At 60.1% G+C, this 57,671-nt stretch carries 46 protein-coding genes and 1 tRNA gene (1 of these 47 only partly in view); 13 read left to right on the forward strand and 34 right to left on the reverse strand.

Translation table 11 applies throughout. The features are described from left to right. The 19 genes from rfbA to DW645_RS00100 form a co-directional block, all read right to left on the reverse strand. Positions 1–753, reverse strand: a 753-nt coding sequence (gene rfbA / locus DW645_RS00010; protein ID WP_233540669.1) for a glucose-1-phosphate thymidylyltransferase RfbA, incomplete at its 3' end; no start/stop codon positions are given. 341 nt (positions 754–1,094) lie between these two features. Next, the gene (locus DW645_RS10200; RefSeq protein ID WP_334203753.1) at positions 1,095–1,823 is read right to left on the reverse strand and encodes an acyltransferase family protein; all 729 of its coding nucleotides are present in this window, start codon (positions 1,821–1,823) and stop codon (positions 1,095–1,097) included. 24 nt (positions 1,824–1,847) lie between these two features. After that, complete coding sequence (locus DW645_RS00020) at positions 1,848–2,048, reverse strand: hypothetical protein (RefSeq protein ID WP_055287323.1); 201 nt, start codon at positions 2,046–2,048, stop codon at positions 1,848–1,850. After that, positions 2,049–3,266 (reverse strand): Coenzyme F420 hydrogenase/dehydrogenase, beta subunit C-terminal domain, encoded by a 1,218-nt coding sequence (locus DW645_RS00025; RefSeq protein ID WP_118225747.1) that lies wholly within the window; start codon positions 3,264–3,266, stop codon positions 2,049–2,051. Between the two features lie 8 nt (positions 3,267–3,274). After that, positions 3,275–4,780 carry a lipopolysaccharide biosynthesis protein gene (locus tag DW645_RS00030; protein ID WP_052044164.1) on the reverse strand — a complete coding sequence of 502 codons (1,506 nt, stop codon included), beginning with the start codon at positions 4,778–4,780 and terminating at the stop codon, positions 3,275–3,277. After that, entirely contained in the window at positions 4,773–5,846 is a 1,074-nt protein-coding gene (locus DW645_RS00035) for a polysaccharide pyruvyl transferase family protein (RefSeq protein ID WP_117774364.1), read from the reverse strand. The genes DW645_RS00030 and DW645_RS00035 overlap by 8 nt, the downstream gene beginning before the upstream one ends. 2 nt (positions 5,847–5,848) lie before the next feature. Next, complete coding sequence (locus DW645_RS00040) at positions 5,849–7,123, reverse strand: hypothetical protein (RefSeq protein WP_117786263.1); 1,275 nt, start codon at positions 7,121–7,123, stop codon at positions 5,849–5,851. Between the two features lie 94 nt (positions 7,124–7,217). Next, complete coding sequence (locus DW645_RS00045) at positions 7,218–8,495, reverse strand: hypothetical protein (RefSeq protein WP_118225749.1); 1,278 nt, start codon at positions 8,493–8,495, stop codon at positions 7,218–7,220. Between the two features lies 1 nt (position 8,496). Next, a complete protein-coding gene (locus DW645_RS00050; protein ID WP_082421944.1) occupies positions 8,497–9,435 on the reverse strand; it encodes a glycosyltransferase in 939 nt (312 codons plus the stop codon). A 46-nt stretch (positions 9,436–9,481) separates the two neighbouring features. Further along, positions 9,482–10,570, reverse strand: a complete 1,089-nt coding sequence (locus tag DW645_RS00055; protein WP_118225750.1) for a Coenzyme F420 hydrogenase/dehydrogenase, beta subunit C-terminal domain — start codon at positions 10,568–10,570, stop codon at positions 9,482–9,484. Positions 10,571–10,613: 43 nt separating this feature from the next. Continuing rightward, entirely contained in the window at positions 10,614–11,717 is a 1,104-nt protein-coding gene (locus DW645_RS00060; protein WP_158568631.1) for a polysaccharide pyruvyl transferase family protein, read from the reverse strand. Between the two features lie 72 nt (positions 11,718–11,789). Next, complete coding sequence (locus tag DW645_RS00065) at positions 11,790–12,926, reverse strand: radical SAM protein (protein WP_035138273.1); 1,137 nt, start codon at positions 12,924–12,926, stop codon at positions 11,790–11,792. 3 nt (positions 12,927–12,929) lie between these two features. Next, complete coding sequence (locus tag DW645_RS00070) at positions 12,930–14,213, reverse strand: glycosyltransferase family 4 protein (protein WP_118225752.1); 1,284 nt, start codon at positions 14,211–14,213, stop codon at positions 12,930–12,932. Beyond that, on the reverse strand, positions 14,213–15,316 hold the full coding sequence (locus DW645_RS00075) for a glycosyltransferase family 4 protein (RefSeq protein WP_035138271.1): 1,104 nt from the start codon (positions 15,314–15,316) through the stop codon (positions 14,213–14,215). Before DW645_RS00075 ends, DW645_RS00070 begins: the two co-directional genes overlap by 1 nt. Position 15,317: 1 nt before the next feature. Further along, positions 15,318–16,112, reverse strand: a complete 795-nt coding sequence (locus DW645_RS00080) for a sugar transferase (RefSeq protein ID WP_199576402.1) — start codon at positions 16,110–16,112, stop codon at positions 15,318–15,320. Positions 16,113–16,172: 60 nt separating this feature from the next. Continuing rightward, entirely contained in the window at positions 16,173–16,724 is a 552-nt protein-coding gene (loaP, locus tag DW645_RS00085; protein ID WP_233540603.1) for an antiterminator LoaP, read from the reverse strand. A gap of 608 nt (positions 16,725–17,332) precedes the next feature. Then, a tRNA-Ala gene (locus DW645_RS00090) sits at positions 17,333–17,408 on the reverse strand. Positions 17,409–17,505: 97 nt separating this feature from the next. Further along, positions 17,506–18,147, reverse strand: a complete 642-nt coding sequence (locus DW645_RS00095) for a thiamine diphosphokinase (protein ID WP_118225753.1) — start codon at positions 18,145–18,147, stop codon at positions 17,506–17,508. Positions 18,148–18,156: 9 nt separating this feature from the next. Continuing rightward, positions 18,157–18,846, reverse strand: a complete 690-nt coding sequence (locus tag DW645_RS00100; protein WP_118225754.1) for an HAD family phosphatase — start codon at positions 18,844–18,846, stop codon at positions 18,157–18,159. 331 nt (positions 18,847–19,177) lie between these two features. Between DW645_RS00100 and glgB the strand changes: the two genes are divergently transcribed. From glgB to DW645_RS00135, 7 genes are all read left to right on the forward strand, one after another. After that, on the forward strand, positions 19,178–21,421 hold the full coding sequence (gene glgB / locus DW645_RS00105) for a 1,4-alpha-glucan branching protein GlgB (RefSeq protein ID WP_118225755.1): 2,244 nt from the start codon (positions 19,178–19,180) through the stop codon (positions 21,419–21,421). 94 nt (positions 21,422–21,515) lie between these two features. Beyond that, positions 21,516–23,942: a glycogen/starch/alpha-glucan phosphorylase gene (locus tag DW645_RS00110; protein ID WP_118225756.1), complete on the forward strand. Its 2,427-nt coding sequence runs from the start codon at positions 21,516–21,518 to the stop codon at positions 23,940–23,942. A gap of 104 nt (positions 23,943–24,046) precedes the next feature. Next, entirely contained in the window at positions 24,047–25,195 is a 1,149-nt protein-coding gene (locus tag DW645_RS00115) for a glucose-1-phosphate adenylyltransferase (protein WP_035138263.1), read from the forward strand. Positions 25,196–25,199: 4 nt separating this feature from the next. After that, a complete protein-coding gene (gene glgD, locus DW645_RS00120) occupies positions 25,200–26,327 on the forward strand; it encodes a glucose-1-phosphate adenylyltransferase subunit GlgD (RefSeq protein WP_118225757.1) in 1,128 nt (375 codons plus the stop codon). A gap of 90 nt (positions 26,328–26,417) precedes the next feature. Next, positions 26,418–28,766: a glycogen synthase GlgA gene (gene glgA, locus DW645_RS00125; protein ID WP_199576403.1), complete on the forward strand. Its 2,349-nt coding sequence runs from the start codon at positions 26,418–26,420 to the stop codon at positions 28,764–28,766. Positions 28,767–29,195: 429 nt separating this feature from the next. After that, on the forward strand, positions 29,196–32,492 hold the full coding sequence (locus DW645_RS00130; protein ID WP_118225758.1) for a 4-alpha-glucanotransferase: 3,297 nt from the start codon (positions 29,196–29,198) through the stop codon (positions 32,490–32,492). Between the two features lie 88 nt (positions 32,493–32,580). Next, a complete protein-coding gene (locus tag DW645_RS00135) occupies positions 32,581–32,817 on the forward strand; it encodes an FmdB family zinc ribbon protein (protein ID WP_118225759.1) in 237 nt (78 codons plus the stop codon). A gap of 449 nt (positions 32,818–33,266) precedes the next feature. On the opposite strand, the gene DW645_RS00140 is transcribed toward DW645_RS00135, so the two are convergent. The 5 genes from DW645_RS00140 to gltX all read right to left on the reverse strand — a co-directional run bounded on the left by DW645_RS00140 (position 33,267) and on the right by gltX (position 40,473). Beyond that, positions 33,267–34,667 (reverse strand): RsmB/NOP family class I SAM-dependent RNA methyltransferase, encoded by a 1,401-nt coding sequence (locus DW645_RS00140; protein ID WP_118225760.1) that lies wholly within the window; start codon positions 34,665–34,667, stop codon positions 33,267–33,269. After that, entirely contained in the window at positions 34,664–35,584 is a 921-nt protein-coding gene (gene fmt, locus DW645_RS00145; protein WP_118225761.1) for a methionyl-tRNA formyltransferase, read from the reverse strand. Before fmt ends, DW645_RS00140 begins: the two co-directional genes overlap by 4 nt. 328 nt (positions 35,585–35,912) lie before the next feature. Then, positions 35,913–36,449 carry a peptide deformylase gene (gene def / locus DW645_RS00150; RefSeq protein WP_117767144.1) on the reverse strand — a complete coding sequence of 179 codons (537 nt, stop codon included), beginning with the start codon at positions 36,447–36,449 and terminating at the stop codon, positions 35,913–35,915. Between the two features lie 18 nt (positions 36,450–36,467). Continuing rightward, positions 36,468–38,927, reverse strand: coding sequence for a primosomal protein N' (gene priA / locus DW645_RS00155; RefSeq protein WP_118225762.1), 2,460 nt, complete (start codon positions 38,925–38,927; stop codon positions 36,468–36,470). Between the two features lie 70 nt (positions 38,928–38,997). Further along, complete coding sequence (gene gltX / locus DW645_RS00160; protein ID WP_118225763.1) at positions 38,998–40,473, reverse strand: glutamate--tRNA ligase; 1,476 nt, start codon at positions 40,471–40,473, stop codon at positions 38,998–39,000. Positions 40,474–40,693: 220 nt separating this feature from the next. On the opposite strand from gltX, the gene metK reads away from it, so the two are divergent. The 6 genes from metK (at position 40,694) to DW645_RS00190 (ending at position 49,297) form a co-directional block, all read left to right on the forward strand. After that, entirely contained in the window at positions 40,694–41,974 is a 1,281-nt protein-coding gene (metK, locus tag DW645_RS00165) for a methionine adenosyltransferase (RefSeq protein WP_118225764.1), read from the forward strand. A 312-nt stretch (positions 41,975–42,286) separates the two neighbouring features. Then, positions 42,287–43,894 carry an L-serine ammonia-lyase, iron-sulfur-dependent, subunit alpha gene (gene sdaAA, locus DW645_RS00170; RefSeq protein WP_118225765.1) on the forward strand — a complete coding sequence of 536 codons (1,608 nt, stop codon included), beginning with the start codon at positions 42,287–42,289 and terminating at the stop codon, positions 43,892–43,894. 149 nt (positions 43,895–44,043) lie between these two features. Next, the gene (locus DW645_RS00175; RefSeq protein ID WP_158568633.1) at positions 44,044–45,759 is read left to right on the forward strand and encodes a L,D-transpeptidase; all 1,716 of its coding nucleotides are present in this window, start codon (positions 44,044–44,046) and stop codon (positions 45,757–45,759) included. A 132-nt stretch (positions 45,760–45,891) separates the two neighbouring features. Continuing rightward, positions 45,892–47,313, forward strand: coding sequence for an efflux RND transporter periplasmic adaptor subunit (locus tag DW645_RS00180; RefSeq protein ID WP_158568635.1), 1,422 nt, complete (start codon positions 45,892–45,894; stop codon positions 47,311–47,313). Next, entirely contained in the window at positions 47,313–48,086 is a 774-nt protein-coding gene (locus DW645_RS00185; RefSeq protein ID WP_118225768.1) for an ABC transporter ATP-binding protein, read from the forward strand. Before DW645_RS00180 ends, DW645_RS00185 begins: the two co-directional genes overlap by 1 nt. Further along, complete coding sequence (locus tag DW645_RS00190; RefSeq protein WP_118225769.1) at positions 48,083–49,297, forward strand: ABC transporter permease; 1,215 nt, start codon at positions 48,083–48,085, stop codon at positions 49,295–49,297. The genes DW645_RS00185 and DW645_RS00190 overlap by 4 nt, the downstream gene beginning before the upstream one ends. 211 nt (positions 49,298–49,508) lie before the next feature. On the opposite strand, the gene cobK is transcribed toward DW645_RS00190, so the two are convergent. The 10 genes in view from cobK to DW645_RS00235 are tightly spaced (each overlapping or abutting the next) and all read right to left on the reverse strand, a layout consistent with a single transcriptional unit that may run on beyond the window. Beyond that, the gene (gene cobK / locus DW645_RS00195) at positions 49,509–50,282 is read right to left on the reverse strand and encodes a precorrin-6A reductase (RefSeq protein WP_118225770.1); all 774 of its coding nucleotides are present in this window, start codon (positions 50,280–50,282) and stop codon (positions 49,509–49,511) included. After that, a complete protein-coding gene (locus DW645_RS09980; RefSeq protein ID WP_199576404.1) occupies positions 50,279–50,920 on the reverse strand; it encodes a precorrin-8X methylmutase in 642 nt (213 codons plus the stop codon). Before DW645_RS09980 ends, cobK begins: the two co-directional genes overlap by 4 nt. Continuing rightward, positions 50,921–51,436 (reverse strand): cob(I)yrinic acid a,c-diamide adenosyltransferase, encoded by a 516-nt coding sequence (locus DW645_RS09985; RefSeq protein WP_117639409.1) that lies wholly within the window; start codon positions 51,434–51,436, stop codon positions 50,921–50,923. It abuts the gene before it with no gap. After that, positions 51,433–52,932, reverse strand: a complete 1,500-nt coding sequence (locus DW645_RS00205) for a cobyric acid synthase (protein WP_233540670.1) — start codon at positions 52,930–52,932, stop codon at positions 51,433–51,435. The genes DW645_RS09985 and DW645_RS00205 overlap by 4 nt, the downstream gene beginning before the upstream one ends. Further along, positions 52,925–54,148, reverse strand: a complete 1,224-nt coding sequence (locus DW645_RS00210) for a histidinol-phosphate transaminase (protein WP_158568637.1) — start codon at positions 54,146–54,148, stop codon at positions 52,925–52,927. Before DW645_RS00210 ends, DW645_RS00205 begins: the two co-directional genes overlap by 8 nt. Next, positions 54,145–55,119, reverse strand: a complete 975-nt coding sequence (gene cbiB, locus DW645_RS00215; RefSeq protein ID WP_118225773.1) for an adenosylcobinamide-phosphate synthase CbiB — start codon at positions 55,117–55,119, stop codon at positions 54,145–54,147. The genes DW645_RS00210 and cbiB overlap by 4 nt, the downstream gene beginning before the upstream one ends. Beyond that, on the reverse strand, positions 55,119–56,120 hold the full coding sequence (locus DW645_RS00220; protein WP_118225774.1) for a histidine phosphatase family protein: 1,002 nt from the start codon (positions 56,118–56,120) through the stop codon (positions 55,119–55,121). Before DW645_RS00220 ends, cbiB begins: the two co-directional genes overlap by 1 nt. Further along, positions 56,117–56,884 carry an adenosylcobinamide-GDP ribazoletransferase gene (cobS, locus tag DW645_RS00225; RefSeq protein WP_158568639.1) on the reverse strand — a complete coding sequence of 256 codons (768 nt, stop codon included), beginning with the start codon at positions 56,882–56,884 and terminating at the stop codon, positions 56,117–56,119. Before cobS ends, DW645_RS00220 begins: the two co-directional genes overlap by 4 nt. Next, positions 56,881–57,429 (reverse strand): bifunctional adenosylcobinamide kinase/adenosylcobinamide-phosphate guanylyltransferase, encoded by a 549-nt coding sequence (locus DW645_RS00230; protein ID WP_118225776.1) that lies wholly within the window; start codon positions 57,427–57,429, stop codon positions 56,881–56,883. The genes cobS and DW645_RS00230 overlap by 4 nt, the downstream gene beginning before the upstream one ends. Continuing rightward, positions 57,426–57,671, reverse strand: the end of a protein-coding gene (locus DW645_RS00235) for a nicotinate-nucleotide--dimethylbenzimidazole phosphoribosyltransferase (protein WP_117800204.1). Its footprint extends 897 nt past the window's final position; only the last 246 of its 1,143 coding nucleotides appear in the window; its start codon lies beyond the right edge, outside the window; its stop codon occupies positions 57,426–57,428. Before DW645_RS00235 ends, DW645_RS00230 begins: the two co-directional genes overlap by 4 nt.

Here is a 57,671-nt window from a genome sequence, read left to right on the forward strand (position 1 = left end):
CGAGACCGGTAGGTCCTGGGAGTGCTCGACGGCGCGGACGAACTCCGCCGCCTCGTGGAGCGACTCCATGGTGCCGGTGTCCAGCCACGCGTAGCCGCGGCCGAGGGTGACCACGGACAGCGCCCCCTCCTCCAGGTACATCTGGTTGAGCGTGGTGATCTCCAGCTCGCCGCGTGCGGAGGGCTTCACCTCGGCGGCGCGGGAGGACACGTCGCCCGGGTAGAAGTACAGGCCGGTGACGGCGTAGGAGCTCTTGGGGCACTCGGGCTTCTCCTCGATGGAGACGGCCCTCCCCTCGCCGTCGAACTCCACGACGCCGAAGCGCTCGGGGTCGTCCACGTGGTAGCCGAAGACCGTGGCGCGGCCCGACTCGGCGTTCTGGACGGCGCGCGTCAGGTGGCGCGACAGGCCGTTGCCGTAGAAGATGTTGTCGCCCAGCACGAGCGCGCAGGGCTCGCCGCCGATGAACTCCTCGCCGATGGTGAAGGCCTGCGCCAGGCCGTCCGGCGAGGGCTGCTCGGCGTAGGAGAGGTTCACGCCGAAGCGCGAGCCGTCGCCCAGCAGGCGCTGGAAGTTGGGCAGGTCGGTCGGCGTGGAGATGACCAGGATGTCCTTGATGCCCGCCAGCATGAGCGTGGACAGCGGGTAGTAGATCATGGGCTTGTCGTAGACCGGCAGCAGCTGCTTGGAGGTCACGAGAGTGAGCGGGTACAGTCGCGTGCCGGACCCGCCCGCGAGGATGATGCCTTTCATTTAATCTGTCCTCTACAATCGAAATGCGCTTTAGATCGAGTGATAAATAAGACTTGGGTATCCTATTTTGCTAAACCCCCTCATTCTTAACGAAATAGGCAAGGTAATGACTGCGGAATATGGCTACCTGAATTGCCCCTTCCATTTTTCAATGCTCGACCAAGGGAGATTGATTCCGGTTATTTCAGGTTGGTTAATCCAATCAGCCATTTTGAGTAAAAAGTCATCTTCTCGTTCGAAAACAGGAAGTCCGGTATCTTCACCGATGATCGCGTGCCAAATGTTGGTAATGGACTCACTTTGCTTTAACGCTATGAAAAGCGCCAGTATCGAAAATCAATTTATAATCCCACAATGATGTGAATTCGTTCGGGCAAATAACGACCGCAAAGTGATACAAGCGAATAAGATCCGGCAAGAGTTAGCGCCCAAACAGCAAATGTCGAAACACCAAGTGGAATGACGAATAATCCAAGCAGTTTCCAAACGGCCTTGAGAACAAGTATATGGCAGAGGTAGATTCCAAAAGAGGCGTTCCCAAGGTCAACAAGCAAAGTAGAAGATAATCGCGACTTGAATGATCCCGGAACCGCCATAAGAAGCGCGATCACAGCTAAAGAGGTCGCGGCAGAACCGAGCTTAAGCTGAGTTGTGGCCATATTGAAATCGCCAGTCAAATACCACCAGAAGCCTGCGACCTCCTGAATTATTAAAAATATAAAGAGCACTGCAACAAGCTGAGTGGTTCGTCCTTCAATGAGCGCAGCCCAACGCCTCCAGTCGAGACCGAAAACATAAAAGATGAGCCACATGGGGCAGAAAACCTGTATTAGAGGCAATGCGATACCGGCAACGGCAGCGAGCTCCCTTAGAAGCAAGCAAGCCGGTGTCACACAATAGACAAAGAACCTATACCGTGAAAGGAGCCTGAACAGTACCGGAGTAAGCAGCACAAGCTGTGAATGGACCAATAGATAGTACATCTGAGCCGATACGGAGCCCACGGCGAACGCCAGAAACCCAGACGCCCATGAAGGGCGGGAAACGCCGCAAGATAGATAACGCTCCAGAACGCATAAGGTCCGGCAACCTTGCTAATGCGGCGTCGAAGACCCCCCCGCATTAAATTTGCGCTCGTCGGTAAGAACACCGGATAAAAACAAGAACAACGCAACAGAAAAGTTGAGGAATGGGCGAATGGCGACCGACGCGGCACATTGAGGAAGACAGTGGATAAGCACCACTGCGGAAATCGCAAGCCCACGAAGAGCTTGAAGGTAGCGATCCTTGGCCATCTAGGCTCTCCTTCCAACGAGTCTCTTTAGTCGTCGTTTAATACCACCAAGCTTGCCGCGGACACGCTGCCAGAGAGTGGGACGGAAATCCCACTTGTCCATGAGATCTGGGATGGAAAGCCCGGCAGACACGTCGTTCAAGAACTCGTCGCGCTTTGGATAAGGCGTGACAGAATGGACGAGGCTAGGGTTGCCCGCGATTACCCCATCAAGCGTCGCCGGACCGTTTGCAGTAAGCCCAGAAATAGCCTCGAATGCCCGCACGCCCTTCTCGGTATTGCATAGGACGGCAGATACGCCCTTGGAGTTGTCGACCTCGGGATGGGTATTCTGGAACCCCCAGAAATCACCGAGCGTGATATCGGCGCCGCTGGAGCGCTTTGCTGGACATGCCAGACAGGACGAACGAAGGCTCGCATTGGCCAGAAACGCTTTCATGTACCAGTCTTTGCCGAATATCTGGGACTCGGTGTCCCCGGTGTTGTCTTTCTCCGCTATGTGCTTGTACATAGCGGAGAAAGACAACCATCCGGTTGTCTTACTCCGCATATTGACGTCGCAGACGTCCGACCCGAAGGCCTCACCACGGTAGTCGACCCAGCGCGACCAGAGCTCTGGAGACGGAACACCGTGGCAGATGACGTCGACGCCGAGGAAGAGGTCAGAGTCGGCGAGTTTCCCCAGGTATGAGCGCATGCCAGCCACCTGGCATGCAGTACCGGCAAAGAGCGCCGGCCTGCCTTCACGCAGGGCAGCGCGGACGCCCTCGAAGACGCCGCGGCCAACCGCGCTCTGAACGTATTTCGAGCGCATAACGGCGCCGAGCGCCGGCCTGTCCTCCACGAGCACGTGACGAAGCTCGCGGCAACCGTCCGTCCACGCGGCGCCCGCCACAACACCGCCGCGCGAGAGAGCGTCACCGGCGAGTAGACCGAACACGCCGCCCGACGACGATCTATCGAGCAAGCCGACGTCATGAGCCTTCGCCCAGAGGGCGAACTCGCACCCGTCCTCCCCAGGGGCGTTGAGCGCCGGGCATACGGCGTCGCACGCCCCGCAGCCTACGCACCCGGAGGCGTCGACGGTGGGGTGTAGGAAGCCACAATCATCGGGTTCCATGGAGATGCATGACTTGGGGCAGCGGGCAGCGCACGCGCCGCAGCCGCAGCAACGGTCGCCAAGCGAGACGACCCTCGGGGATTTCTCGGAATCATTCATGATGGACCCTATCTAAGGAACGGGAGACGAGAGACGACCGCGATACGTTCGTCCTTCGTTAGGACGGCGAGCCAAAGGGCTATGGCGAAAAGCGCGCTGTAAACGGCGCCCCACTCGAGGAACGCGGGCCATCCGTTGACGGGCAGGACCGCCGTGCCAGCGAGGCAGGCGACGGTGACGGCAGCCCAGGCGAGCAGCACCGGCAGGTTCCGCTTCCAGAAAAAGAGCATGTCGAGACCGACCCGCTTCTGGTAGTACCAGTTCATCCACAGTCCGTTGCCGAGCACGATGCTGACGACATAGGCGATCGCGGGGGCCCACGGCCCCAGCGCCGGGGCGGCCGCGGCGGTGAAGGCAACGTTCCCGACCGCCATCGCAAGGTAGACGAGACTCCTGGCGTGGTGCATGTTCTTGGCCCTCTGGATCTCGATGCCGACGTTCTGACAGAGGGGCACCATGACGGGTAGCGTCATGGCGAGCACGAGCCAGTAGGCCTCGGCGAAGCCCGGGCCCGCCCACCTCGTCACGAAAAACTTCCCGAGAATAGCGAAACCTCCGTACACCCAGCAAAACAGTACCATCTGGTAGCGGCCCACGCGCGTCATAAGGCGAGTGAGCTCGGCGTTGTCGTCCGAGGTGGCGACGATGCGGTTGACCTTCGGAATGAAGACGTTCGACATCGTGGTGGAGAGCGAGTAGAAGACCTGGCGGATGTTCACGGCCACCGCGAACAGAGATACCGCAGTCGCGCCCGAGATGGCCCCCAGCATGATGTTGGGCACGCTCTGATTGACCATCTCGCAGACCTGGTTACCGAAGATCCAGGCACTGAAGGCGGCGATGCCGCGCATGACGCCCCAGTCGGCACCCCTGAGCTCGAAGCGCATGCCCAGCACGACGATGGCGTAGCGCGCGTTGAGGGCGAGCAGGACGAGGTTCACCGCGAGCTGTGCTAGGGCAACGCCCACGGGCCCCATACCGGCGGCCAGCAGGGCCCAGGCGCACAGCGGCGTCGCAAGCGTGGTGACGAGCTGCCTGGTCTGCTGGTAGACGAAGCGCTCGTGCGCCGTGATGTAGGAATTGAACACGACGGTGAACAACGTCGAGGCGACGTTGAGCGTCATGATGGCGAGCAGCTCCCGGGCGAGCGAGACCTGCGCCTCGGTGAACCCGGCCGAGAACACCGCGCCGGCGTTTGCGGAGAAGCCCATGCCGAGGGCGACCGCCGCGGCTGTGACGGCGACGTAAAGCGTGAGGTACATGCCGTTCAGGTGCCGGATGTCGCGCTCGCCGCCGTGCGCCACCGTCTGCGTGTAGAAGCGCACGTAGGCCTCGGAGAAGCCGAAGGACAGGAGCGTCAGCGAGAAGACAAAGGAGTTCGAGCTCTGGAAGACGCCGTAGTCCGCCTGCCCCACGTAGGACAGTAGCATCGGCGTGTAGACGAGGTTGACGAGGTTCTTTGCGAGGATGTTGGCGTAGCCGAGGAGGGCGCCCGCCTTACGCTGGCTAGCCACGGGCGGCCTCCGAGGGAATGCTCAATCCACATCTATCGAGGAATTCAACAACGATCTTCCTCTGAGCTGCCAACCTGTCATACGCCTTTGAATAGTCACTCTCGAGCAGTTCCGAATTACATACGGAAAGAATTGACCGCTCAACGAAAGAAACACCCAGCTCGCTGGCTAGCGTGTCGAATCGGCTGCTCATGTCTGGACCAGTGGACTCACGAGGGCAATAAATCAGCGGCTTCCCGAACAAGATCGAGAAAATTGATCCGTGATATGAATCTGTCGCTACAAGCTTTGCGTGACGGACGGCATAGAGGAACTCTGAAGGCCCGAGGGCGTAGTAGCGCGCATCCCCTAGTAAATCGACCCTCTTGCAGCTAAGTGAATCACAGATTTCGGCAACCCTCTCTTCGTAAGCTGCACTCCCGAGGAAGTACGTCAATACATAATCATTTGGAAGCCCGCAGTGCGGCTCTTTTTCATACCTTTCCCACCAGGAGCCGTCAAACATCAGTGTTGGGTCAATCAACACCTCGGCCTTTAAGCCGTACAGACTGTTTATAAGCTCGGCGCTCTTCTGCTCACGAACGGACAGCCTATCAAACCCGTCGAAATAGCCGTGGAACAGCTCACGCTTCTCCTCGGGAATCGTCGGAGCTGCCAAGCTTGGCGAAAAAGCAATGCGCTTTTCTCTTGGCGAAAACGTGAGAAACATAGTGGAGTTAGCGTCAGGGGAATACGGAGACCAAACTTGGTCGCTCCCAGCAACGAAAAAGTCATAGGATTTAATGTCACGTGGAGGGTTGGAATCAGATATAACCTCCCGGCTAAAGGAAATGTTACGGGAATTGAAATCCTCAAACGAACGATGCCTCTGGATGTGGGCAACGGCAAGCCCCTTTGGAATGAGCGAAGCCAAAGACTTGAGCTTGTATTTGGCAGATCTCGAGTCCTTCTGTCTGAACGTAAGGACATCTGCACCCGAGAGTTTGAGAGTTTCTTGGACAGCAAGGTTCTGGAGCCTCTGCCCATAGTTGTCCCCATGCGTAAATGTGGAAATGCCTATTTTCATGTTCAAACCTGTTCTTCGTCTCTATCAATAATCAAATAGTCTGCAGCCGAGGAATTCCACGACCAAGCCAGCGCTCCACAGAGCAGCAGTAGGCACAAGCAGCAGTTCACCCTTGTAAAGCACTGCGTATACAGAAAGGTAATAAGAATTGTTAGCAAAAGGAGCAAACGAACAATCCGGCCATTAGATCCTTTTTCCTGCTCCATAAACTCACTAACCACGGAGTGGAAAAACGCTACATACGCTGCCGTCTCCCAAACCCCCATGAGAATCAAGAAAGACCCCATATCCGCTTGACCAAAGTGGTTAAACGACATGAACCCGGACGCGTAGAAGCTTGAGGCTCCAAGACCCTCTCCGAGACTCCATGTAGCCGGTCTCAAGAGAGCGAAGCCGATGATAGCAATCCTCTCGTTACTGCCGTCGGCAGCAGTACCGACGGAAGCTGAACTGCCAACCATATCGAACAGACCAAACACTTGCGTATCCACGAGGATCTGGAACGCAGGCACCAAGGCGTATGCAATTGTCAGGATAAAATACAAGGCGACAAGCCAAAAGAAGGGACCCGAAACATCCGCTTCTCCTCTCATGACTGAAATAAGCCAGAACATCACTAAAACGAGAGGAAGGATTATGAAGAGCGCCTTATTATCGTTGAGTGTCGCAAGATAGAAGGACAGGACGATAAGGCAGACGTTGTAAGCGATGGCAAGGGATGGCCAGAGAGGACCCCGAAGCCTCCTAATCCAGACGAAGTTGTAGAGCACGACGAATGAAGTGTAAAGGGCCACCGCATGGACGGACGCATAAGAGAACAGGCCGGAGATATTGTCCTCGAAGTAACTGATGTCGTTCGTTGTCGCAGCGATCATCCCATGGGTAGAGTACTGGATAAACATGATCGCCATATTGAGAAGCAATATGGCGTTGAAGACCGGAAAACCTGCATCAAAGAGTCCAAGAAGAAAATCCCTCTTGTTAGTGACCAAAAGAAAGAAGTAAAGCGTATAGACAAACGGGTAGAGGAGCAGCAAAATATTCGCCCTAAACGTTTCCATATTGCCACCCAAGAGGGCACCAGACAGCCACCCTGCAACGGTAATCAGCCCAAGTAGTAGCGCTCTACCGCTATATTTCCATCCGGAGAAGAGCGCCCTCACGCAAATCATGCCGGTAATTACCCAGTTGAGGTATCGCCCCAGACCATAGTACTCAAGGAAGAAAACCTGCGCCAAGATACCTATAACGATCGTCGCATCCGCCAGGTCACCCATGCAAACGGTTAGAACGCCTTGCTTATTAGGGAGATACCAACGACCTCTTCGACCAGCCCGCTCCTCCGCTTTATTTATAACGAGCCTCGCATGCCTATGATCTTGCATTGAGTACCTCCAGCAGCACACGTTCAATCAGCCTCGTGTGCATGTGAACTCCCGTGTTGAGACCTACCGAGGAGCATGGAAGCAGGTCTACGATCTCATCTGAATCGACAAGATCGAGCGGACCAGGCTTTCCGCTCCTGAAACGATTGACCTCCCTGATAAGCCGGCTCTTATCCCTAAACAGCCCGATTAGCTCCTCCTCGTTATTCAGCACCAAACCGGACCCATGCTCAACGACAAAGTCGGCGACATTGCCTGCACATGCACTCGAAATCGTATAAGCGTTTGCGGAGTAAGATTCCATACAGGTGTAGCTATAGGTCTCTGGCCAAGATGGCCACATGACAACGATGGCAATCTCGCACTCCCTGAGAGAGTCGGTCATGGCATTTGGGTGCTTCTCATCAAATTCGACAAACCGCTTGTTCATCCCTGGATACATATCGTTCGAGCTGTTGAAGACGAAGAACTCGTACTCTTGTTCATCGACCGCAGATACGAGGCGAAGCCAGGTCTCCCAGCCCTTTGTCTTCCTCGGCATCCCCAGAAAGGCAACCCTGATGCGCTCCCCTGCGTTCAGAGGACGTCTGTTGCCCAGATACTCTCCAAGCAGCTTTTGGTGCGGTATTACATCAACAAGGCCCTCGTATTGGGGCCTGAATGAGAGAAACCGATTCTTCGTATAGGTCGAAGGTGCAACAAAACGGAGATTTTTGATGGAGTCAAACAGCCCTTGGATCTTCGACTCCACACGAAGGCTGTTACTGAAGTGGGGGCATTTCTCGCAGGGAGCGTCGCCGAGCCTTGAGCTGTCACAAAAGCCGCTCCTATTTTGGAGGTTATAGCTTGTACAACACAGGTAATAGTCGTGGAGAAAGGCCCTGACCGGTGTTTTGCCTGTAACTTTTAGCAGTTCGGAGACTTTCTCAAGGCTCACGTACAGAAGGTGGTGGATATGAAGCTCAAGAAGGCTGAAGCCGCTTTTTTGCCAGCTGCAAAGGGCCTCGCACACCTGGGCAATACTGAAAACACCAGCCTCCACCCCGTCGACCGTAACCCCGAATTCGCAAAATAGCATCTGGTCGTCCCTGAACAGGGTCTTCTTAACCGAGTGGAGATAGACGTAACTTATGCCGTGCGACGCCATGGCCTGCTGACTCGCCATAATAGCCTTTGGGGTGCCGGTCTTGTCCTTGAGATAGTCGCAAAAGGCAAGCGCTAGGACGTACCCACTATTGTGCGGTTTGGGGATGCTTTTACTCATATCATCGCTTCCCAAACAAGAGGAGAGATCTATTGAAAAGGCCCTCTTGTAGACTGCCGAAATTCAGCCTCGAAGAGAAAGAAACCCTGCACCTAGCCATGAAAGAAGCGTCCATTTTCGATACCAACTCTCCAAGAGCACGCTCTGGAGGAAGAATGCAGTCGGAATAAGTTGAAAGAAGTCCAGTAACTTGCTTTGCAAGAGTAATCTCTCGCGGATGACAAAAACTATTGATTTTCTCAATCACTTTAGATGGTAAATCAGTACTCACACCGACCACATTACGACCATGCTGGCGATATCCCATATGAGGAGAAGCATCGAAAACAATCCGATAACCCAGCAGCACGCATAGATTAGCTATCAGCTTATCATGCATGATGACGGGATGGGGCAGCTCATGCAAGCAAACAACTTCCCAAATACGCCTATCAAATACTTGCGTACATCCCATAGGTGACCCAATGCAAAGCTGGTTGAGAGGGTCGTTATCTCGATAAGATATGCACCTTTGTTGCCCATAGGTTAACCGGCCCATCTCATTACCAGCTGAATCTACAAGTCTTGAATTGCAATGATAAAGAGCCAAATTCTCCTGCTTCTTAAGCTGTTTAATCGCAGTTATCAGTTTATCGCTATCCCAAATATCATCTTGGTCGGAAAACGCATAGTAATCAGCTTCGGGAGCATTCCGCAACAACGTCAAAAACCCTAAAGCAGGTCCTAGGTTTTCTCCTGTTAACAAAGTCAGACTGCCCTCATCTGCATAGCGCTGCAGAAGATCACGAGTACCATCAGATGACCCGTCATCACGGACAAAAAGACGTACGTCAACTTCAGCCTGCGAGAGAATGCTGTCAATTTGTTCTGAAATAAATGGGATGCCGTTGTATGACGCCATTAATACGACGCACTTTGGCACCTTGGAATTACTCAACATTTGGATTACCTTATCATTAATGCCTAAAGCAAACGCTCTCGATGTGTTAACCCCTGAGCAAACCCAGTGCAAGCAGTATATCCTTGACCAAGTACTTGGCGCAGTCTTTTGGCCTCGCCCTGAGAACGAGTCGGTTAACCCGTACCCCGTTACGAAAGCCGTCCATAAAGGTATTTCTTTCTATAGGCTTCGTCGAAGGAAGTTGAAGCTGTTCGTTGTTGGCCACAGCTAGACCAGGATCAACCGGCAAAAGCTCAAGGTCCGTCATTTCTAACAGTTCTCGACCCTTGTCTGTCTGCACAAGTGCGAGGGATATCCCGTTCGCGACCTCATCAGAAAGCTCGCTACCCCATGAATCGCCAAGCGTAATATCGGAGACACGATCACCCTTGGCGTAGCGGCAGGAGTAGCAGCCTTCCGTATACGGTAAACCCGAAAGGAAAGCAATCGAGTAGCGATCGCGGACACCCGTCCTACCCACAGTTTCAGCTCCGCGATAGCGGAGCTGATACTGGACTTTCTTTCGAAAGTCCAGTATCAGCTCATTAGACAGGTTGTTACCTGTCTCTTCCAAGAATCGGCTCAGGACCTTGGGGGACGGTGAACCATGACAGATAAGGTCGATGGTGTAAAGGGAATCGGCTAAACGGCTTCCAACGAAGTTACGCATCGCAGCAACCTGACAAGGAAGACCGATAAAGAGAACCCTTTGACCACCTTGCAGGGCCTCCCTAACCTCGCGGTACGCACCAAGCGGATTGCTTTTGACGTATTTGGAGCCTTGGGCCCTCCTCAAGTAATCCGCATCAGAAGTGAGGTGGAACCGGAACTCACCGCCCTCCTGTGCACATGAACACACTAATCCATTTGACGCCACAAACGCCTCCGAGATGGCCGTAGCCAGACCCCCGGACGAAGATGACATTCTGAGCGATGTATCTTTCGCCCACCCCTGTAGCCACTCGAGAGGACGCAACGAAGATGGGGATACCATCTGGGGACACGTTTTCTCGCACAGTCCACATCCCACGCACCTTGTAGGATCAATACGGGCGTTATACGCCTCAATCGTATCCTCAATGGCAATCGCTCCATGTCGGCATGAATCGACGCAGGCCATACAGCCAGCGCACATATCCTTCTTGCATACCGTCCTAGTGCCAACGTTTGACAATGCCCTACTCCTCAATCATGCTCTTGAGCTGCGCTAGGGACTTCTCCCTCTCCGCACCCATCACATCGTTGACCCGACCAAAGTCAATCTGCTTGGATGCTAACTCGACATCATCTAGATTCTGAAGCACTCTGTCCGTGAGGTCCGTGAGTCGCAGAATACTCACGTTCCTGCTCGAGGTTCCGTTCTTGGGCAGCACTTCTACCAGCGGCGTATTGAGATTTATGGCAAAAGCCGTACCGTGGAACGAGTCCGTGACTAGGCATGCTGCGTTGTCGACATACGAGAGAAACTCAGCAAGCGTCGGCAGCCACTTGAACTTGCCCTCGCGTGAGGCCTGGTGCAGGCTTGCGGAGATCCGTATCAGGGGCAAGCCAAGCTTTTTGGCAACCTTCACGGCGTACTGCCCCACCGTCGGGTCGCTGTGAATCTGGTAGACGAGGACGTATTCGCCCTTCGGAGCAGGTGCCGCCATCCTTCTCCACGCCTCGCCATCAAGCAGCAGCGTGGGATCGACAACCTGTCCGGCCTCTATGCCCCACGAGGCAAGCTGCTCGCGCGCGGCATCCTCGCGTACGAACACGGCCTCATATGCTCGAAGGTCCTCGAGAAACCTGGGGCGCACGCTATCCGGGATATTCTTCTTACCAAAGCTTGCCGCATATGAGATGCGCCTTGCGCCCTCGGGAGCAAACTCAAGCGCGTATGACAGGTCGTATGCGCCCGAGCTGATGGGACCCCACACCTGATCGCTTCCAGTCATATAGACATCGGCCTTGGGCGGATTAGCCTTCAGCTCCTCCAGAGATGCATAGTGAGGGCTCATCTTAAGCAGCTGGGAACGCTCACGCGCAAACCGCTTGCCCGCCACCCTTGTCTCAGGCTCCATCAGAAGTCTGTAGACAGACTTCTTCAACGGGTTCCCGTTCCAGGACGGCTTTGTCGAAAGAAGCGTCCTCACCTGCTGGGATACGTCCTCACAAGCAGGTACATAGTCCATAATCTCGAACTCATGCCCCAAGCTCTCTACCGCTCGTTGTGTCGCATATGCCTGGAGCAGGGAGCCATAATTAGAGATTGCGTGCCTGGTTATGCAGGATACTTTCACGTGTTTCCTCCGATTGATATCGAGCAACCGCTATTTCTGAATTTTTGCATTCGATTTTTCCACCCGGCTGCACTACAGCGCCTCCTCAGTCTCGTACACGTGCGCGTCGGCTCGGCTTGCGTCGGAAAGGCCGTCGTTGATCGCGGCGTGCATGTCGCAGGTGGAAAGAGCGTCCAGCTCCTCCTTCGTCACCTTGCCCGACTCGTAGTCGCGCACGATGGGGAGCTCGTGCATGTCGAACTTCTTGCCGGGCTTGAGCTTGTGCGCCAGCACCCACGACGCGGGTTTCCAGATGTACTTGTGCATGGCAGGAGACACGGAGCCGATCATCCAGCAGTTGCGGTCGCAGTGGCGCACGCAGCCGCGCACTTTCTCGGCCTGGGCGCTCTCCCACAGCTCATCCCAAGACTCGTCGTTAAGGTTGCCCATAACGAGCTTCTCCTTGGTGCCGTTGCAGGGCATGACGTCGCCGTAGGGGTCGATGAAGAACGTGTCGAACGCCATATCGCACGGGAGCAGGCGCTTCTGCCCATAGATGTAGTTGATGAGGCCCATGTTGAAGTACGCGCGGAACCACTTCTTGGGCTCGTTGGACTTGAGGAGCTCGTTTACCAGGTCCTCGAAGTTCTGGGCCACCATGGGACGGTCCTTGATGATGTTCTTCGCCTCGACAAAGTAGAAGCTGTTGTGCAGGCTGGCGGTGGCGAACTCCATGCCGAGCTCGTCGGAAAGCTTGTACAGCGGCACCAAGTCCGCAGCGTTGCGATCCTGCACCGTCATGCCAAAGCCCACGTCCGGGTGCTTCATTTCCACGAGCTTCTTGAGCGTCTCGTAGCCGCGGTTGAAGCCGTTCTGGAGACCGCGGATCTCATCGTTGGTCTGCTGCAGACCCTCGATGGAGATGCGGATTCCCACCTGGGGGAATTCCTCGGCAAGGGCGATGATGCGGTCGGTGAAGAAGCCGTTGGTGGAGATGACGATGCGGTCGGACTTCTTGTACAGCTCGCGCACGATATCCGCAAGGTCGGTCCTGATGAAGGGCTCGCCACCGGTGATGTTGGTGAAGTACATGCGCGGGAGCTTCTTGATCACGTCGAGGGAGAGCTCCTCCTCCGGACGGCTGGGAGCCTTGTAGCGGTTGCACATGGTGCAGCGCGCGTTGCAGCGGTACGTTACGATTACGGTTCCGTTGAGTTTCTTCTCGGCCATGGGTTAGGCCACCACCTTCCGGTCAATTAGTTCTTGATACAGGGAGACGAGATTCCGGATGTATTTCTCTTGATTACAGTTCTCTGCCACGAATGAACGGCAATGCGCGCTCATCGCGGCGTAAGCCGCAGGATCGGCGGCCACCGCCGCACCCCTACGGATTGCATCTGCGAGTCCTGCCTCATCGTGGGCTTCAGCCAGGAAGCCCGTTTCACCCTCACGTACCAGCTCGGGTATTCCGCCCATGTTCGTACCGATAACGGGCTTGCCCGCGGCGAGTACCTCGAGAACCGCATATGGCGCGTTCTCGAGCCACTCTGACGGCGCAGCCGCCAGAGTGGCTCGATTCACAAGTCCGCGCAGGGCGTCACCGGCTTTATATCCAACCAGCTCAATCCTCGAGCTTATTTCGTTTGGCATTGCGGAAACTTTGACCTTCACAGCATCACATTCAGGGCCATCGCCTGCAATAACAAGACGCCAATCAGGGATCACCGGTGCCGCCTTCTCAAAAGCATGCACGAGCGTTAACACGCCTTTCTCGCGAGAAAGGCGTCCCAGATACAGCATGTAGGGATCTTCATTATTTTGGTTGGCAACTTCCCGTGACATCGAATCGGGATTCAGGAAATTCCGCATGAGGACAAGCTGACGCTCGGGAAGCCCCGCTTCAATAAACTTGTTCCGCATGAACTCACTCGGGCAGATGATGCGATCGAGACGTGAATAGGTTTTGTGCCGTTTAAGCCACTCCGCCTCAGCCACCGCTAACGCGCTTTTTGCGATCGAACCCTTTACGCACTTCTTCTTAAGGCAATTGCCAAAATGACCCCCGAGACACGAATCGCAAACGTTGCCCTCGGAATCAAGCATAAGATAGCTCGGGCAAGCAAGAATCAAGTCGTGCGAGGTATACACAACCGGCGTTGGATGCTGCTTTAGCCAAGGAGCGTCCAAGATGGAAAACGTAATCTGCCTATGAGTGAGATTGAGATGGATTACATCGGGCTGGAATTCACGGCACAGCGCATCGAACTTCTCGCGCGCCTCTTTGGAATACACAAGTGCCTGCGCGGCCTTCGCCTTATCGACAATAGAGCTCGGTCCGTTATAGTCGCGATTCGTTACAAAGTAACGCGACCACTCAGTCGGCTCATTACGCTCATCCTCCATGCTGAAGAAGGCAACTTCATGCCCAAGAGCGCGAAGACCATCGGCAAGAGCAAAGTAGTACGTCTCGCTTCCACCCTTGCGCCAATGAAACTTATTTACAAGAAGGATCTTCATTACGCAACACCCTCATACAAAGCAAGCGTCCTTTGGACGACGCTGTTCCAGTCATAGCCATTAATCGCGCGGTCACGTGCCATGGCGCCCAGCCTCTCCGCTTGGGCAGAATCCGCTATCAGGCCTTCAAGCACGTCGCGCAGCGCCCCCGCGTCTCCGTGTGGGAACGTGAGCCCGCAACCCTGCAGAACATCCGCGCACTCGGGAATATCCGAGGTAACGCATGCCGCACCGTGAGACATGGCCTCCAGCAAGCTCATGGGCAGGCCCTCAACGTCGGAGGGGAGCGCGTAGCAATACGCGTTGGAGTACAGCTCGGAGAGCAGGTTGCCCTCAACGTGGCCGGTAAAGAGCGCGCGGGGGTCGGACGCGGCAGCCTCTTTGAGCGCCACGGCGTAGTCGTCCGTATCGGAGGAGTCGCCCGCGATAACCAGGCGCTTATCCGTCTTTACCTGCTTGTACGCCTCCACCAACAGTTCCGGTCGCTTCTCGGGCACAATGCGACCGAGGTAGAGGACATAGGAGCCCTGGGTGAGCCCCAAGCGCTCGGAGATCTCCTTCGCGGGAAGATCCGCCTCGGGAGTGATGCCGTTGGGAATGAGCGTAGCCTCGCGGCCGTAAGCCTCCTTGAAGTACTCCTGATTGCCCCGGGAAAGCACGATGAGCGCATCCGCGCACTTGGCCGCCGTCGCCTCGCCGAACTTGATGTACTTGGAAGCCAAGCCGCCCCATTTTGCACGCTGCCAGTCCAGGCCGTGGATCGTTGCCACGGTCCTGATGTCCGCGGAACGCGCAAAACGAAGGGGGACACACGGCCCCTCTGCGTGATAGTGAATTACGTCTGCCCCGTCTTTGATGGCGGCCCTTGTTGCGGCAAAGCTGCTCGTGAGCGCAGAGAGCCCCTTGATGTCCAGAGCCTTTACGGGAACGATGCGGTAGCCATCCTTCTCGTAGGGCTCGGAAGGAGCTCCTTCGCCCATACGGTCGTAGCAGGTTACTTGGTGACCAAGGTCTGCCATACGGCGAGCAAGCTCGCCTACCACCACTTCTACGCCGCCCTCGCGCGAACCCGTTCTCTTTTGGCCTATCATGGCGATGCGCATGCTACACGGCACCTTCCCCAGAGAACATCGTCTTCAGCGTGCCGAATATCAACCGCAGGTCCTGGCGCAGGCTGCGATTCTCTATATAGCGAAGATCCAGCTCAACCATTTCGTTGAAGCCCAGGTAGCTGCGGCCCATTACCTGCCAAGGACCGCTGCAGCCGGGTTTTACCGCCAGGCGCTTCATGTCGTGCTCGCTGTACAGGGCAACCTCGCGCGGCAGGCCGGGGCGCGGGCCAATGAGGTTCATTTGGCCCAAGAACACGTTGATGAGCTGGGGCAGCTCGTCGATGCTGTGCTTGCGAATGAAGTTACCCACACCGGGAATAATGCGCGGGTCGTGCTTCATTTTAAACATGGGGCCAGTGGCCTCGTTTTGGGCCTGCAAGTCCTTGAGCATTTGGTCTGCGTTGGGAACCATGCTGCGGAACTTGTAGATCTTAAACAGGTAGAACGTGCCGTCTTTGCGCACGCGGCCCACGCGCCACTGTGAATATAGGGGGCTGGCGCCCGGGCTCTTTATGCAAATGACCACGCTCAGAATTACCCCGGGAATAAAGAGCAACACCAGGGCTCCGCCGGCGGCGACAATGTCCACCGTACGCTTAACAACGCGGTAGAGCCTGTGCCCAAGCTCGGGCTTCACGCCGGAGTTGGCACCGCGCAGCATCTTGTACGCTTCTTCGTTTGTAAGGTAATCCCCCGCAGCACCGGCTGCGGCAGTAACGGAATTCGCCGTGGCGGCCGTGCGCGTCTCCCGCGCGCCCTGTGCCATGGTCATCATCGTAGGCTCCAAGAGCCCCTCCCCTGATACTTTTTACTTTTTGCCTTCGGTCGTCCGCTTGCGAGCTTGCAGCTAGGCGATCGCTCTTCTGTGATTGCGCATAACGCGCTGCTCTTTTGAAAGCACCGCAAGGCCAACGCGGGTGGTTACGCGTCGGCCGCACAAGTCGAGCTCCAAAAAGGCAGTGCTCTTGCGTCTGTTAATGGTTTTGATAAGGGCCTCGTGCCCCAGCAGCGGGCCTGCCGTTACTACGACCTGGTCTCCATCCTTTAGAGCCTCGCTCATGGGCACCACGCGGTCTCCCCTATTGGTAAAGCTGCCAATGAGCTGGGTCTCTTCTTTTGCCAGCGGCACAAACCGACCGTCCTGGGAAAGCACCCGGGCAAAGTCGTCCATGCGCAGCAAATACTGTTGCACGGTGCGCGGATCCGCCGTATCGCAAATGAGATAACCGGGAAAGAGCGGCTTGGTCGTGCTGACCCATTCGCGGTGTAGCTTGATCTCGGTTTGATATTGGGGATAAAAGAGCTCCTGCATGACGCCAGCCGGCACCATGCGCTCGATGCGCTCGCGCATAACGTCTTCGCGACCGTTAGTGACTTGGATCACATACCACACGAGCACCACCCCCTTGCTGTCTTACGTATGGCTCACGGGGTTTGGGTATGGCTACGCCAAGGCGCTTGTGCGCGAAGGCGCTCCATATTCAAACCCTGAGCCCAGTTAGACAAGCACGTGGCTCTGCCCCACCGTGAACGGTATGTATAAAAGCAGCGCTGAGATTGCAGGCGTGTATAACAAATTAACCTACAACCTCAGCTGGCTGCGTGCGAACCAGTCAAGCAAGTAAAAAACTGAACCGCACGCAATCAGCTGAGGACTGCTGCGTTTTGCCATGCAAACAATTTGTTTGAATGCGACTAAATCAAATGAAAGCTTAATCAAACAAAAATGCACGACTACTTTATTGGAGCTCGTGGCTTTTCTGGCACCGCCGTTACGGCCGGATGCTGATCGACCCTGCGCTTTGAGGTTTAATGGAACCTGCGGCACAGTTGAACTCATGTGACTCGAATTATTCTAGCACAAGTATTTGATAGGAACCGATTTAGTTAATGTTGGACAACATATCTAAATAATTAGCAGGTTATTGCACAACTTTTTGGCGTGCAGCTTGTTGGGGAGCTCGAAAATAAGAAAGGCCACTCGTTCGAGTGGCCTTGCATTCACGATGGTGGAGACGAGGGGGATCGAACCCCTGACCTCTTGACTGCCAGTCAAGCGCTCTCCCAGCTGAGCTACGCCCCCGTGACGAGGAAATACTATAGGGGAATGTCTTTGGGGATGCAAGAGGAAATTTTGGGTTTGCTGCTCCGTCCCAGGAAAACCCTCACGGGCCGTCACCCTACTTGTAAAGGTAGGCGATTGCCGTTCCCTGGTGGACGGTTATCGTTGCTGTTTTTCTTACGATGTTGCTGATACCAGTGTCGGCTAGTAAGCCCAAGAAGGCGTGTTCCAGTTCCCATTCTAGGCCGTGTTCGCTTACCTGGGTGTTGGGGGCTATAGCAATAATGGAAAACGTTTTGCCCTCAGCGCCTTCGATGGTCCACGATTCATCTGCGTGAAGAATGCGGGCGACCACCTTGTCCTCGACGATCCAGACGGGGGCACCCTCGTAGCCCGCGAGCAGGCCCAGTACGGAAAGCGCCATATCAGGACGGCCGCCCGTAGCGCAGGTCGCAACTACTTCGGCACCCGGCCAGCGGCGTCGGACGGAATCGAGCGCCAGTGCCAGGTCGGTATAGTCCTTGTAGGGGTCGTGGCGCTCAACTTCAAAGTCGGTGGCGACATCGACCAACGCGCGACCGGCGTCGCTCACCGTGTCGGCGTCCCCCACATATACGTCGCAGCTCAAACCGGCACCCAGCAGAGCATCCAGGCCGCAGTCCACAGCGATGACGTGGTCGCACTCCCCTGCTAGCCTACGCAACAGATCCGCGCTCGCCACCACGGGCGAGCCGCAGACCACTAATACCTTACAAACCACAGCCCTCGCCTATCCCTCAAACGCCAGCACGTGATCCAGATCCAGGTCCTTATAGCTGTCGATAAAGATATCGCAGTTGTCGCGCACATCGTCGCGCTTCATGCGGCCGTGCGGATCATAGATGCCCACGCGGTTAAAGCCTGCGGTGCCAGAGCTCTTTAGGCCAAAAACGGCGTCCTCAAACACCCAGGCGCGCTCAAACCTGTGCCCATGACGCTCCTCCAGACAGCGCAGCGCCAACTCGTACACATCGGGAAACTGCTTGGAGCGTCCCGCCTCGCCCGTCGTGGTAATAAACTCCATATAGCGATCAAGGCCAGCACCCGCAAGCGCGGACTGCACCAGCTCGGCTGGCGTGGACGTGGCAACGCACATGGCAATGCCCGCCACCTTCGCCTGCTCCAAAAATGCCAGGAGCCCCTCGCGCGGCGGCACCTTGGAGTACCCATCAATCAGGATGTCGCTCAGCTCGCGATAGAGCTCCTCGCCATTTGCGCCAATGCCCCAGGTGTCGTGGTAGGCCTGGCACTCGTCCTCGAGCGACAAATGCTCAAACTGGGCAAAATCTTCGACCGTTACGTCAACTCCGTGGCGGTGCAATAACTCGGGCTGAGCATAGGCCCAAACGGGGGTGCTATTAACCAGTGTTCCGTCGCAATCGAAAATAAAAGCGACATTGGGAGCAGCGGTCTGGGACATAAACGAACCTTTCGATGTCAAATGGTAAACATCCTGCTAAAAACGTTTTACCAAACGTCAGACTAACAATCTTGAAACCCTAATTGGTAAAACTGTCAAGAGTTTTACCATCGCAATTCTGCCAGTGGTCTAAACATGGCGCTTACCGATTAAACGCCGCCCTAAAACCACTTTCCTTCATAAAAGTAACGTACAGGTGTTATCGTAGTTTCTGCCGAAAGTTCCACCGAGCACGCGAGGTGGAACGAATCATAGAACTATCGCCGTCCCTTCGATTCGTGCAGCCTTGGACCTTTCGCATCTAGTCACCAAGGCAACACGCTGCCGCGTCATGATGGGATCAAACGTGAGCGATACAAAGCTAAAGCCAACGGCTAAAAAGTCCGCAACCCGTAAAGCCGCCCCGCACGCACCGGAGCTCACCAAGGACGATGTCTATCTATTTGGCATCGGCACGTGGGAGCGCAGCTGGGAAAAGATGGGCGCGCACCCCGACACGCAGAACCGTACGCGCGGCTGGCGCTTTTGCGTTTGGGCGCCCGATGTAAAGAGCGTGCATGTCATTGGCGAATTTAACGACTGGAATGAAGAAGCCAACCCGCTGGTGCCAGTGCATACGAGCGCTATTTGGGAAGGCTTTATTCCTGGCGCAGAACAAGGTCAGCTCTATAAATATCTAATCGAGACCAACGAGGGCGAAAAGCTCTACAAGGCCGATCCGTATGCCTTTAAGGCCGAGTGCCCTCCGGGTACTGCGAGCGTGCTGTGGACACTCGACGGCTATAAGTGGAACGATGCCGCGTGGCTCAAGCGCCGCGCTGGCCACAACCACATGTCGCAGCCCCTTAACATCTACGAGGTGCATATTGGCTCGTGGAAGCGCCACGGCGATGCGCCGCAGGGCGAGCCGGACGAGTACGGCAACTACCCAGGCCCCATGGACCCCTTCCCCGCGCAGCGCGGCGAGTTTTACACCTACGACGACCTGTCGGTGGAGCTCGTGGACTACGTGCGCGACATGGGCTATACGCATATCGAGGTCATGCCGCTCATGGAGCATCCCTTCGATGGCTCCTGGGGCTACCAGACGACCGGCTACTATGCCGCCACGTCGCGCTACGGCAACCCGCAGCAGCTCATGCACTTTATCGATGCGTGCCACGAGGCAGGCATTGGCGTGATCATGGACTGGGTACCCGGCGGTTTTTGCGCCGACGCCCATGGCCTTGCCTCCTTTAACGGCCACATGCTGTTTGAGCACGAGATTCACCCCAACTGGGGCACGCACAAGTTTGACTTCGCCCGCGGCGAGGTCCGCTCCTTCCTTGTTTCCAACGTGCTGTACTGGCTCGAGAACTTCCACGTTGACGGCATCCGCATGGATGGCGTGTCCAGCATGCTGTACCTCAATTTTGGCATCGACGATCCGGGCCAAAAGAAGTTCAATAAGTACGGTACCGAGGAGGACCTGGACGCCAGCGCGTTTATCCGCCAGGTCAACTGCGCTGTGGAGGCCCACTTCCCCGACGTGATGATGATGGCCGAGGAGTCCACCGCGTGGCCGCTCGTGACCTACCCGCCTCAGGACGGCGGCCTGGGCTTCCACTACAAGTGGGACATGGGCTGGATGAACGACACCCTGCACTACATGCAGACCGATTTTCCGTGGCGCCCCGGCAACCACGGGCTGCTCACGTTCTCCATCATGTACGCCTTTACCGAGAACTTTATTTGCCCGCTGAGCCACGACGAGGTCGTCCACGGCAAGTGCTCGCTCATCGGCCGCATGCCGGGCGACTGGTGGCGCCAGTTTGCCGGCCTGCGCACGCTGGCTTTCTACCAGATGACGCACCCCGGCGCCAAGCTCAACTTTATGGGCAACGAGATCGGCCAGTTTATTGAGTGGCGCTACTACGAGTCCATCCAGTGGTTCCTAACCGAGGAGTACGAGACCCACCGTCATCATCAGGCGTTTATCAAGGCGCTCAACCACCTGTACACCGCCGAGCCCGCCCTGTACGAGCGCGGCTACACCGATGACGGCTTTACCTGGATCGACGCGGACAACTCCAAGCAGTCCATCGTGAGCTTTGTGCGTCAGGGCGAGGACGTCGATGACGACCTGGTGATCCTGATCAACTTTGACCCGGCGAGCTACGAGAGCTTCCGCGTGGGCGTGCCGCGCGAGGGTGACTGGGAGGTCATCTTCGATTCTGACCGTCCTGAGTTTGGCGGCAGCGGCTATGCCGGCAAGGAGCCCTACACCTGCTCGAGCGAGCCCTATCCCTGGAACGGGCAGATGGACTCCATCGAGATTAAGGTACCCGGTCTGGCAGGTGTGGTGCTTAAGCGCCACGGTCCCAGCAGCTACAAGCCGCCGGTGGTCGAGGCCCCTAAGGCTGCGCCCAAGAAGCGCACGTCCTCGGTGAAGCCCAAGCCTGCGGCTGCCAAGAAGGCTCCGGCTAAGGCGAAGGCTAAGGCAACCAAGCCCGCTACGGCCAAGAAGACAACCGCCAAAAAGGCTGCCCCCAAGGCCAAGACAGGCACTGTTAAGGCGTCTGGCAAGGATGCGTAACAAAGTCGTTACCACTGCAGTTACTCACCCCACAGGGGCGTAGGATACAAGTCATAACCGTTCCGGGAGAAACATCCCCGGGGGAAAGGAACGTATGAATAAGATCTTCGACAACAAGCAGGAGTTTACCGAGCTCTATCGCGATGCCGTCATGAGCATCAGCGGCAAGAGCGTCGAGGCCGCCAGCGACCTCGATCGCTTTAACGCCCTGGCCAAGCTCGTGGCCGAGAAGGCGCGCACCGTCGCCACCAAGAGTGACGCCCGCGCCACCGCCGAGGGCAAAAAGCGCGTGTACTACTTCTCGATCGAGTTTTTGATCGGCCGCCTGCTCGACAACTACCTGCTCAACTTTGGCGTGCGCGACATGGTCGCCGAGGCGCTCGACGACATGGGCTTCGACCTGTCCGTCATCGAGAACCAGGAGCCCGATCCGGCCCTGGGCAACGGTGGCCTGGGCCGTCTGGCCGCATGCTTCCTGGATTCCATGGCAGCCGAGGGCATCGCCGGCTACGGCAACGGCATGCGCTACCGCTACGGCCTGTTTAAGCAGGAGATCGTCAACGGCAGCCAGGTCGAGGCTACCGACGAGTGGCTCACCCACGGCTATCCTTGGGAAGTCCGTCGTCAGGACAAGGCCGTGACCATTAAGTTTGGCGGCCGCGTCGAGGGCTTTGAGGAGGACGGCCGCACGTTCTACCGCACGGTGGACACGCAGGACATCCTGGCCGTGCCCTACGACATCCCTGTGGTGGGCTATGCCGGCGAGACCGTCAACAAGCTGCGCGTCTGGGCCGCCGAGCCGGTCGAGGAGCACTTTGACCTTGAGGCCTTCAACCGCGGCGACTACGCCCTGGCCGATGCCGAGCGCGCCGAGGCCGAGGCCATCAGCGCCATTCTCTACCCCAACGACGCCGGCGAGCACGGCCGTCTGCTGCGCCTGAAGCAGGAGTACCTCTTTGTTTCGGCCGGCATCTACAGCCTGCTCGACACCTTTGAGAAGGAGCACGGAGAGAACTGGGAGCTGCTGCCGCAGTTTGTGGCCATCCACACCAACGACACGCACCCCGCCATGTGCGGCCCCGAGCTCATGCGTATCCTCATCGACGAGAAGAAGCTCGAGTGGGATGACGCGTGGAACATTGTGACGCAGGTCGTGAGCTACACCAACCACACCATTCTGCCCGAGGCTCTGGAGAAGTGGCCCATCGGCACGTTCTCCAAGCTCCTCCCCCGCGTGTACCAGATCATCGACGAGATCAGCCGTCGTTGGCACGAGTCGTTCGACACCACGCAGGAGGGCTGGCAGGAGCGTCTGCGCCAGACCGCCATTCTGTGGGACGGCGAGATCCGCATGGCCAACCTGTCCGTGATCTGCAGCCACAGCGTCAACGGCGTCGCCAAGATCCACTCCGACATCATCAAGAACATCGTGCTCAAGGACTTCTATGCCCTGACGCCCGAGAAGTTCAACAACAAGACCAACGGTATCTCGCACCGTCGCTTCTTTGCCGAGGCCAACCCTACCTACGCCAAGCTCGTGACCGAGGCCATTGGCGACGGCTGGCTCAAGGACGCCTTTGAGCTGGAGAAACTCAAAGAGTTCCAGAACGACACCGAGTTCCTGAAGGCCGTGGGTGCCTCCAAGCGCGCCAACAAGGAACGTCTGGCCGCCTACGTCAAGGCCGAAACCGGTCTGGTTATCGACCCCAACTCCGTCTTCGATGTCCAGGTAAAGCGCTTCCACGCCTATAAGCGCCAGCTCATGAACATCATGAAGGTGATGGACATCTACAACCGTCGCATCGCCGATCCCAACTTCCACGTGACGCCGACGACCTTCATCTTTAGCGGCAAGGCTGCCTCGAGCTACACCTTCGCCAAGGAGACCATCCGCCTCATTAACTCCGTGGCCGACGTCATCAACAACGACGCCCGCGTCAACGAGGTCATGAAGGTTTGCTTTATCCCCAACTTCCGCGTGAGCAACGCCCAGCTCATCTACCCCGCCGCCGAGATCTCGGAGCAGATTTCCACGGCCGGCAAGGAGGCGTCGGGCACGTCCAACATGAAGCTCATGATGAACGGCGCCATTACGCTGGGTACCCTCGACGGCGCCAACATCGAGATCGCCGACCTGGCCGGCCGCGAGAACGAGGCCATCTTTGGCCTGACCGCCCCCGAGGTCGAGCAGCTCTGGGCATCCAACAGCTACTTTGCTTGGGATACGCTCAACAACGATCGCGAGCGTCTGGGCCGCGTGATGGACGAGCTCAAGGACAACACCTTTGCGGGTCTTTCGGGCAACTTCGAGAGCATCTACAACGAGCTCATGAACAACAACGACCCCGACCTAGTCATGGCTGACTTCCGTAGCTACGTGGATGCATGGGAGAACCTCACGGGCAGCTACGGCGACCAGGAGACCTGGAACCGCAAGGCCCTGCTCAACACCGCCTCGAGTGGCTGGTTCTCGTCCGACCGCACCATTCGCGAGTATCGCGACGAGATCTGGCACGCATAAAGCGCGCGAGCTCCCTTTGCCGCACGGCATTACTCGACGGGCGTGACAGTGCGCCGCGCCCGTCGCTAATGGGTTAGGAACATCGATGACAGAAGGAGAAATCGATGAGTAAGAAAGAATGCATCGCGATGCTCCTCGCAGGAGGACAGGGCAGCCGATTGGGGGCACTCACCCAAAAGATCGCCAAGCCGGCGGTTAGCTTTGGTGGCAAGTTCCGCATTATCGACTTTTCGCTGTCCAACTGCTCCAACTCGGGCATCGACACGGTGGGCGTTCTGACGCAGTACCGTCCCTACCTGCTGCATGCCTACGTGGGCTCCGGCGAGGCGTGGGATCTGGACAGCCGCGACGGCGGCGTGTCGATCCTGCCGCCGTACGAGACGCAGACCGGCGGCGCCTGGTATGCGGGCACGGCCGACGCCATTACGCAGAACCTCGACTACATCAAGGCCAACGACCCCAAGTACGTCCTGATTCTTTCGGGCGATCACCTGTATCGCATGGACTACCGCAAGATGCTCAAGACGCACATTGAGAACAACGCCGACCTCACCGTGAGCGTTATGCCCGTGCCGTGGGAGGAGGCCAGCCGCTTTGGCATCCTGACCACCGATCCCGAGGACGGCCGCATCACCAAGTTCACCGAGAAGCCCGAGAAGCCCGATTCGAACCTCGCTTCCATGGGCATCTACATCTTCTCGGCCGACGTGCTGATCGAGGCGCTCGAGGAGGATGCTCTGGACCAGCGCTCGAGCCACGACTTTGGCAAGGACATCATCCCCAAGCTGCTCGGTGAGAACAAGCGCCTGTACAGCTACGAGTTCCACGGCTTCTGGAAGGACGTCGGCACCATCGCCAGCTTCCATGAGACCTCGATGGACCTGCTGGGTAACAACCCCGAGTTTGATCTGTTTGACAAGAACTTCCCCATCATGTCCAACATCACCACGCGCCCGCCGCACTACATTGGCCCGGACGGCCGCCTGGACGACTGCCTGGTCTCCAACGGCTGCAAGATCTACGGCACCGCTCGCCACTCGATCCTTTCGACCGATGTCATCATCGAGGAGCGCGCCGTGGTCGAGGACTCCGTGCTGCTGCCGGGTGCGCACGTTAAGAGCGGCGCACACATCTGCCGCGCTATTTTGGGCGAGAACTCCACGGTCGAAGAGGGCGTGAAGCTCGGCTCTGTCGATACCACCAAGGATACGGCCGTCGTTGGAAATGACGTCGTTATCGGGAAGGGGGAATGATCCGATGATTAATCGCAAGGCCATCGGTTATATCACCGCTAACTACTCTTCGTCCTACGGCAGTGTCCTGCTCAAGGACCGCCCCATCGCGTCCGTTCCGTTTTTGGGCCGCTACCGCCTGATCGACTTCCCGCTGTCCAACATGATGAATGCCGGCATTAAGACCGTCGGCGTCGTCATGCCGGGTAACTACCGCTCGCTGATCGACCACGTGGGCTCGGGCAAGGACTGGGGCCTGGACCGCAAGAAGGGCGGCCTGTTCATGGTCCCCGGCAACGCGTATGGCACCACCAAGGGCGGCATGCGCTTCTTGCTGCGCGACATCATCTCCAACAAGACGCTGTTCCAGCGCTCGGAGAAGCCCTATGTCGTGATGATGGGCACCAACATCATCTTTAACATGGACCTCAACACCATCATCGAAGCGCACGAGAACTCCGGTGCCCAGATGACCGTGGTGTACTGCAAGGCCACGCGCAACGTCGATGACGAGACCAAGCTCGAGATTAACGAGAACGGCCGCCTGACGGGCGTGAGCGCCGGCGTCGCGTACGGCGATAACGCCTCCATGGACTGCTGCATCGTCAACCGCGAGACGCTCCTCGAGATCATCGACCACTACCAGGCCGCCGACTATCTGGACCTGCTCGAGGCACTCCAGGGCGACTTTGGCAACATCGACGTGTGCAGCTACGAGTACAAGGGCGAGGTCGTGGGCGTGTTTAGCGAAAAGTCGCTGTATCGCCGTAGCATGGACCTGCTCGACCAGACCGTGGCCGACCAGCTCTTTGACCCCGAGCGCCCGATCCTGACCAAGGCTCACGACGTGCCGCCTTCGCGCTATGCGACCGGCAGCCACGCGTGCAACTCGATCATCTCGGCCGGCTGCATCATCAAGGGCACCGTGCGCAACTCGATCCTGTCGCGCGGCGTCGTGGTCGAGGAGGGCGCCTCGGTGACCAACTCGATCATCAACCAGAGCTGCATCATCAAGAGCGGCGCACGCGTTGAGAACGCCATCCTGGACAAGAACAACGTGGTCCCCACCAACACCGAGCTTCGCGGTACGCCCGAGAACATCCTGGTGCTGGGCAAGGCTCCGTTAACTTCTGACACCACCATCGTACGTTAACGTTGGCACCGCAACATCGCTCGTAACATGTAGAATAGCCGCCCGGTTAGCGCCAGGCGGCTATTCTCGAATTGCAACATGGGAGACAATATGGCAGATTCCAGCAAAAAGATGCAGATCGTGTTTGCCTCGGCCGAGTGCGCACCGTTTGTGAAGACCGGTGGCCTGGGCGACGTGGCGGGCTCGCTGCCTGCGGCGCTCGTGCGCGCCGGCGCCGAGGTCATCGTGATGGTGCCCAAGTACGCCACCATCAAGGACGAGTACAAGGCGCAGATGGAGCACTTCTCCGACTTTTACGTGAGCCTGGGCTGGCGCAATGAGTACTGCGGACTCGAGAAGCTCGAGCACGACGGCGTCACCTATATGTTCATCGACAACGAGCGCTACTTTGCGCGCGACTATCCGTACGGCTTCTTTGACGACGGCGAGCGCTTTGCGTTCTTCTCCAAGGCCATCACCGAGAGCCTGCAGCACCTGCCGGCCGACTTTGAGTGTGACATCCTGCACTGCAATGACTGGCAGACGGCACTTGCGCCCGTGTTTTTGCGCGAGTTTTACCAGGGCCTGCCGCTGTATGACCGCGTCAAGACCGTGTTCTCGATCCACAACGTGGCGTTCCAGGGCCAGTTTAGCGACACCGTGATGGAGGACATCCTGGGTGTGGCACACATTCCGGCGGCCGCCTCGCAGCTGCGTTGCGACGCCTGCAGCATCAACTACATGCTGGGCGCCCTGCGCTATGCCGACGCCATAACCACGGTGAGCCCCACCTATGCCAGCGAGATCCAGACGCCCGAGTTTGGCGAGGGCCTGGACGGCGTGCTGCGCGAGCGCTCCTATGCGCTGCAGGGCATTTTGAATGGCATTGACGTGGCGGGCTTTGACCCGGCGACCGACAAGCGCATTGCCGCCAACTACACCGTGGAGGACCGTTCTGGTAAGGCCGTATGCAAGGCCAAGCTGCAGGAAGAGCTGGGGCTCGAGGTTCGCGACGACCGTCCGCTTATGGTCATGGTCACGCGCCTGACGCGCCAGAAGGGCATGGACCTGGTCATGTACGCGCTCGACCGCATTCTGGCCGGCGGCGTGCAGGTGGCGGTGCTGGGCACCGGCGACCGCGACTACGAGGACGGTCTGCGCTACTTCCAGGACAAGTACCCCGGTACCATGGCCGCACGCATCGAGTTCGATCCTGCGCTGTCGCAGCGCATGTATGCCGCCGCCGACATGTTCCTAATGCCTTCGAAGTTTGAGCCCTGCGGCCTGTCGCAGATCATCGCCATGCGCTACGGCACCCTGCCTATCGTGCGCGAGACCGGCGGCCTGAAGGACACGGTGATTCCGTATAACGAGTTTACCGGCGAGGGCACGGGCTTCTCGTTTAGTAACTTTAACGGCGACGAGATGGGCGACGCCGTGTTCCGCGCGGCGCGCCTGTTCTGGGACAACCGCGATGCCTGGAACCAGCTGGTCACGCAGGCCATGAGCCAGGACTTTAGCTGGACGCGCTCGGCCGACAAGTATCTGGACCTGTACTTCTTTATGCACCCAGAGATTGAGAGGCCGGCGGCGCCGGTTGAGGCGGCGGTGGCTGACGAGGAGCCCGCGCCTGTCGAGGAGCCTGTCGTAGCTGAGGCTGCCGCACCTGTTGAGGAGCCTAAGGTCGAGGAGCCTGTCGCTGCTGAGGAGACCAAGGCCGAGGCGAAGCCCGCTGCTGATGCCGAGGTTAAGCCCGCTGCGAAGCCTGCCGCTAAGAAGACGACGGCCCGCAAGACGACGGCTAAGAAGACCACGGCGAGCAAGTCTACAACTGCGAGCAAGACCTCTGCAGCCAAGACCACTGCCACTAAGGCCACCGCCGCAAAGACGGCTACAGCCAAGGCAACGACCACGCGCAAGCGCACCACCGCAGCTGTCAAGAAGGCCACCGAGGCCGAGGTCGTTCCCGAGGTAAAGGCCGAGACCGCTGCAGCCGAGGTTAAGCCCGCGGCAAAAGCTCCGGCCAAGGCCGCTGCCAAGAAGACGACCGCCAAGAAGACCACGGCTACGAAGTCGACGACCAAGAAGGCCGCCACGACCAAGGCAGCCGCTAAGCCGGCCGCCAAAGTCGAGGAGACGCCCGCTGCGCCTAAGGCTGAGGAAGCTGTCGAGGCTAAGCCGGCCGCCAAGACCACCACGCGCAAGCGAGCTACGACGACGGTCAAAAAGGCCACGGCCAAGACCGCTGCTCCCAAGGCAGAGGCTAAGGTCGAGGAAAAGCCCGCAATAAAGGCCGAGCCGGAACCGAAGGCCGCCGAGGTCAAGACCGCTCCGAAGGCTACGGCAAAGACTGAGCCCGCCAAGGAGGCCTCGGTCTCCCCCGCCGCTCCCACTGAGGAAAAGGCTCCTACCAAGAAGACCTCCGTCCGCAAGGCAACGGCCGCCCGCAAGCGCCGGTAATCCGGACGATTAAAACTTAATCCTCGACGCAAAAGAGGGCGCCCCAACCAGGCGCCCTCTTCTTTGTTGAACTTCGTATTAAAAAGAGGGCCGGTTTACTACGACAAAATGGCTCCGGCCGATCACAACGAGCAATCTACGAAATTGCCAATGCTTTTACCTGCGGTTTTAATATCACCAAATTGACTGTGGTTGAGATCATTCAATTTATCGTAGTAAACCGGGGTACTTTTGGTTGGCTACAAATAGTATCGGTATGTGCGTTTTCGAATGCCGCGATAATTTGGATGGTAAAACGATTTTCTAGGACAACCGTTCGCCGATAATGAGCGGCTGTAGTTTATACAACTAAAGTGCAACGATATACTTAAGTACCGTGCGTTAAGCCCATGGCCCGTTGGCCATGACTGTATAGAACTGGACCGTACTATGAGATTGATTCACAACAGCCGCCTGCCGCAGTTTCGCACTCCGTTTGGCGCTGTGACCACTGGAACTTCCGTTGCACTCTCGGTGATTTTGGAGGATGCCGATCCCAACCAGGCAACGCTTACGCTGCGCACCTGGGTCGATGAGATCGGTGAGTCTCGGTATCCCATGACGCACGAGGGCGACGGCATATTTACCGTAGAGTTTGAGTGCACCGAGCCCTGTCTTATCTGGTACAGCTTTATCTGCAATATCGAGGGCCAACCCGAGGTTCGCTTGGGCGCGCCGCAAGGCCGCACCGGCGGCGAGGGCGTAACCTACGACTACGCCGAGGTCCCGTCCTTCCAGATTACCGTCTACAAGCACCGCGAAATTCGTCCCGAGTGGTACGAGCGTGGCATGGTTTACCAGATCTTCCCCGACCGCTATGCACGCGACGAAAACTGGCGCGAGCGCACGCTGACCGAAGTCGAAAAGCCTCGCAACGGAATCCAGCGCCGCATGGTCGAGGACTGGAATGAACCGCCCGAGTACGAGCGTGCCGAAGACGGCTCCATCAGGACCTGGGATTTTTACGGCGGCTCGCTCAAGGGTATCCAAAATGACCTGCCCCGCATTGCCGAGCTGGGCTTTACAGCCATCTACCTCAACCCCATCTTTGAGGCCGCGAGCAACCACCGCTACGACACGGCCGATTACACTAAGATCGACCCGATCCTGGGCACCGAGCAGGACTTTACGGAGCTGTGCGAGGCAGCCGAGAAGCTCGGCATTTCCATTATTCTGGACGGCGTCTTCAACCACACGGGCGACGACTCTATCTATTTCAACCGCTACGGCAACTACCCCGGCGTGGGCGCGTGGCAGAGCGAGGATTCGCCGTGGCGCGATGCGTTTTATTTCCACGAGGACGGCTCGTACGACTGCTGGTGGGGCGTGGGCAACATGCCCGCCATCAATGAGAGCTCCGAGCTGGTACGCGAGCGGCTCCTGGGCAAGGACGGCGTGATCCGCAAATGGCTGCGCGCCGGTGCCCATGGTTGGCGCCTGGACGTCGCTGACGAGCTTTCCGACGACTTCCTGGCCGAGATTAAGAAGGCCGTACTTGCCGAAAAGCCTGACGCGTTGTTGCTCGGCGAAGTCTGGGAAGACGCCTCCAACAAGATTAGCTATGGCCATCTGCGTCGTTACCTGCAGGGCTCCGAGCTGGACTCTGCTATGGATTACCCTTTCCGCGACATGGTCATCGGCTTTTTGATGGGCTACAAGAACGCCTACCAAGCAGCCGAGGATATCGAAACCCTGCGCGAGAACTACCCGAGCGAGGCATTGTCCTGCGCGCTCAATCTGCTTTCGAGCCACGACCGCCCGCGTATCATCTCGGTGCTCGGCGGCGGCCCCGACGAGTCGCAGCTGCCCGAGCGCGAGCGCAGCAAGTGGCGACTGGACGAGAGCTCGATGGGCCTGGCCAAGAGCCGTTTTTGGCTTGCAACGCTCATGCAGATGACCTTCCCCGGCGTGCCTTCGATCTACTACGGCGACGAATACGGCCTGGAGGGCCTTACCGATCCGGGCAACCGCCGCACTCTGCCGACCAAGGACCAACTGCACGACTTCGACACGCTGGCTATTGTCAAGAACGCCTCCGCCGTACGCCGCGCACTGCCGTTTATGATCGACGGCGAGATTAAGGCCTTCGCGCTCAACGATGAGGTGCTGGCCTACAACCGCACGGGCAAGGATGGCGAGTCCGCGACGGTTATCATCAACCGCAGTCTGCGCAATTCGCACCGCGTGACGATTCCGGCGCTCGGCGAATGCGCGAGTGACGTCATCAGCGGTCACGAGTGCGAGATCCACAACGGTACGGTCACGCTCGATCTGTATCCGCTGGGCTCGTCGATCATCTATCACCATGCCGAGCAGCGCCTGCAGGAGCCGCTCGATCACGGCGCGGGCGTCGTGTGCCACATCACCTCGGTGCCGACCGATGACGGCAAGCCCGGCACGATCGGCGCACCCACGCGTCGCTTTATCGACCATCTGTCCGCTATGGGCATGCGCTACTGGCAGGTCCTGCCTGTCAACCCGACGGACTTCTTCCGCTCCCCTTACGCTGGGCCTTCGGCCTTTGCGGGCAATGTTGACCTGCTGCCCGAGAGCCAAGTGGAACTGGCGGCCGACTTTGAGACTTGGAAGGCCCGTGGCGGCGAGGATGCAGACCCGCTCTACACGGCGTTTAAACATCGCAACGCCGATTGGCTCGAGAAGTACTGCGTCTACATGGCCGTCAAGAAGTACTTTGAAGGTGAATCGCGTCACGATTGGCCGGCCGATGTCGCGCGCTACAACGAGCATCTGATTGACGACAAGCGTTTCCACGACGAGGCAGAGCTGCAGGCGTACATGCAGTACCGCTTTGACCTTGCCTGGTGCGAGCTCATGAACTATGCGCACAAGAAGGGCATCGAGGTTATCGGCGACATTCCTATGTACGTTTCGGACGATTCGGCCGATGCGTGGAGCGAACCCGAGAACTTCTGGTTGTCCGATACCGGTAAGGCAATCGAGATCTCCGGTGCACCGCCCGACAACTTTGCGCCCGAGGGCCAGGTGTGGGGCAACCCGACGTTCCGCTGGGGTCATATGAAGGAGAACGGCTACCGCTGGTGGATGGACCGTCTGCGTCGCGCGTTCTCACTCTACGACCGTGTGCGCCTGGACCACTTCCTGGGATTCCACAGCTACTTTAGCATTCCCGCAGGCAAGGCCTGCGCCGACGGCCGCTGGCTGGCGGGTCCGGGCAAGGATCTGTTCCAGACTGCCTATGACGAGCTGGGGCCGCTCAACTTTATCGCCGAGGACCTAGGCTACCTGACGCCCGGTGTTCGCGCCATGGCTTCGACCTGCGGCTTCCCCGGCATGGACGTGCTGGAGTTTAGCGATTACGACGTCCGCTGCGGTGTGCATCCCACGCCGGGCAAGATTCTGTATACCTCGACGCACGACACGTCGACGCTCACCGGTTGGTGCACACGCTCCTTTGCGGGCGGCGACGAGCCGAGCGGTGTTGAGGTGGCGGCCAAGCTGATGAGCGACGCGCTGGCAAGCGACGCTCCCCTGGTGATGATGCCGCTGCAGGATGTTCTGGGGCTTAGCGACGACGCGCGCATGAACGTGCCGGGTGTCGCCACGGGCAACTGGACCTGGCAGGCCGATGAGGCCGACGTTGCGGCCGCCGAGGGCAAAACTGCACAGCTCCTGCGCAACACCCATAGATTCTGGGGCGAAGCGTGATAAAACCCCCGATATAGGGTACAGTTACAGCTGTTTGAATTTATGCGGGCAGAGCGATCTGCCCGCTTTGTGCTGAAAAGGAAGTATTATGGCGCGCTACGATTACAAGTGCTCGAGCTGCGGCAACGTGTTTGAGGTTGAGCATCCCATGTCCGAGACCCCCGAGGTCGTGTGCCCGAGCTGCGGCGCTCCGGCGGCCAAGACGTTCTCGGCCAGCGGCATCAAGTTTGAGGGCAGCGGCTTCTACAACACCGACCAGCGCAGCGGTGGTTCCAGCACCAGCGCCACCAACGGCTGCTGCGCCAACTGCCCGCATAACCACTAGCGTCAAGCGGTCCCGCTACCCAGATTTCCCTATGAGTTGCGGTGAAATAGTTCCTGAATCAGCCCATTCAACGCCCAAACAGGAACTATTTCACCGCAACTTTTCTATAGATTTGATTTCGGAATGATGCTAGGTTTGTAACATTTCAAAACTCTACCGGATTACGGGGCTGAATTGGCAACCTCTATCCATTACAGTAATTTGCAAATTTCAACAAGCCATCTACCTGCGGTTTTATTTAGATCATTTTTACTGTGGTCGGGCATCACCAATCTAGCCCCGTAATCCGCCCTACTTTTGATAACAGCAAGTATGAAACGGGGCTATTTTTACCACTCTTTACCTCTATTGCGATCTCCGCTCGCATGACCTCCTGAGTTGCGGTGAAATAAGGACTGTTTGGCGGGTAGATGCCGCTATTCAATCCCTATTTCACCGCAACTTAGTAGTTACTTGTGGACCAAGCGGGCGCAGAAGTGGCCGTCGTAGGAGTCCGCATTAACGGGGACACTTTGGAAGAGGCCTCGAGCGTTTTGGCGCAGGGTGACGAGGCTCTTGGCATGATCGTACTCGGGGAGCTGCAAAATCTGGGCTTCGGAGAGCGGCGCCACGGTAAAGCCGGCGCCCTCAGGAGAGGCCAGGAAGGCATCCACGACCTGCGTGTTCTCTTCATCAAAAACCGAGCAGGTAGCATAGATAAGCTCACCGCCAGCAGCCACGCGCGCAGCGGCTTCCTTGAGCATCGTAAGCTGCAGCTTGGGCAGCTCAACCGTCACATCCTTTTCGGTCAGGCGCCACGGGATCTCGGGATGACGACGCATGGTTCCGGTGCCAGAGCACGGCGCATCGATAAAGACCGTATCGAACTTAACCGGCTCGCCAAGCATGGCATCAAACGACGTCAGTACTTCATCAAGCTCGCAAGCATCACCCGAAACCGTACGAACGCCCTGAATACCTGCCTTATGCAGGCGAGCAAGATTCTGGTCGCACTTGCGATCATGCAAATCGAGCGCCGTATGCTGACACTCATAGCCCGCACGCTTGGCCTGGCACATCATCACATAGGTCTTGGTGCCACGGCCGGCACCAATCTCAAGGCAGCAACCAGGGCGCGTGGCAGCTGTTGCGATAAGTTGCGCGTTGAGATCAGAGGCCACCGCGGCAGCACGCTCAAACACACCCGAAGCAACGGTAACCTGGGCATCAACCGGGGCATGGCAGCCTGGGAAGACAGGCGCGACGAACTGCGAGATATACGGATCGGGCTTAGTCGCAAAGGCGTTCTCATGCAGAGCCAGCGGTGCGGGGGCCAGATTGCCGGCAAAGTTAAGCGCACCCTCTGGAGTGTCAAACGACGCCATAATGCGAGCGCATAGCCAGCGAGGTAGACCCATCAGGCGCGACAGACGAACCAAACGTTGCTCAGACTCATCCACATCGGACGCAGTAGCAAAGTCCTCAACATTGTCCGCAACCTTATGCAGTACAGCATTGGCCAAGCCAGCGGCAGACTTAGCCCCGCAGCGAACCAGCTCAACACCCTGACTTACGGCAACGCGGCCCGGCGTATGCAGATAGAGCATCTCGAAGGCCGAGATACGAAGCGCCATGCGAACACGCGGCGCAACCTTTTTGGGCTTTTCGAGAAACTGATCGAGCAACTCATCCAAAATGCCCTGCGTGGCGGCAACACCGAGCGCCAAACGCGCGGCAAAAGCGGAATCGCGCTGGTCAATAGCCTTAGCGGAAGCACGGGAAGACAATACATCGCGAGCGTACATACCGCGACGATCAGCTTCCATCAGTACATCGAGCGCAAGCTTGCGCGCGGGAGACAGCTTGCTCATGACAATACACCCCACGAAAGATCGGCACCCTGCAGGCCAGCAGCCCAAGCAGAAGCGGCCATAGCGCGCTTGCCATCAGGCTTAACCTCGAGCAACTCAACCGAGCCATCGGAAAGACCAAGGTAAACACGCTTAGCCTGAACGAGAACCTGACCCTCAACAAGCGACACATCAGCAGGCGCAGCATCGAGCACACGCACGGTCTTGCCGGCAATCACGCAACGAGCAGGCGCGGTATCGGACGAGGCCAGCACATGACGCACACAATCAAGCGCCGCCATGTGCGGATCCAGGCGCATCTCCTGCTTAGAAATCTTGGCAGCATGGGTAACGAGCGCCTCATCCTGTTCGATCCACACGGCGGTGCCATCGGCAAGAGAAGGAAGCGTATCGGCAAGCAGTTTGCCGCCGAGCTCAGCGAGCTCCATAGTCAGCGCCTCGGCATGCTTACCGGCAACCGACGTGGAAGCCTGAGCACAATAAGCACCAGTATCCACGCCATGTCCAATGCGCATAATGGAAACTCCGGCAACCCCGTCACCAGCAAGAATGGCACGCTGGATGGGAGCAGCACCACGCCAGCGAGGCAGCAAGGACGCATGAACATTCACAATACCAAGCGGCGCCATATGCAGCACCTCATCCGGCAAAATGCAACCATAAGCAGCCACACAGAAAATATCGGCTTGCGCAGCTTGGAGCGCCTCAACAACCTCGGCCGTCATACGATTAGCCTCAATAACCGGCAACCCAAGCTCAAGCGCCTCGGCCTTAATAGGAGACGGCTCCAACTTTTTACCACGCCCGCGAACAGCATCAGGACGAGTAACAACAAGCGCAATCTCATTCCCAGCCTCAACAAGCGAAGTCAAAGAAGGCACAGCAAAATCAGGCGTACCCATAAACACAATACGCATAAAGATCGTCTCCCCTCAACCAAAGCCGAGACGGCTACAAAGAACAGCGGAAAGCAAGGTTCCCAGGCCATCCGCAATAACAATTCAACAAGAACAAATATACCCAAAACCAAAGAAAGAGCCGCAATAAAAGCAGCTCTCTCCCAACAAAGACCTATCAGCGAAGACGCCCCTCCCTGGCCCAACGGCACCCGGGCGAACCGAGCCAGAACAACGCAGTCCCCGGTGCTGAGCGCCCACATATCGTCCCGCGCGCAGTTTCGCAGCAAAGCGAGAATGTTTGAGCACGGGATGATATGTGGGCGCTCAGCACCGGGGACGATGGGACCTACTCCGTCTCGCCCGGTCGAGCGCCGCGGGCCAGGGCGTCCTGGTACTCCTTGACGGCCTTGAGCCTCTGCATCGGCTTCAGTCGCTCGAACATAGTGTTGCCATGCAGGTGATCGATCTCGTGCTGCAGGCACACGCAGAACAGGTCGCCCGAAGCCTCGTAGCGAATCAGGTTGGCATCCAAGTCGTACGCCTCGACGACGACATGGTCGGGACGCTCGATCTCGCAGCTAATGCCAGGGATGGAAAGGCAGCCCTCGCTAAAGGGCACCAGATGGTCACTCTGCTCAACAATGACGGGGTTAATGAGCACGTACGGGTCGTAGTCGTTCTTGTCGCTGTAGTCGCAGTCGATGGTGACGAGCTGAATAAGCTCGCCGATCTGCGGAGCAGCCAGGCCGCAGCCGCCGTTGTCGAACATCATCTTCTTCATCTTCTCGGCAAGCGCCTCGATCGCCGGGGTGATCTCCTCGATGACGGCACACTCCTGGCGCAAACGAGGGTCGGGCGACAGTACGATTCCGTTGGCTTCCATGGCCATCCTTTCAGGTTGTTACATCAAATCATAGGCGTCGACGTCAACGCTCACGCTCACGCCGCGCACGGAGCCCACCTCTTTGAGGCAGGCGTCGATATCATCAGAGACATGGTACCCCACGGGCGACTTCACAAGCAGATGGAAGCGGTAACGGTCCTTGGCTCTCTCGATTACACACGAAGCCGGGCCCAGCACCTGCGGCACGGCACTCCCCGCCCGCAAAAAATCGGGCGCGGCGGCATGCCAGCGGCGCTTAAGAAGCTTTGCGATGCGCCCGATATAATCCTGCGCATCGTCGCGGTTTGCAGACCACACCAAAATGTTAACCAGGCGCACGAACGGCGGATACAGTGCGTCGCGGCGCTGGTCCAGGTCGTAGTCGGTAAAGATCGAGCGATCGTGCTCGGCGACGGCGCGGATGACCGGATCCTCGGGCAGATACGTCTGGATGATGACCTCGCCAGGGCGATCGCCGCGACCGGCGCGACCGGCGACCTGCTCCAGCAAATCGTAGGCGCGCTCCCCTGCGCGGAAATCCGGCAGCTTGAGGGCGAAGTCAGCATTGACCACACCCACGAGCGTGACCTCGGGAAAGTCGAGGCCTTTGGCGATCATCTGGGTGCCCAGCAACACGGCGCAATCGGCCGCATCGAACTGCTCGAGCAGCTTTTTGTGCGCATCCTTGCCGCGCGTGGAATCGGCATCCATGCGGATGATGGCGACGTCCTCGGGCAGCATCTGGTGCAGTGCGTCCTCGATCTGCTGCGTGCCCAGCCCCATTTTTGCCAGGTAGCGACTGCCACATTTGGGGCAACGACTCGTGGGCGCGGGATACGGCTGCACGCGCCAAGACGAACCGCAGGTGTGACATTGCAGCGTGTGCGTGCGCTCGTGATACGTAAGCGCTGTGGAGCAGTGGTTGCAGGTGGGAACGCAGCCGCACTCGCGACACATCAGGAACGGCGCAAAGCCACGGCGGTTATGCAGCAACACGGCCTTCTCGCGGCGCTCGGCCACACGTTCCAATCCCTCCATCAAGGGTTTTGAGAACATGGAGCGGCTACCGTGCGAAAACTCGCGGCGCAGGTCGGCAATGCGGACCTCGGGCAGCACGGCGTGTCCCGGGCGCTCGGGCATCTCGACGCGCGTCCAAGTGGTGCCGTTATACGTTCCATGGCGGCAGTGGTCGAGGGCCTCGGCAGAAGGCGTGGCCGACCCCAGCACGAGCGGGCAGCGATAGCGGCGCGCCATCTCGGCTGCCACCTCGCGCGCATGGTAGCGCGGACTGGAGCCCTGCTTGTAACTAGTCTCGTGCTCCTCGTCGATGATGATGAGGCCCAAGTCGCTGAGCGGGCAAAAGAGCGCCGAGCGGGCGCCGACCACCACGCGGGCCGCACCGCTGGCGACCATATCCCACTGGTCGAGACGCTCGCCAGCAGAAAGACGCGAATGGAAAACGGCCACCGTCTCGCCAAAGCGCGAGCGGAAGCGGCCGACGGTCTGGGCCGTCAGCGAGATCTCGGGCACCAGCACGCAGGCAGAGCGACCGGCTGCGAGCACGCGCTCGATGGCGGAGAGGTAAACCTCGGTTTTGCCGGAGCCGGTGACGCCGTCGACCAACACCACGTCGCCATGAGCGTCCAGACGGGCGCGCTCAATCTGCGCGAGTGTCTGTTGCTGGCCGTTGGTAAGGGAGACCGGCGCCTTGCCGCTTGCCGAGGACAGCGTGGTCTGCTCGCTGCAGCCACGCCAGGCGCGGCGCTCCTCCACCACCACGACGCCGCGCTTTTCGAGCGCTTTGATGGTCGCCGACATGCTGTTATAGAGAAGATTAAGGTCGCGAGTCGTAACCGGGCCGCACTGCAGCGCCTCGATGAGCTGGCGCTGACGGACCGCGGTCTTGGGCGGCGTGTAGTCAAAGCCTTCGGGCGTAAGCATCACCCAGCGGTTTTGGATGGGTTTGACGGCGGGACGCTCAACCGACCATGCTCCGTCATCGCCCTTGACCACGCGCGGGCTGCCGCCCGGAGGCAAGAACAGGCGCAGGCACTCGGAAAGCGTCGCGACGTACTCGCGGCTCATCCAACGTGCGATACGGGCGGCCTCGGCGGTAAAGAGCGGCTTGCTGAGGATAGCCTCGATAGGCTTGACGCGCGCGGGGTCGAGAGCGTCGTTACCTTGCAGGTCGCCCAGCTCGGGCGCGATGTCGACGATGTAGCCCGCGGCCGCACGGTTGCCAAAATGAACTAGGACGGTGGAGCCGATCTGGGCATCGTTGGCAAGGGGCTCAGGGATGCCGTAAACAAACGGTTCGGACAGCGCACGGGTAGGGATGTCCAGGACCACACTCGCATGGGCGGCAACGGGCTCAGGCTGCGCCGGGGCGACGGCAGGGGCCGCGGACTTCGGAGCTTCCTCCGGTTCCGGCGAACCAAACAGCGACAGTTGCTCGGCCATGGTCTCTGTACCTCCCATCCCATACGTCTTTAGAAACAAGAGCCCCGCTCGGGTGAACGGGGCTCGGATACATGCGTTTACGCGTCTACTATAGCGCCATCGTGCGGGCGCGGTCGATGCGTGCCAGGCAGTCGTCGCGGCCGACAAGCGCCATGGTCTCGCCCAGCGGGGGGCTCACCATGTTGCCGCAGACGGCGACGCGCACGGCCTGGAACACCACGCGCTTCTTAAGGTCCATCTGCTCGGGCAGCGGCTCAAGCGCGGCGTCGATGGCCTCGGCAGTCCACTTGTCCACGCCCTCGAGCGCGGCCTTGGCGGCATCCAGAATGACGCCCATGCCTTCCTTAGCCAGGCCCTTGTTAACGGATTTCTCGTCATACTCGAGCGTCTCGGCCGTAGCGAAGATGGGAGCGGCGACGGTCACGGCGTCGGCCGGCATCTTGGTGCGCGGCTTGACGATTGCGGCAAGCGCGTCGATCCAGTCCTCGCCGTACTCGACGTTGCCCTCGATGAGACCCGCCTCGTGCAGCTCGGGGACCATGATCTCGTCGGCAAACTGAGCATCGGACATGCCGTTGATGTACTCGGCATTGACCCAGTCGAGCTTCTTGGGGTCGAAGGTCGCCGGGTTCTTGGAAATGCGGTCGAGCGAGAACTTGCTGGCCAGGACATCGCGCGGGATGATTGTGGTCTCGCCGTCGAGCGACCAGCCGAGCAGCGCCAGATAGTTGACGAAGGCGTCGGACAGGTAACCAGCGTCGCGGTACTCCTCCACCGAGGTGGCGCCGTGGCGCTTGGAGAGCTTCTTGCCGTCGGCACCCAAGATCATGGAAATGTGGGCGAACGTAGGCACGGGCGCGCCGAGGGCCTCGTAGACCATGACCTGACGCGGGGTGTTGGACAGGTGGTCGTCGCCGCGGATGACATGGGTAATCTTCATCATGGCGTCGTCGACGACGGTCGCGAAGTTGTACGTGGGCGTGCCATCGGAGCGGAAGATGACAAAGTCGTCGAGCTCCTTGGCGTCGAAGGTCACCTCGCCGTGGACGGCGTCGTGGACGACGACGTCGCCGCGGTCCTCGGGCACCTTGATGCGCAGGACGTAGGACTCGCCGGCCTCGATGCGGCGGCGGGCCTCCTCGGGATCAAGATCGCGGCAACGGCGCTGATAGCCCTGGAAGGGGTCCTTGCGCTCCTGCGCGGCCTTGCGGTCGGCATCGAGCTGCTCCTTGGTGCAGAAGCAGGGATAGGCCTTGCCCTCATCCCAAAGCTTCTGGGCGGCCTGCTTGTACAGGTCCAGGCGCTCGGTCTGGGCATAGGGACCATAGTCGCCGCCCACCTCGGGGCCCTCGTCCCAGTCCAAGCCCAGCCAACGCATGGCGCGCAAAATGATCTGCGTGTTCTCGTCGGTGGAACGGGTGGGATCGGTGTCGTCGATGCGCAGAATGAACGTACCGCCGTTTGCGCGGGCGAAAGCCCAGTTATAGATAGCGGTGCGGGCGCCGCCGATGTGCAGCTTGCCCGTCGGTGAGGGTGCAAAGCGGACGCGAACGTCTGATGCCATGGAAATCTCCTCGATTGCAGGATGGATGTCTAACCGCACCAGTATAAAGCATCAAAGCAACCTCCGCACAAAGGGCACCGACCCACTCATTGGGGACAGACTTAAATGAGTGGGTGCGGAAAGGGTGTGAATGTTTGATTTACGCGCTATGATGTGCCCTTGCATAGAGAGCCCAGCGGAATGGTAACGGTCGCCGGGACACGTTTTTGAAAGGACAATCATGTCAGAAGAACTTCGTTCCATCCCACCCCAACACGGGTCCTTTGTTTTTACGTCGGAGTCGGTGACCGAAGGTCATCCCGATAAGATCGCTGACCAGATCAGCGACGCCGTCCTCGACGCAATCCTCGCCAAAGAAATAGAGCTCCAGGAGCAGGGCTACATCGCCCCCAACGGCGTGCCTGCCAACGTGGAGAACGTCCGCTGCGCCTGCGAGACCCTCGTGACCACCGGCACCGTCATCGTCGCCGGCGAGATTCGCACCCAGGCCTACGTCGACGTACAGGAAATCGCCCGCGGCGTTATCCGTCGCATTGGCTACAACCGTGCCAAGTTCGGTTTTGACTGCGACACCTGCGGCGTTATGAGCCTTATCCACGAGCAGTCGCCCGATATCGCCCAGGGCGTCGACGAGTCCTTCGAGACCCAGACCGGCGCCACCACCGACCCGATCGACCTGATCGGCGCCGGCGACCAGGGCATGATGTTCGGTTATGCCTCCAACGAGACCAAGACCCTCATGCCCATGCCGCACTACCTGGCAAGCCGCCTGGCCGAGCGCCTGGCCGCCGTGCGCCACGACGGCACCCTCGCCTATCTGCGTCCCGACGGCAAGACCCAGGTCACCGTGCGCTACGAGGAAGGCAAGCCCGTCGAGGTCACGACCATCGTCATCTCCACGCAGCACGCCGCCGAGATCGAAGACATGGGCAAGATCAAGGCCGACCTCATCGAGCACGTCATCACCCCGGTCATGGCTGCCGAGAACATGCCGTGGGGCAACGCGGACATCTACGTGAACCCCACCGGTCGCTTTGTCGTGGGCGGCCCCATGGGCGACACGGGCCTCACCGGCCGCAAGATCATCGTCGACACCTACGGCGGCTACGGCCGTCACGGCGGTGGCGCCTTTAGCGGCAAGGACTGCACCAAGGTCGACCGTTCCGCCGCGTATGCCGCGCGCTGGGTCGCTAAGAACGTGGTCGCCGCCGGTCTGGCCGACCGCTGCGAAGTCGAGCTTGCCTACGCCATCGGCGTTTCCAAGCCCCTCTCAATCATGGTCGACACCTTCGGTACCGCGCATGTTGCCGAGGACAAGATCGTTGAAGCCGTAGAGAAGACCTTCGACCTGCGCCCGGGCGCGATCATCCGCGACCTGGACCTGCGTCGACCGATCTACGAGAAGACGGCAGCCTACGGCCACTTCGGCCGCGAAGACGCCGACTTCACCTGGGAGAATACCGACCGAGTCGAAGAACTCAAAGCAGCCTGCGGCCTGTAAATAGGTTCGCAGAGCCCAGACAGCAAAGCATTAGAACCAAAAGAAGTACCGGCCCCAACCGGTACTTCTTTTTATTTACACGGTGGTGTGAATATTTCGATGCGCAATGAACAGCACGTCCCCAGCTGATAAATTTTGACATCCAGCCACTCCAACCATGTATCCTAAGTTCTGAGGGCTTTGGTATTTGGTCGGTCGCGAGTTCCGCACGAGCCGGAGGCCACTTAATGTGGCCTCCGTGCGAGCCAGGACTGTAGAGCAGGCGACCAAATACTAAAGCCCTCGGAACGACGGGATAGAACAGGAGCACCCATGGCAGGCAAGCCGCAAACACTAGCTACGACCTCGGCATTCGAGATCTTGGGCCCCGTCATGGTCGGCCCCAGTTCTTCGCACACCGCCGGCGCCCTGCGCTGCGCCCAAGTTGCCGCCAGCCTGCTGGAAGGCCGCATCACTAAGGTCACCTTTGGCCTGTGGAACTCCTTTGCCCACACCTACCGCGGCCACGGCACCGATCGTGCGCTCGTCGCGGGCATCCTGGGCCTCGACACCGATGACGAGAACATCAAGCAGGCCTTCGACCTCGCGCACGAGCAGGGCCTCGAATATCACTTTGACATCAAGGGCGACGACGCCTCCATCCACCCCAACACCGTCGACATCGACATGGTCGACGACACGGGCGCCACGGCCCAGGTCCGCGGTGAGAGCCTGGGCGGCGGCAAGATGCGCATCAGCCGCATTAACGGCGTCGGCGTCGACATCTCGGGCATGTACTCCACACTCTTCGTGGCGCACTACGACGTCCCCGGCGTGCTCGCCGCGCTCACGAACCTGCTCGCCTACGCACACGTGAACATCGCCTTCTGCCGCACCTACCGCACCGAAGTGGGCGGCCAGGCCTACTCCGTCTTCGAGACCGACGGCGCGCCCGACGACACCGTCGTCCCCATGCTCCGCAAACTCGACAATGTCGATTACGCGACCTTTATCGAGCTCCCCGGTTCTGCCTCGTCGCTCTCCCCCGGTGTCTCGGCAAAGGAGATCTTCGACGACGGCGAGCAGCTGCTCGATGCGTGCGCCGAGCTCGGCCTGAATATCGGCGCCGTTATGGCCGTGCGCGAGGCGCGTCTGACCGGCGAGGCCCACGCCGTCGCCGCCATGCGCCGCGTGCTCGACGTCATGCGCGAGGAGACCACGACCCCCATCGTCAATCCGCAACGATCGCTCGGCGGGCTTATCGGCGGCGAGGCTAAACTCGTCGATGCCACCGGCCGCAACGATTTGAGCACGAGCCTGATGGGCACCGTTCAAACCGATGCCGTGGCCCGCGCGATGGCCGTGCTCGAGCGCTCCGCCACGATGGGAGTGATCGTCGCCGCTCCCACGGCAGGCTCCGCGGGTGTCGTGCCCGGCTGCGTGCTGGCGCTCGCCGATCACCTTCAGCTCGACGACGAGCAGGTCATGGACGCGCTCTACTGCGCAGCCGCCATCGGCCTCAACCTCACCACGAGTGCCTGCGTCGCCGGTGCCGAGGGCGGCTGCCAGGCTGAGGTAGGAAGTGCGGCCGCCATGGCAGCCGCCGCGCTGGTGCAGATGCTCGGCGGCACGCCCGGGCAGGCGCTCGACGCCAGTTCCATCGCGCTGAGTAACTTGCTGGGCCTCGTTTGTGACCCCGTCGGTGGCCTCGTGGAGGTGCCGTGCCAAAACCGCAATGCCATCGGCGTGGCCGCGGCATTTAGCTCGGCGCAGCTTGCACTTGCCGGTATCAAGAGCCTGGTGCCGTTTGACCAGATGGCGCACGTCATGCTCTCCGTGGGCCACGCGTTGCCGGCCACGCTGCGCGAGACGGCAAAGGGTGGCATCGCGCAGGCTCCGGCCGCACTTTCGGCCTGTGCAAAATGCGGTGTGTGCGGATAGCGACAAAGAAAGACTCGAAGGTGGGTCAAATGTCCCACCTCTTTTGAATGCCACCGTTTCCATACCACAAACAACTGGGTAATCGCTATAATGCAAGCCCAGTAAAAACACGATGAGCCGCAAGGCGAAATCCGAAGGATATGCATACGATGTCGCAAAACGATCGAACTCAACTGATTCCCGATCCGCAGCAGCCGAGCAGGCACACCGGCGGCGTTCAGTCGCCGCGTCCTATCGCGCCGAGCCGCGGTCAGCAGCGAGGTGCGGCAAACGTTTCCCAACGTCCGAACAAGCAGCATCAGCAGCGCCAGGCAAATGGCAATGCGCCCAAGCAGCCCCCCACGCACGCTCGAGGCGATCGCGGCCCCGCACGCAAACCCGCCGAGAACAATAAGTCGGGCAAAAAGACGACGCTCTTTGTCGTTCTGGGTCTTATCGTCATTGTCTATATCGTAGGCGTTGTAGCGTTTTCGCAGGTAGCCTACCCCAACACCACTATCGCCGGCGTCGATGTCTCGTTCTCCAACGCTTCGTCTGCCGCCACCAAGGTCAACTCGGCTTGGAAGCACTATAAGCTCACCGTGACAGGCGATGATTTTAGCTGGACCTATCAGCCCGAGTCCGATGAGCCCATTGTCGACGGCGAAGCTGCCGCAAAAGAGATTATCAGCCGCAACGAAGCCATTGTATGGCCGGTTCGCCTTGTAGAATCCTTAAGCGGCAAGACCAAAACAACCGCTAGCTCCAACGAAGTCGATCTTGATCAAGACGTCGACCTGTCCATGCTCTCCGACACCTTTGACCAAAAGCAGTTTGAGAAGGATCTGGGCGCCGCCATCGACGAGTTTAACGAGGGGCGTTCGGGCGCGTTCGAGGCCAATAGCTCCTATGACGAGCAGGCCGGCAAGTTTACCGTCGAGAAGGCGCGCTCCAACGAAAAACTCAACCGCGAGCATGTCATTAAGTATGCCGAGCTCGAGCTTGCCTCGCTGGCCGAGACCGTAGATCTTTCCAAGCTCGGCAACGATGCCTATGAGCCGCTCAATGGAACGCTGACCGATGATCAGATTCAGTCCGCATGCGATGCCGCCAACAACTTCTTGGGCGTCAACGTGACCCTCAAGCTCAACGGCGAGGATGCCGGAAAGGTTGATGGCAGCTCCGTGTTGCAGTGGATCAGCTTTGCCGATCCTGCCAACCCCACGCTCGATACGTCGCAAATCAGCAGCTGGGCAGCCGAGCTCGCGAACGGCTTTAATACCGTGGGCTCCACTCGCTGGTGGACGCGCGCCGATGGCAAGCAGTGTGCCGTCGAAGGCGGTGACTTTGGTTGGTCCATTGACAGCAGCTCGCTCGCCAAGCAGGTCGAGGACGCCATTAACAACAAGCAGACCGGCGAAATCGAGATCAAGTACTCCCAGAAGGCCGACACCTTTACAGCAAAGGGAGAGCCCGACTGGAAGGCGTATATCGACGTCGATCTGTCCGAGCAGCACGCGCGCTACTACGACGAGAACGGTAATATCGTTTGGGAGGCCAACTTTATTTCCGGCAAGCCGGGAGAGGACGCCACCCCCGAGGGCGTATGGCAGATCAACAGCAACAATGGCGCCAGCAAGCTTATCGGTGCCAAGGACCCCGAGACCGGCAAGCCCAAATACGAGAGCCCGGTCAGCTATTGGATGCCGTTCGAGGGCAATATGGTCGGATTCCACGACGCCACCTGGCAAAACGACAAGAGCTTCGATAATGCCGAGTCGTACAAGTGGTGCGGCAGCCACGGTTGCATCAACCTGCGCCTGGCCGATGCCAAGGCGCTGCACGATTGCATCAAAGTCGGCCTGTGCGTGGTTGTCCACTCGTAGTGCAACGCGCGCATTCATACAACGTGGAACTGCTGCGACCAATCTAACAATTCCGAAAGATACCGTCCTATGCGCCTGCCCCAACCGGCGGGCGCATATACTTATCAAGGTTCTTTCTATAAAGGAGACGCTATGCCGAATGTCCCCAACATCACCCCGGGCCCGGATGATACCGAGCACACGCCCGAAGGTGCCACCGAAACGATTCCTCTGATTACAAACGTACATGCCGACAAGCAGAGCGAACGCACGAACGATACGGCCGAGATTTCCGATGAAGAGGCGTACGCCAAGCTCAAGGCAAAACGTGCCGACCGTCGACGCAAAAAGCTGATTCGACGCGGTATTGCCGTCGGCGTCGTAGGTGCCATCGCGCTCATTGCCATTGTCGCAACCCTGGTTATCAATGCGCAGCCACAGGGCGCTAGCGAGCCGGTAACCGACATGGTGACCGAGGGCACGTTTAGCACAACGGTCGAGGCGAAAGGCCAGCTCAAACCCATTTCGTCCTCAGTGGTCTCCCCTTCTGTCGACGGCACGGTCGATTCGATCAACGTGCAGGCGGGCCAATCCGTCAACGAGGGCGACGTGCTCATGACCATTAAAAACGACGAGCTCGATCGTAACGTTGCCGAGGCGCAGCGTGCAGTTGCAGCCGCTCAAGAAGACCTCGCCAACGCGCAGAAAGCCGCAGCTGCCGCGCAGGCCAACCCAACGACGGACGTCGACGGAGGTTCCGCAGCGGCTGGCATCTCCGCCGCATCAGCGGACACGAACGCCGTATCGGCCGCTCAGCGCAGTCTCGCATCGGCCCAGGCAAACCTCGATCAGGCGAACGCCAAGGCCGCCAGCCGAACGGTCACGGCCCCGAGCTCGGGCAGCATCGTGGAGCTCAACGCCAAGGTGGGCGCCACGGTAACAGGCGGAATGATCATGGGCGAAGGCGACACGAGCGGCGGCAAGCAGTGCATGCAAATCGCCGACCTGTCCAAGATGAAGGTGACGGTTCAGGTGGGCGAAAAGGATATCGCCAAAATTGCCGTGGGCCAAAGCGCCAACGTGACCTATCCCGCGTTTCCCGATATCGTGAGTCAAGGCACCGTCACGGCTATCGCCTCGGTGGCAAACTCTGACTCCGGCTCCGGTAGCGGCGGCAGCGTGACCTTTAACGTCGACATCCTCATCGAAGCACCCGACAGTCGCCTCAAGCCGGGTATGACTGCCGAGGTCTCGGTAGTGACCGAGAAGCTCGACGACGTGGTTATGGTGCCGACGATGGCACTCATGACCGAAGATGGCGAACACTATTACGTCAACGTGGCAACCGATGACGAGGGCAAGCAAACCCGTCGCGTGAAAGTGAACGTCGTGACGCAAAACGATAACGAAGCCGTAGTCGGCAAGACGCAGGTCAAGCGCGACGACCAGGGCAACGAAATCAACCCAGACGTCCCGGTTACCAAGCTACGCGACGGCGACACCATCGTGACGGATACCGGCACAGGCATGACGGCAGACGGCGGCGACAATACGTCTGCCGACGAGGGCATGTAATGCGTCCCGTCATCGACATCCGCAACGTGCACCGCATCTTCGAGAGCGAGGCCGGCTGCGCCCATATTCTGCACAACGTGAGCCTGGCGGTTGATCCCGGCGAGTTCGTCGCCATCACCGGCCCCTCGGGCTCAGGCAAGTCGACGCTCATGAACATCCTGGGCTGCCTGGACAAACCAACGGCGGGCGATTACTTCCTGCAAGGGCTCAACGTCGCCGAGCTCGACGATGACGAGCTCACCGAGGTGCGAGCGCTGAGCATCGGCTTTGTCTTTCAGAGCTTTAATCTGCTGCCGCGCCTGACGGTGATCGAAAACGTCATGCTGCCGCTGTCCTACACCAATGTGCCGCGCAGCCAGCGCGAGATGCGCGCCGTGCACGCGCTGCAGGCCGTCACGCTGCCCGTCGACCACTGGGACCACCGCATATCCGAGCTCTCGGGCGGCCAGATGCAGCGTGTCGCCATCGCGCGCGCTCTTGTCAACGATCCACCCATCATTTTGGCCGACGAGCCAACGGGAAACCTGGACTCCGCCACGGGAGCGCTCGTCATGGAAACCTTCCACAAGCTCCAGGAGCGCGGCAAAACCATCGTGCTTATCACACACGACCCCGGCATCGCCGCCGAGGCCGACCGTGCCGTGACCATCCGCGACGGTCGCATTCACGACGGCGCGTATATTCCGCATGCACCGCGGACCCTACGCAGCGCCGTAGATAGCCTGCCCATGATTTCCGCCTCCGCCAACCCGCCGAAAGGAGTGATGGCATGAGCGCGCGCGATCTTATCCAGGAAGCCCTTCACTCGCTCGAGGCCAACAAGGGGCGCAGCCTGCTCACCATCCTGGGCATTGTCATCGGCATCGCCTCGGTCATTGCCATGACTTCGCTCATCGGCGGCATCCAAAACAGCTTGGTCAACAGCCTGGGCCTCAACGCAGCTCGCATGGTTCAGATCTATTCGTCCCAAGAACTCTCTGATTCTGACGTCCAGAAGCTTCAAAAACTGGTACCGCAGATAGAACAGATCGGCATTGTCAACAGCGCGTATACCGAGTACAAGACCGGCGATAAAAGCTATACCGTCATGGCACAGGGTGTCGATAGCGACATGCTCGACGCCGTGGGTGCCAGTAAGCTCGTTGCGGGGCGCACCTACACCGATGTCGAGTCAAAGGCAGGCTCGCGCGTGGCGCTCATCAGCCGCGGCGGCGCCGATCAGCTTTACGGCAACGAACAGGATGCGCTGGGAAAAACCATCAAAGTGTCCAACGGCGAGGTGCAGATTGTAGGCGTGATTGATGGCGGCAGCGACTCCATGGGCTCGCTCACTTTGTATATGCCACGCGAAACCATCTCCGGCCTATTTGGCGACGAGAATCCTTCATTCCCCAGCGTGACGGCACTTGCCGCCGAGGGCACGGACATGGATGAGCTCTGCAAGACCATCGAGTCCAAGGTGCGCGCGATGAAGGGCATCACCGAGGATGATGAGTACGACAGTGTATCGGCGACCTCCATGAAAAGCGCTATCGACTCCCTCAATTCCTTTATGGGCGCCTTCTCGCTCATCATGGGTGCTGTCGCCAGTATCTCGCTGCTTGTCGGCGGTATCGGCATTATGAACATGATGCTCACCAACGTGACTGAGCGCATCCGCGAGATCGGCATCCGTCGCGCTCTGGGCGCCAGTCGTCGCGATATCACCGCGCAGTTTTTGGCCGAGTCCTCGGCGCTGTGCGTCACCGGTGGCCTGCTGGGTGTCCTGATAGGCTATCTGCTGGCCTGGGGCCTCGCGATGTTTGCCTCCGGATCCGGGATTCTTGGCGAGCTCGGTGCCAGCGGGCAAATCACACCGAGTTTTTCAATCGCCACGGTGCTGCTGGCCTTCGCCGTCTCCGTCGGCATCGGCGTAATATTTGGCTTCTACCCCGCTCGACGCGCGGCAAAGCTCGATCCGGTGGAGTGCCTACGCTACCAGTAAGCCACCACCAACAAGTTGCGGTGAAATAGGGACTGAATATGCTATCTAGCAGCAAAAGCAGACACTAATTCACCGCAACTTATTGAAGGGCTGCTTGCGCCAGTTCCGGGCGTCGTCCTCGAGCTATTGGCGGATGACGGGCTTGTACGGGTCGGGCTTGCTCGAGGCGATCCTCCTCGCGGGCGGGAGGGCGCGCAGGCGCGGCGAGCGCCTAGCGCGCGAACTCCCGTAAGAGCGCGTCTTCCACTTCCCGAAGCGAAAGGGCCCCGCCTCCCTCGGCGGGACGGGTGACCACGATACAGCGCGCTCCCACGGCGCGCGCTGCGGCGAGCTTCTCGGCCGTGCCGCCTACGGTTCCCGAGTCCTTGGTCACAAGCCACCGGGCGCCCACCTGCCGAAGCATCGCCTCATTGAGCTCGCGGGTGAAGGGCCCCTGCATGCCGATGACGTGCGACGGCGAAAACCCCGCGTCGATGCACTTCGTTATAGCACCGGGCAGCGGGAGCACACGCACGAAGAAGCGCTCCGCGAAATCGGCGACGTGCGTGTAGGGAGCAAGCTCCTTGCTCCCCGTCGTGAGAAGAACGCGACCCGGGTTCTCGGAGAGAAAGCGCGCCGCGCAGGCGATCGACGCGACCGGCACGACGCCTTTGGGCAGCGCCTCGACCGGGCGCGCAAGGCGCAGACATCGTGCACCCACGACGAGCGAAGCGGCCCGGATGTTGTCGCTTGCGAGCGTAGCGAAGGGGTGCGTGGCGTCGACGACGATGCGCGCGCCGGAAAGCTCGCGCTCCATGTCGGCATCGTCGAGCCTGCCCGCATGCACTTCGATGCCCGGAAGCTCACCCAAAAGCTCGCCTCCGTACTCGGTTGCCGCGTAGGCACGGGCGGGGATGCCCGCCCCGCTCGCCCATTCACACAGAAGGCGGCCCTCGGTGGTGCCGGCGAAGATGCGCAGCGCCGGCACGGATGCGGGGGCCGTCACTTCGCGCCACCCGTGCGCGTGATCTGGTAGAGCAGCGCGTTCATAATGGCCGCCGCCACGGTCGAGCCGCCCTTGCGACCCCTCGCGACGATGGCCGGCACGCGTCGCGCGAGTAGCTCCTCTTTCGCCTCGACCACGTTCACAAACCCGACCGGCACCCCAACGACGAGCGCGGGCGCGATCTTCCCCGCGTCCATGAGCTCGGCGAGGCGCAGAAGTGCTGTGGGAGCGTTGCCGACGGCCACGATGAGCGGACCCTCGATGCCGCAAGCTTTGTCCATGCTCGCAACGGCGCGAGTCGTGCCCGCGGCGCGCGCAGCCGCGGCGACATCAGGGTCGGCCATGAAGCACACGGCCTTGCAGCCGAGCTTCGCGAGCGCGGGCTTGCTTATGCCTGCGAGCGCCATGTTCGTGTCGGTGAGCACCGTGGCCCCTGCGCGCAGTGCGTCGAGCGCACAGTGCGCGGCGTCATGGGTGAACACGAGGGAATCGGCGTACGAGAAGTCGGCAGTGGTGTGGATGACGCGCTTCACGACGGGCTCTTCGAGCGGCGGGAACGTGCGGCCGCCGAGCTCTTCGGTGATGATCTCGAAGCTGCGCCGCTCGATGTCGCCGGGCGCCATCTCCTTGGAATCCATCTAGTACTCCACTCCTTCCCTTGCACATATCCCCTGCTCGTAGGGATGTTTCTCGCACCGCATCTCGGTTATGTAGTCGGCCTTCTCCACGATCTTGCGGGAAGGCGCGCGCCCGGTGAGCGCTACTTCGACGCCGCGCGCGGACATATCGAGCGCGCGGTCCACGAGTGCCTCGTCGACAAGCCCCTTCGAAAGCGCGTCGAGCGCCTCGTCGAGCACGAGCAGTCCCTCTTGCGCGCCCTCGAGCTCGGCGAGCGCGGAAGCGAGGTTCCCATCGTGCAGCTCGCACGTCGCGGCAAGTTCTTCCGACGTCATCGACCAGGTAAACTTGTCCGACGCCTTCCCCGCGAACACGGGCACGCCGAAATGCTCGGCGAGCAGGCGCACCTCCCCGCTTTCGCCGTCTTTCAGGAACTGCACGACGACGACGCGGCGGCCTGCAGCGAGCATGCGAAGGGCGAGGCCCATCGCCGCCGTGGTCTTGCCTTTGCCGTCGCCATGATACACGTGGATCATACGCCCTCCTCGATAATGCGGTAGACATACTCCATGTCGAGCGCCCCGCGCACGACGTCGGCCAGGCGGTCAAACTCGCGCGCACGGTGATCGGCTGCGGACGCCGCGCCCGCAGCACCCACGACGCTCTCGGGTAGGCCGCGCATGCGCGCGAGCGAGCGCGCGAGGGCGAGCGCCACCCCCGGTTCGTCGAACAGGCCGTGGAGATAGGTTCCGAACACGTTTCCGCAGGCCGCGCCTTCCGGTTTGCCGCCAATCGTGCCCGCAGGAGCGCAGAAGACGGTCGTTTCGCCGTCGTGAATCTCGTACCCGCGCGCCGTCATGCCGTTCCACACCGAGAACGCGCCTTGGGCGCCCGTGATGCGCAGCTCCGACTGGGCGAGGCGCTTTTCCTCCTTGAACACCGTACTTGCAGGGATGAGCCCGAGCCCGCGCGCGGTGCCAGCGCCTTCCCTGCCGTGCGGGTCGGAAAGCTCGTCTCCCAAAAGCTGGTAGCCTCCGCATATGCCGAGCACCGGCGTGCCCGCGCCCGAAAGCGCGCGTACACAGGCTCCGATGCCGCTAGCCGCAAGCCAGCGCGCGTCGTCGAGCGTAGTCTTCGAGCCGGGAAGCACCACCAGGTCGGGTCGGCCCAGATCGGTCGTCGAGGAAACGTAGCGCACGCCCACGCCGGGCACGCGCGAAAGCGGGTCGAAGTCGGTGAAGTTCGACAGATGCGGAAGACGCACGACGGCGACGTCGATGACGCCGCGCGCCTCGCGGGCAGATAGGCGCGGCGCGAGCGAGTCCTCGTCGTCCAGGTCGAGCGTAAGATACGGCACGACACCCACGACGGGAACTCCGCACATCTTCTCGAGCGGGGCCAAACCCGGGCGCAGGATTTCCACATCGCCGCGGAACTTGTTCACCACAAGCCCCCGCAAAAACGCGCGGTCATCGGGCGCAAGGAGCGCGACCGTGCCGTAGAGCTGGGCAAATACCCCGCCCGGGTCGATGTCGCCCGCAAGCAGCACGGGGGAGGACACGGCGCGCGCGAGCCCCATGTTGACGATGTCGTTTTCGGCAAGGTTGATTTCGGCGGGGCTGCCGGCGCCCTCGATGACGATGACGTCGTTTTCCTCCGCGAGCGAATCGAACGCCTCCAAAATCTGCGGCATGAGCGCCTTCTTTCGCGCGAAGTAGTCCCTCGCAGCGAAGGCTCCCTGCGCCTTGCCGGCCACGATGAGCTGGCTTCGGTGGCCGCTTTCGGGCTTGAGCAGGATGGGGTTCATGCGCACGTCGGGCGCGATGCCGCACGCCTCGGCCTGCATGATCTGGGCGCGCCCCATCTCGAGCCCGTCGGCCGTGACACCGCTGTTGAGTGCCATGTTCTGGCTCTTGAAGGGAGTCACGCGCAGGCCGTCCTGCGAAAGTACGCGGCACAGCCCCGCCGCAAGCAGGCTCTTCCCCGCGTTCGACATGGTGCCCTGGATCATGATGGGCTTGGCCCTACCCACGGGTATCGACCTCCTTCGCCGAGCCTCGGCCATCCGCGCCCGCCATAGCGCCGCTGAAAGAAGCGCCGCCCCGTTCGTCGGGTTCGCCTTCGCCCGATGCACCTTCCGCCCGAAGCACGCGGCTGAACGCCATCGCAAGCCGGGCATTCTCCTTGCGCGTGCGCACCGCGACGCGGCACCAGAAACGGGACAGTACCGAAAACGAGTCGCACGTGCGGACCAAAACCCCCTGTTTATACAGGCGCTCGGGGATGTCTTTCGCCGGCGTGCGGACTAAAAGGAAGTTCGCATCCGACGGCACGACGGAAAGCCCGAGCGAGGAGAGCTCGTGGGAAAGCCACGCTCGCTCGCCCGCCAATACATCGCGCGTGCGCGAGACGTATTCAATGTCTTCCAGGGCGGCGATGCCCGCGGCCTCGGCGACCGAGGAGACGGGCCACGCCTGCCCCGCCCGGCGAATCCCCTCGATGAGTTGGGCGTTTCCGCTGATCAGATATCCCAGCCGCAAGCCCGCCATTCCGTAGAGCTTGGTGAACGCGGAGAGCACGGCCACATGGCGCGAACACGCGGCGCGTGCGGCCACGCTCCTTTCGCGGGCGTCGGGCGCAAATCCGAGGAAGCACTCGTCCACGACGAGCAGCGCGCCCACCTGCTCGCAGCGGCAAGCCGCGGCATCGATCACGCTGGGGTCGACGAGGCGCCCCGTAGGGTTGTTCGGATTGCAGAGGTACGCCACGTCTCCCGGCCCCTCGATCGCGCGGGCGAAGGAGGTGGGCACGTCGAAGTCGTCCGCTTCGGAGAGCGGGAACTCCTGCACGCATGCGCCGTAGTACGATGCCGCCTCCGCATATTCAGAAAACGTCGGCGCGCACACGACGATGCGCTTCGGGCGCACCGCCGCGGCGAGCCGCCAGATGATGTCGGACGCGCCCGCGCCGCAGACGATAGTATCTTCGGGAATGCCCTGGGCGCGCGCTAGGGCGCGAACGAGGGCGAGGCTTTCCCTATCGGGGTAGGCGTCGATTCGAGAAAGCGCCTTGCAAGCTGCGGCGACGGCGCGCGGCGAGGGGCCTGCCGGATTCACGTTCACCGAGAAGTCAATGAGGTCGGAGGCGCCCCCTTCGCAAGCGATGCCGAGCGATTGCCAGCTGCCCCCATGCGCACGGGCGCGCAGGATCCCCCCGTCAGCCCGGGGCGCGGCGTGGTCTTCCCTCATAACATCGCCCCCACGGCGAGCACGACCACCGCGCGCACAGCGCCGAAGACGACGAGCGCGCATACGGACGCGGCGAGCATGAGCCTTGTCGCCCGAACGATGTCGCCCCACTCGATTTCGCGGGACGCATCGCCTATCGTCGGTTTCTCAACGAGCTTGCCGAAATACACCGCGGGTCCTGCCAGGCGCAGCCCGAGCGCGCCCGCGCACGCTGACTCGGTCTGCGCCGCGTTCGGGCTCGCATGGCGACGCCTGTCGCGGCGCCAGATGCGCGCCGCCCCGCGCGCGTCGAGCCCGACGATCGGGCACACGGCGATCATGAGCAGGGCCGATAAGCGCGAGGGGATCCAATTCACCGCATCGTCGAGGCACGCCGAGGCGCAGCCGAAGTCGATGTAGCGCTCGTTTTTGTAGCCCACCATGCTGTCGAGCGTGTTCACCGCCTTGTACGCCATGCCCAAGGGCGCACCCCCGATCATAAGGTAGAAAAGCGGCGCGATGACACCGTCGCTCGCGTTCTCCGCCACCGTTTCCACGGCGGCGCGCGCGACGCCCTGCTCGTCGAGAACAGACGTGTCGCGTCCCACGATGAGCCCGACGGCTTCGCGCGCCGCGACAAGGCCGCCCTTCGAGAACGCGCGGGCAACGGCCAGGCTCTGGCGGCGCAGCTCGCATGCCGCGAGAATCTGATAGCTCGCCCATGCCTCGGCCACGAAGCGCAAGCCGGAGTGAACCATGCCGCAAACATGCAGGATTCCCCAGGTCAAAAGCCCACACGTAAGCGGAAGCGCCACGGCGAGCACAAGCCCTGCGGCGCGCGTGCCCGCGGACGTTTGCGGGAATGCGCCCCGCAGGCGGCCTTCGGCCCACGTGATCGCGCGCCCCATGGCGACGACGGGATGGGGAAGCCAACGCGGGTCGCCGAAGGCAAGGTCGGCCGCGAACCCGGCGGCGACGGCAAGAATCGTCATCACCGGGCATCGCCCCCCGAAGCGGGGCGAACGTCGCGAAGGCAGCGCCCATCCCAGGTGGCGGCCCATGCGCCGCCCGGCTCGGTATGCACGTCGAAGTATCCCATTTTCGGGACAGCTAGCTCGGAGAGCAGCGCTTTCACGGTACCCGCGTGAACGACGAAGACGGCGCGCCCACTCCCCTGGGCGCGCTCCGATTTGCATGCCTCCCGAAACGCCGCGACGACGCGGCGGGTGAAATCGCTCTTGCCCTCGCCATGCGGGCAGCGCGTCTCGCACCAGGAGTCTACCCAGGCGCGGTAGCGCGCATCCTCTTTAAGCTCGGCGGCGCTTCGCCCCTCGAAGTCGCCGAAATCCATCTCGCGCAGACCGGGGCACGCCATAAGCTCCGCGTTCGGGAAGAGGATGCGCGCCGTCTGGTCGGTTCGGGCCATGCCGCTCGTGATAACACGGAACACGTCACGATCGCACGCGAGGTCGCGCAAAGCGCGCTCGCCCGCGCTCGACAGGGGCTCGTCGGTGCCCGCCCCGCTGTAGCGATGGTCTTCCGTGCCCGCCGTGGCACCATGGCGCACGAAGACGACTTCCAAAGGCGCGCCCGCGCCCTGCGTCCCTCGAGGCGCATCGGCAAGGTTTCCTTTGATGACCTGGGGAATCCCGCACGTCATGCGCACGACGACGTCGGCGCGCGCAGCGAGCGCGCATCCCAGGCGCCCCGCGCGCTCGCGCCATTGGGCGTCTTCCGCACGCATGGGGACGACCCCCGAGCCGACCAAGGGCAGAATCACTGCGTCGAAGCCGATCAGCCGCTCGAGCGCCCGGTCAGCGTCGAGCGCGCGTACGAGTTCCTCAGCACGGTATGCGACGCGGCCGGCAAAAGCCGCGGGCACGACGCCCTCCGCAAGCTGCGCCGCGTCGACGAAATCGTCCGCCGCGAACCCGAGCTTTTCACGCACGAAGGTCCTCTTCCCCGAATGCGCGCCACCTACCACGAGCATCATAGGAGCATGCCCCCCACCACCAGCATGGCAAGCATCGCGAGCTCGGCCCATTGCAGAAACCATCCGGCCAAATCCCCCGTCACCCCGCCGAAGCGGGACAGGGCAACATGGCGGTACCACGCGAGCACCAAAAGCCCCGCCACCGCCATAAAGGCGCCGACGGCCTGAGCGCACGCGACCATCCCTGCAGCCGAAGCCGCAGCGAAAGCGCAAAGCGGCACGACGATCGCCGCGCGCTTCTTCGCAGGCGAGAGCCCCGCGGCCATGCCGTCCGCCCGCGCGGCAGGCCAGCATTCAACGGCGAGTCCCGAAAGCGCGCGGGAGAACACGAGCGAGCACAGAAGCGCGAGGAACGCCTCCACCGTAAGCGGCAGCGCGGTGAACAGGGAAAACTGCAGAATAAGGTACACAACAACACCGATGACCCCGAAGGCGCCCGCCCGCGGATCGTGCATGATCTCGAGCTTTCGCTCGCGCGGGGCCCAACTTGCAAGCGCATCGGAGGTGTCGCAGAGCCCGTCTAGGTGGATGCCTCCCGTCACCGCCACAGGCAGCGCCGCGAGCACGGCCGCGACGATGGTCGCGGGCACGCCGAGCAGGTTCGCCACGTGCCCCCACGCCGTCATGAGGAAGCCTTCCGCAAGGCCCACCAGGGGAAACGCGGCAAGTGCATGGGTTGACCCGAAATCGGTCCAGGCCGATTTCGGGACGGGGATGCGCGAGAACGTTCCGAACGCCGCGCCGATTGCCTCTGCTATCTTCACCTTGTAGGTCCTTCGCCTTTCATCCACACGGGAATCCCGCATACCACTTCGACTGCATGGTCGGCCAGCGCCGCCACGCCCGCGTTCACGCGCGCGAGCGCGCGCCTCCATGCCTCGGTCCCCTCATCGTAGCGCATCTCATCGGCGAACACGTCGACGGTGACCACCACCGTATACGCAGCGGCCTGAGCGAGCCGTTCGATGCCTCCGAGCACCTCGGACGCCGCAGCGTCGGGGTCACGTGGGGACAAGCCGCCTTCCGCGAAAAGCTCGTTCGCAACCAGGTTGCCCACGTCCTCCAAAAGAAGCGTACAGCCGCGCGGAAGCCCGGACACTGCGGCGCCCACGTCACGCGTGCGCTCGAGGGTGGAAAACCCCTTGCCCTCGCGCAGCGCCCGATGGCGCGCGATGCGGCGGGCGCCCTCTTCCCCGAAGGGCTCCATCGTTGCCAAGTACACGCGGGGGCCGTCGTGCCCGAGGCACAGGGACTCGGCGTAGGCGCTCTTACCGCTCGCGGCGGCGCCGATGACGAGCGTCACCGTCATTTCCCGGCCTCGAAATGCTCGTAAGCAGCCATGCCAGTCGCCGTGAACGTCTTCCCATCCCGGTACACACGCAGCGCCGAATCCAGAAGGGGCAGATACGCCATGGCGCCCGCGCCCTCGCCCAAGTGCATGCCTGCGTCGAGGGGTGCCTTTATGCCAAGCTCGCGAAGGAGCTCCCGGCTTGCGGGTTCGCTTGATGCGTGGGTGCCCACGAGGTAGCCCAAGGCGTTGGGGCACAGGCG

It is taken from the genome of Collinsella sp. AM23-17 (genome assembly GCF_003470945.1).
GTDB classification, from domain to species: domain Bacteria; phylum Actinomycetota; class Coriobacteriia; order Coriobacteriales; family Coriobacteriaceae; genus Collinsella; species Collinsella aerofaciens_O.

What these genes read in the sequence shown, in the direction of transcription:
- DW645_RS00020 (WP_055287323.1), bottom strand. Translation starts at nt 2,048, where the DNA reads ATGGCCAAGGATCGCTACCTTCAAGCTCTTCGTGGGCTTGCGATTTCC.
- DW645_RS00025 (WP_118225747.1), bottom strand. Translation starts at nt 3,266, where the DNA reads ATGAATGATTCCGAGAAATCCCCGAGGGTCGTCTCGCTTGGCGACCGT.
- DW645_RS00035 (WP_117774364.1), bottom strand. Translation starts at nt 5,846, where the DNA reads ATGAAAATAGGCATTTCCACATTTACGCATGGGGACAACTATGGGCAG.
- DW645_RS00040 (WP_117786263.1), bottom strand. Translation starts at nt 7,123, where the DNA reads ATGGGTGACCTGGCGGATGCGACGATCGTTATAGGTATCTTGGCGCAG.
- DW645_RS00045 (WP_118225749.1), bottom strand. Translation starts at nt 8,495, where the DNA reads ATGAGTAAAAGCATCCCCAAACCGCACAATAGTGGGTACGTCCTAGCG.
- DW645_RS00050 (WP_082421944.1), bottom strand. Translation starts at nt 9,435, where the DNA reads ATGTTGAGTAATTCCAAGGTGCCAAAGTGCGTCGTATTAATGGCGTCA.
- DW645_RS00055 (WP_118225750.1), bottom strand. Translation starts at nt 10,570, where the DNA reads ATGTGCGCTGGCTGTATGGCCTGCGTCGATTCATGCCGACATGGAGCG.
- DW645_RS00065 (WP_035138273.1), bottom strand. Translation starts at nt 12,926, where the DNA reads ATGGCCGAGAAGAAACTCAACGGAACCGTAATCGTAACGTACCGCTGC.
- DW645_RS00070 (WP_118225752.1), bottom strand. Translation starts at nt 14,213, where the DNA reads ATGAAGATCCTTCTTGTAAATAAGTTTCATTGGCGCAAGGGTGGAAGC.
- DW645_RS00075 (WP_035138271.1), bottom strand. Translation starts at nt 15,316, where the DNA reads ATGCGCATCGCCATGATAGGCCAAAAGAGAACGGGTTCGCGCGAGGGC.
- DW645_RS00100 (WP_118225754.1), bottom strand. Translation starts at nt 18,846, where the DNA reads ATGTCCCAGACCGCTGCTCCCAATGTCGCTTTTATTTTCGATTGCGAC.
- glgB (WP_118225755.1), top strand. Translation starts at nt 19,178, where the DNA reads ATGATGGGATCAAACGTGAGCGATACAAAGCTAAAGCCAACGGCTAAA.
- DW645_RS00110 (WP_118225756.1), top strand. Translation starts at nt 21,516, where the DNA reads ATGAATAAGATCTTCGACAACAAGCAGGAGTTTACCGAGCTCTATCGC.
- DW645_RS00115 (WP_035138263.1), top strand. Translation starts at nt 24,047, where the DNA reads ATGAGTAAGAAAGAATGCATCGCGATGCTCCTCGCAGGAGGACAGGGC.
- glgD (WP_118225757.1), top strand. Translation starts at nt 25,200, where the DNA reads ATGATTAATCGCAAGGCCATCGGTTATATCACCGCTAACTACTCTTCG.
- glgA (WP_199576403.1), top strand. Translation starts at nt 26,418, where the DNA reads ATGGCAGATTCCAGCAAAAAGATGCAGATCGTGTTTGCCTCGGCCGAG.
- DW645_RS00130 (WP_118225758.1), top strand. Translation starts at nt 29,196, where the DNA reads ATGAGATTGATTCACAACAGCCGCCTGCCGCAGTTTCGCACTCCGTTT.
- DW645_RS00135 (WP_118225759.1), top strand. Translation starts at nt 32,581, where the DNA reads ATGGCGCGCTACGATTACAAGTGCTCGAGCTGCGGCAACGTGTTTGAG.
- DW645_RS00140 (WP_118225760.1), bottom strand. Translation starts at nt 34,667, where the DNA reads ATGAGCAAGCTGTCTCCCGCGCGCAAGCTTGCGCTCGATGTACTGATG.
- fmt (WP_118225761.1), bottom strand. Translation starts at nt 35,584, where the DNA reads ATGCGTATTGTGTTTATGGGTACGCCTGATTTTGCTGTGCCTTCTTTG.
- def (WP_117767144.1), bottom strand. Translation starts at nt 36,449, where the DNA reads ATGGAAGCCAACGGAATCGTACTGTCGCCCGACCCTCGTTTGCGCCAG.
- priA (WP_118225762.1), bottom strand. Translation starts at nt 38,927, where the DNA reads ATGGGAGGTACAGAGACCATGGCCGAGCAACTGTCGCTGTTTGGTTCG.
- gltX (WP_118225763.1), bottom strand. Translation starts at nt 40,473, where the DNA reads ATGGCATCAGACGTTCGCGTCCGCTTTGCACCCTCACCGACGGGCAAG.
- metK (WP_118225764.1), top strand. Translation starts at nt 40,694, where the DNA reads ATGTCAGAAGAACTTCGTTCCATCCCACCCCAACACGGGTCCTTTGTT.
- sdaAA (WP_118225765.1), top strand. Translation starts at nt 42,287, where the DNA reads ATGGCAGGCAAGCCGCAAACACTAGCTACGACCTCGGCATTCGAGATC.
- DW645_RS00175 (WP_158568633.1), top strand. Translation starts at nt 44,044, where the DNA reads ATGTCGCAAAACGATCGAACTCAACTGATTCCCGATCCGCAGCAGCCG.
- DW645_RS00180 (WP_158568635.1), top strand. Translation starts at nt 45,892, where the DNA reads ATGCCGAATGTCCCCAACATCACCCCGGGCCCGGATGATACCGAGCAC.
- DW645_RS00185 (WP_118225768.1), top strand. Translation starts at nt 47,313, where the DNA reads ATGCGTCCCGTCATCGACATCCGCAACGTGCACCGCATCTTCGAGAGC.
- DW645_RS00190 (WP_118225769.1), top strand. Translation starts at nt 48,083, where the DNA reads ATGAGCGCGCGCGATCTTATCCAGGAAGCCCTTCACTCGCTCGAGGCC.
- DW645_RS09980 (WP_199576404.1), bottom strand. Translation starts at nt 50,920, where the DNA reads ATGGATTCCAAGGAGATGGCGCCCGGCGACATCGAGCGGCGCAGCTTC.
- DW645_RS09985 (WP_117639409.1), bottom strand. Translation starts at nt 51,436, where the DNA reads ATGATCCACGTGTATCATGGCGACGGCAAAGGCAAGACCACGGCGGCG.
- DW645_RS00210 (WP_158568637.1), bottom strand. Translation starts at nt 54,148, where the DNA reads ATGAGGGAAGACCACGCCGCGCCCCGGGCTGACGGGGGGATCCTGCGC.
- cbiB (WP_118225773.1), bottom strand. Translation starts at nt 55,119, where the DNA reads ATGACGATTCTTGCCGTCGCCGCCGGGTTCGCGGCCGACCTTGCCTTC.
- DW645_RS00220 (WP_118225774.1), bottom strand. Translation starts at nt 56,120, where the DNA reads ATGATGCTCGTGGTAGGTGGCGCGCATTCGGGGAAGAGGACCTTCGTG.
- DW645_RS00230 (WP_118225776.1), bottom strand. Translation starts at nt 57,429, where the DNA reads ATGACGGTGACGCTCGTCATCGGCGCCGCCGCGAGCGGTAAGAGCGCC.